The organism is Aneurinibacillus tyrosinisolvens (assembly GCF_001015055.1).
Classification (GTDB): Bacteria; Bacillota; Bacilli; order Aneurinibacillales; family Aneurinibacillaceae; genus Aneurinibacillus_A; species Aneurinibacillus_A tyrosinisolvens.
The window spans coordinates 1-57671 of the sequence record NZ_BBWZ01000024.1; the positions used below are offsets into that span (position 1 = coordinate 1).

General features: G+C 37.2%; 64 protein-coding genes (1 of these 64 running past the window's edge). 17 read left to right on the forward strand and 47 right to left on the reverse strand.

Features of this window, described 5'->3' with window-relative positions:
• The coding region (locus tag MBEAL2_RS18270; protein ID WP_047153715.1) for a hypothetical protein at positions 1-2213 on the reverse strand (2213 nt) is incomplete at its 3' end.
• On the reverse strand, positions 2173-3549 hold the full coding sequence (locus MBEAL2_RS18275) for a hypothetical protein (RefSeq protein WP_047153716.1): 1377 nt from the start codon (positions 3547-3549) through the stop codon (positions 2173-2175). The genes MBEAL2_RS18270 and MBEAL2_RS18275, both read right to left, overlap by 41 nt.
• Positions 3550-3739: 190 nt before the next feature.
• On the opposite strand from MBEAL2_RS18275, the gene MBEAL2_RS18280 reads away from it, so the two are divergent.
• On the forward strand, positions 3740-4771 hold the full coding sequence (locus MBEAL2_RS18280; RefSeq protein WP_047153717.1) for a CAP domain-containing protein: 1032 nt from the start codon (positions 3740-3742) through the stop codon (positions 4769-4771).
• Positions 4772-6307: 1536 nt separating this feature from the next.
• Here MBEAL2_RS18280 and MBEAL2_RS18285 read toward each other — a convergent pair.
• On the reverse strand, positions 6308-7429 hold the full coding sequence (locus MBEAL2_RS18285) for a hypothetical protein (protein ID WP_047153718.1): 1122 nt from the start codon (positions 7427-7429) through the stop codon (positions 6308-6310).
• Between the two features lie 311 nt (positions 7430-7740).
• Between MBEAL2_RS18285 and MBEAL2_RS18290 the strand changes: the two genes are divergently transcribed.
• The gene (locus MBEAL2_RS18290) at positions 7741-8118 is read left to right on the forward strand and encodes a site-specific integrase (protein WP_047153719.1); all 378 of its coding nucleotides are present in this window, start codon (positions 7741-7743) and stop codon (positions 8116-8118) included.
• Positions 8119-8230: 112 nt separating this feature from the next.
• Here MBEAL2_RS18290 and MBEAL2_RS31885 read toward each other — a convergent pair whose 3' ends face one another.
• The gene (locus tag MBEAL2_RS31885) at positions 8231-8386 is read right to left on the reverse strand and encodes a hypothetical protein (protein WP_161798239.1); all 156 of its coding nucleotides are present in this window, start codon (positions 8384-8386) and stop codon (positions 8231-8233) included.
• Positions 8387-8535: 149 nt separating this feature from the next.
• Positions 8536-8901 carry a hypothetical protein gene (locus tag MBEAL2_RS18295; RefSeq protein WP_047153720.1) on the reverse strand — a complete coding sequence of 122 codons (366 nt, stop codon included), beginning with the start codon at positions 8899-8901 and terminating at the stop codon, positions 8536-8538.
• Positions 8902-9184: 283 nt separating this feature from the next.
• Here MBEAL2_RS18295 and MBEAL2_RS18300 point away from each other — a divergent pair, with 283 nt between their 5' ends.
• Positions 9185-9586: a hypothetical protein gene (locus MBEAL2_RS18300; protein WP_047153721.1), complete on the forward strand. Its 402-nt coding sequence runs from the start codon at positions 9185-9187 to the stop codon at positions 9584-9586.
• Positions 9587-9675: 89 nt separating this feature from the next.
• Here MBEAL2_RS18300 and MBEAL2_RS18305 read toward each other — a convergent pair whose 3' ends face one another.
• From MBEAL2_RS18305 to MBEAL2_RS18330, 7 genes are all read right to left on the reverse strand, one after another.
• Positions 9676-10554, reverse strand: coding sequence for a recombinase family protein (locus MBEAL2_RS18305; RefSeq protein ID WP_047153722.1), 879 nt, complete (start codon positions 10552-10554; stop codon positions 9676-9678).
• Between the two features lie 27 nt (positions 10555-10581).
• Positions 10582-11439 (reverse strand): hypothetical protein, encoded by an 858-nt coding sequence (locus MBEAL2_RS18310; protein ID WP_047153723.1) that lies wholly within the window; start codon positions 11437-11439, stop codon positions 10582-10584.
• A 64-nt stretch (positions 11440-11503) separates the two neighbouring features.
• Complete coding sequence (locus tag MBEAL2_RS18315) at positions 11504-12364, reverse strand: hypothetical protein (RefSeq protein WP_047153724.1); 861 nt, start codon at positions 12362-12364, stop codon at positions 11504-11506.
• Between the two features lie 104 nt (positions 12365-12468).
• Positions 12469-12744: a recombinase family protein gene (locus MBEAL2_RS29470; RefSeq protein ID WP_052947818.1), complete on the reverse strand. Its 276-nt coding sequence runs from the start codon at positions 12742-12744 to the stop codon at positions 12469-12471.
• A gap of 22 nt (positions 12745-12766) precedes the next feature.
• Complete coding sequence (locus MBEAL2_RS31890) at positions 12767-12937, reverse strand: recombinase family protein (RefSeq protein WP_161798240.1); 171 nt, start codon at positions 12935-12937, stop codon at positions 12767-12769.
• The gene (locus MBEAL2_RS18325) at positions 12934-13788 is read right to left on the reverse strand and encodes a recombinase family protein (protein ID WP_236692934.1); all 855 of its coding nucleotides are present in this window, start codon (positions 13786-13788) and stop codon (positions 12934-12936) included. Before MBEAL2_RS18325 ends, MBEAL2_RS31890 begins: the two co-directional genes overlap by 4 nt.
• A 23-nt stretch (positions 13789-13811) precedes the next feature.
• Positions 13812-14648, reverse strand: a complete 837-nt coding sequence (locus MBEAL2_RS18330; protein ID WP_047153725.1) for a recombinase family protein — start codon at positions 14646-14648, stop codon at positions 13812-13814.
• A gap of 307 nt (positions 14649-14955) precedes the next feature.
• Here MBEAL2_RS18330 and MBEAL2_RS18335 point away from each other — a divergent pair, with 307 nt between their 5' ends.
• Positions 14956-15669, forward strand: coding sequence for a hypothetical protein (locus MBEAL2_RS18335; RefSeq protein ID WP_047153726.1), 714 nt, complete (start codon positions 14956-14958; stop codon positions 15667-15669).
• 72 nt (positions 15670-15741) lie between these two features.
• Here the strand turns inward: MBEAL2_RS18335 and MBEAL2_RS18340 are convergent, their stop codons facing one another.
• From MBEAL2_RS18340 to MBEAL2_RS18400, 14 genes are all read right to left on the reverse strand, one after another.
• Positions 15742-17118 carry a competence protein CoiA family protein gene (locus MBEAL2_RS18340; RefSeq protein WP_052947819.1) on the reverse strand — a complete coding sequence of 459 codons (1377 nt, stop codon included), beginning with the start codon at positions 17116-17118 and terminating at the stop codon, positions 15742-15744.
• A gap of 100 nt (positions 17119-17218) precedes the next feature.
• Positions 17219-18184: a hypothetical protein gene (locus MBEAL2_RS18345; RefSeq protein WP_047153727.1), complete on the reverse strand. Its 966-nt coding sequence runs from the start codon at positions 18182-18184 to the stop codon at positions 17219-17221.
• Positions 18185-18206: 22 nt separating this feature from the next.
• Entirely contained in the window at positions 18207-18512 is a 306-nt protein-coding gene (locus MBEAL2_RS18350; RefSeq protein ID WP_047153728.1) for a hypothetical protein, read from the reverse strand.
• Between the two features lie 82 nt (positions 18513-18594).
• The gene (locus MBEAL2_RS18355) at positions 18595-19002 is read right to left on the reverse strand and encodes a hypothetical protein (RefSeq protein ID WP_047153729.1); all 408 of its coding nucleotides are present in this window, start codon (positions 19000-19002) and stop codon (positions 18595-18597) included.
• A 360-nt stretch (positions 19003-19362) separates the two neighbouring features.
• Entirely contained in the window at positions 19363-19692 is a 330-nt protein-coding gene (locus MBEAL2_RS18360) for a hypothetical protein (protein ID WP_152667841.1), read from the reverse strand.
• A 386-nt stretch (positions 19693-20078) separates the two neighbouring features.
• The gene (locus MBEAL2_RS18365) at positions 20079-21218 is read right to left on the reverse strand and encodes a GIY-YIG nuclease family protein (protein WP_047153731.1); all 1140 of its coding nucleotides are present in this window, start codon (positions 21216-21218) and stop codon (positions 20079-20081) included.
• The gene (locus tag MBEAL2_RS18370) at positions 21208-23133 is read right to left on the reverse strand and encodes a DEAD/DEAH box helicase (RefSeq protein WP_047153732.1); all 1926 of its coding nucleotides are present in this window, start codon (positions 23131-23133) and stop codon (positions 21208-21210) included. The genes MBEAL2_RS18365 and MBEAL2_RS18370 overlap by 11 nt, the downstream gene beginning before the upstream one ends.
• Positions 23134-23141: 8 nt before the next feature.
• Entirely contained in the window at positions 23142-25781 is a 2640-nt protein-coding gene (gene dnmA, locus MBEAL2_RS18375; RefSeq protein ID WP_047153733.1) for a DNA methyltransferase DnmA, read from the reverse strand.
• A gap of 590 nt (positions 25782-26371) precedes the next feature.
• Positions 26372-26821, reverse strand: a complete 450-nt coding sequence (locus MBEAL2_RS18380) for a hypothetical protein (protein ID WP_047153734.1) — start codon at positions 26819-26821, stop codon at positions 26372-26374.
• A gap of 171 nt (positions 26822-26992) precedes the next feature.
• Entirely contained in the window at positions 26993-27535 is a 543-nt protein-coding gene (locus MBEAL2_RS18385) for a hypothetical protein (RefSeq protein ID WP_047153735.1), read from the reverse strand.
• Complete coding sequence (locus MBEAL2_RS18390; RefSeq protein ID WP_047153736.1) at positions 27528-28094, reverse strand: hypothetical protein; 567 nt, start codon at positions 28092-28094, stop codon at positions 27528-27530. The genes MBEAL2_RS18385 and MBEAL2_RS18390 overlap by 8 nt, the downstream gene beginning before the upstream one ends.
• A 205-nt stretch (positions 28095-28299) precedes the next feature.
• Positions 28300-28752, reverse strand: coding sequence for a hypothetical protein (locus MBEAL2_RS18395; RefSeq protein WP_047153737.1), 453 nt, complete (start codon positions 28750-28752; stop codon positions 28300-28302).
• Positions 28753-28794: 42 nt separating this feature from the next.
• Positions 28795-29082, reverse strand: a complete 288-nt coding sequence (locus MBEAL2_RS34020) for a zinc ribbon domain-containing protein (protein WP_082130019.1) — start codon at positions 29080-29082, stop codon at positions 28795-28797.
• Positions 29076-30266 carry a hypothetical protein gene (locus MBEAL2_RS18400; protein ID WP_047153738.1) on the reverse strand — a complete coding sequence of 397 codons (1191 nt, stop codon included), beginning with the start codon at positions 30264-30266 and terminating at the stop codon, positions 29076-29078. The genes MBEAL2_RS34020 and MBEAL2_RS18400 overlap by 7 nt, the downstream gene beginning before the upstream one ends.
• 62 nt (positions 30267-30328) lie before the next feature.
• Between MBEAL2_RS18400 and MBEAL2_RS18405 the strand changes: the two genes are divergently transcribed.
• On the forward strand, positions 30329-30814 hold the full coding sequence (locus MBEAL2_RS18405) for a hypothetical protein (protein WP_047153739.1): 486 nt from the start codon (positions 30329-30331) through the stop codon (positions 30812-30814).
• Entirely contained in the window at positions 30814-31119 is a 306-nt protein-coding gene (locus MBEAL2_RS18410; protein ID WP_047153740.1) for a hypothetical protein, read from the forward strand. Before MBEAL2_RS18405 ends, MBEAL2_RS18410 begins: the two co-directional genes overlap by 1 nt.
• Positions 31120-31175: 56 nt before the next feature.
• Here MBEAL2_RS18410 and MBEAL2_RS18415 read toward each other — a convergent pair whose 3' ends face one another.
• From MBEAL2_RS18415 to MBEAL2_RS18435, 5 genes are all read right to left on the reverse strand, one after another.
• Complete coding sequence (locus tag MBEAL2_RS18415) at positions 31176-33257, reverse strand: hypothetical protein (protein WP_047153741.1); 2082 nt, start codon at positions 33255-33257, stop codon at positions 31176-31178.
• 103 nt (positions 33258-33360) lie between these two features.
• On the reverse strand, positions 33361-33702 hold the full coding sequence (locus MBEAL2_RS18420) for a hypothetical protein (protein ID WP_047153742.1): 342 nt from the start codon (positions 33700-33702) through the stop codon (positions 33361-33363).
• Between the two features lie 18 nt (positions 33703-33720).
• Positions 33721-34047, reverse strand: coding sequence for a hypothetical protein (locus MBEAL2_RS18425; RefSeq protein WP_047153743.1), 327 nt, complete (start codon positions 34045-34047; stop codon positions 33721-33723).
• A gap of 16 nt (positions 34048-34063) precedes the next feature.
• Positions 34064-34429 (reverse strand): hypothetical protein, encoded by a 366-nt coding sequence (locus tag MBEAL2_RS18430; RefSeq protein ID WP_047153744.1) that lies wholly within the window; start codon positions 34427-34429, stop codon positions 34064-34066.
• Positions 34430-34463: 34 nt separating this feature from the next.
• On the reverse strand, positions 34464-34724 hold the full coding sequence (locus tag MBEAL2_RS18435) for a helix-turn-helix domain-containing protein (RefSeq protein ID WP_047153745.1): 261 nt from the start codon (positions 34722-34724) through the stop codon (positions 34464-34466).
• Positions 34725-34895: 171 nt separating this feature from the next.
• On the opposite strand from MBEAL2_RS18435, the gene MBEAL2_RS18440 reads away from it, so the two are divergent.
• Entirely contained in the window at positions 34896-35183 is a 288-nt protein-coding gene (locus MBEAL2_RS18440) for a hypothetical protein (protein ID WP_047153746.1), read from the forward strand.
• A gap of 73 nt (positions 35184-35256) precedes the next feature.
• Here the strand turns inward: MBEAL2_RS18440 and MBEAL2_RS18445 are convergent, their stop codons facing one another.
• The gene (locus tag MBEAL2_RS18445) at positions 35257-36201 is read right to left on the reverse strand and encodes a coiled-coil domain-containing protein (RefSeq protein ID WP_047153747.1); all 945 of its coding nucleotides are present in this window, start codon (positions 36199-36201) and stop codon (positions 35257-35259) included.
• Positions 36202-36331: 130 nt separating this feature from the next.
• Complete coding sequence (locus MBEAL2_RS18450; RefSeq protein ID WP_047153748.1) at positions 36332-36562, reverse strand: hypothetical protein; 231 nt, start codon at positions 36560-36562, stop codon at positions 36332-36334.
• 124 nt (positions 36563-36686) lie between these two features.
• Here MBEAL2_RS18450 and MBEAL2_RS18455 point away from each other — a divergent pair, with 124 nt between their 5' ends.
• The gene (locus tag MBEAL2_RS18455) at positions 36687-37541 is read left to right on the forward strand and encodes a hypothetical protein (protein ID WP_047153749.1); all 855 of its coding nucleotides are present in this window, start codon (positions 36687-36689) and stop codon (positions 37539-37541) included.
• Between the two features lie 98 nt (positions 37542-37639).
• The gene (locus MBEAL2_RS18460; protein ID WP_152667842.1) at positions 37640-38386 is read left to right on the forward strand and encodes a hypothetical protein; all 747 of its coding nucleotides are present in this window, start codon (positions 37640-37642) and stop codon (positions 38384-38386) included.
• A gap of 52 nt (positions 38387-38438) precedes the next feature.
• Here MBEAL2_RS18460 and MBEAL2_RS31895 read toward each other — a convergent pair whose 3' ends face one another.
• Complete coding sequence (locus MBEAL2_RS31895; protein WP_161798241.1) at positions 38439-38597, reverse strand: hypothetical protein; 159 nt, start codon at positions 38595-38597, stop codon at positions 38439-38441.
• Between the two features lie 154 nt (positions 38598-38751).
• Here MBEAL2_RS31895 and MBEAL2_RS18465 point away from each other — a divergent pair, with 154 nt between their 5' ends.
• A complete protein-coding gene (locus MBEAL2_RS18465) occupies positions 38752-39405 on the forward strand; it encodes a hypothetical protein (RefSeq protein ID WP_052947820.1) in 654 nt (217 codons plus the stop codon).
• Positions 39406-39466: 61 nt separating this feature from the next.
• Here MBEAL2_RS18465 and MBEAL2_RS18470 read toward each other — a convergent pair whose 3' ends face one another.
• The 4 genes from MBEAL2_RS18470 to MBEAL2_RS18485 all read right to left on the reverse strand — a co-directional run bounded on the left by MBEAL2_RS18470 (position 39467) and on the right by MBEAL2_RS18485 (position 43426).
• Positions 39467-40636: a hypothetical protein gene (locus MBEAL2_RS18470; protein ID WP_152667843.1), complete on the reverse strand. Its 1170-nt coding sequence runs from the start codon at positions 40634-40636 to the stop codon at positions 39467-39469.
• A 296-nt stretch (positions 40637-40932) separates the two neighbouring features.
• Positions 40933-41409, reverse strand: a complete 477-nt coding sequence (locus MBEAL2_RS18475) for an SEC-C metal-binding domain-containing protein (protein ID WP_047153752.1) — start codon at positions 41407-41409, stop codon at positions 40933-40935.
• Positions 41410-41535: 126 nt separating this feature from the next.
• The gene (locus MBEAL2_RS18480; RefSeq protein ID WP_047153753.1) at positions 41536-41769 is read right to left on the reverse strand and encodes a hypothetical protein; all 234 of its coding nucleotides are present in this window, start codon (positions 41767-41769) and stop codon (positions 41536-41538) included.
• 931 nt (positions 41770-42700) lie between these two features.
• On the reverse strand, positions 42701-43426 hold the full coding sequence (locus MBEAL2_RS18485; protein ID WP_047153754.1) for a ParB N-terminal domain-containing protein: 726 nt from the start codon (positions 43424-43426) through the stop codon (positions 42701-42703).
• Between the two features lie 110 nt (positions 43427-43536).
• Here MBEAL2_RS18485 and MBEAL2_RS18490 point away from each other — a divergent pair, with 110 nt between their 5' ends.
• The gene (locus MBEAL2_RS18490; protein ID WP_047153755.1) at positions 43537-44148 is read left to right on the forward strand and encodes a hypothetical protein; all 612 of its coding nucleotides are present in this window, start codon (positions 43537-43539) and stop codon (positions 44146-44148) included.
• Positions 44149-44207: 59 nt separating this feature from the next.
• Here the strand turns inward: MBEAL2_RS18490 and MBEAL2_RS29475 are convergent, their stop codons facing one another.
• A complete protein-coding gene (locus MBEAL2_RS29475; protein WP_052947821.1) occupies positions 44208-45104 on the reverse strand; it encodes a hypothetical protein in 897 nt (298 codons plus the stop codon).
• A 474-nt stretch (positions 45105-45578) separates the two neighbouring features.
• Here MBEAL2_RS29475 and MBEAL2_RS18500 point away from each other — a divergent pair, with 474 nt between their 5' ends.
• Positions 45579-45848: a hypothetical protein gene (locus tag MBEAL2_RS18500; RefSeq protein ID WP_047153756.1), complete on the forward strand. Its 270-nt coding sequence runs from the start codon at positions 45579-45581 to the stop codon at positions 45846-45848.
• Between the two features lie 52 nt (positions 45849-45900).
• On the opposite strand, the gene MBEAL2_RS29480 is transcribed toward MBEAL2_RS18500, so the two are convergent.
• Positions 45901-46659: a metallophosphoesterase gene (locus MBEAL2_RS29480; protein ID WP_052947822.1), complete on the reverse strand. Its 759-nt coding sequence runs from the start codon at positions 46657-46659 to the stop codon at positions 45901-45903.
• A complete protein-coding gene (locus MBEAL2_RS18510; protein WP_047153757.1) occupies positions 46656-48119 on the reverse strand; it encodes a hypothetical protein in 1464 nt (487 codons plus the stop codon). The genes MBEAL2_RS29480 and MBEAL2_RS18510 overlap by 4 nt, the downstream gene beginning before the upstream one ends.
• Positions 48120-48511: 392 nt before the next feature.
• Here MBEAL2_RS18510 and MBEAL2_RS18515 point away from each other — a divergent pair, with 392 nt between their 5' ends.
• Together MBEAL2_RS18515 and MBEAL2_RS31900 are read left to right on the forward strand one after the other, a co-directional pair.
• On the forward strand, positions 48512-48946 hold the full coding sequence (locus tag MBEAL2_RS18515; protein ID WP_047153758.1) for a hypothetical protein: 435 nt from the start codon (positions 48512-48514) through the stop codon (positions 48944-48946).
• Between the two features lie 151 nt (positions 48947-49097).
• The gene (locus tag MBEAL2_RS31900; protein WP_161798242.1) at positions 49098-49244 is read left to right on the forward strand and encodes a hypothetical protein; all 147 of its coding nucleotides are present in this window, start codon (positions 49098-49100) and stop codon (positions 49242-49244) included.
• On the opposite strand, the gene MBEAL2_RS18520 is transcribed toward MBEAL2_RS31900, so the two are convergent.
• Complete coding sequence (locus MBEAL2_RS18520; protein WP_152667845.1) at positions 49241-49819, reverse strand: hypothetical protein; 579 nt, start codon at positions 49817-49819, stop codon at positions 49241-49243. The two genes, MBEAL2_RS31900 and MBEAL2_RS18520, sit on opposite strands and share 4 nt — an antisense overlap.
• A 221-nt stretch (positions 49820-50040) precedes the next feature.
• Positions 50041-50259, reverse strand: coding sequence for a hypothetical protein (locus MBEAL2_RS18525; RefSeq protein ID WP_047153760.1), 219 nt, complete (start codon positions 50257-50259; stop codon positions 50041-50043).
• Positions 50260-50517: 258 nt separating this feature from the next.
• On the opposite strand from MBEAL2_RS18525, the gene MBEAL2_RS18530 reads away from it, so the two are divergent.
• Positions 50518-50721 (forward strand): hypothetical protein, encoded by a 204-nt coding sequence (locus MBEAL2_RS18530; RefSeq protein ID WP_047153761.1) that lies wholly within the window; start codon positions 50518-50520, stop codon positions 50719-50721.
• A gap of 71 nt (positions 50722-50792) precedes the next feature.
• On the opposite strand, the gene MBEAL2_RS18535 is transcribed toward MBEAL2_RS18530, so the two are convergent.
• The 3 genes from MBEAL2_RS18535 to MBEAL2_RS18545 form a co-directional block, all read right to left on the reverse strand.
• Positions 50793-52166, reverse strand: a complete 1374-nt coding sequence (locus MBEAL2_RS18535) for a site-specific integrase (RefSeq protein WP_047153762.1) — start codon at positions 52164-52166, stop codon at positions 50793-50795.
• Between the two features lie 161 nt (positions 52167-52327).
• The gene (locus MBEAL2_RS18540; protein ID WP_047153763.1) at positions 52328-52852 is read right to left on the reverse strand and encodes a hypothetical protein; all 525 of its coding nucleotides are present in this window, start codon (positions 52850-52852) and stop codon (positions 52328-52330) included.
• 17 nt (positions 52853-52869) lie between these two features.
• Positions 52870-54024, reverse strand: coding sequence for a ParM/StbA family protein (locus MBEAL2_RS18545; protein WP_047153764.1), 1155 nt, complete (start codon positions 54022-54024; stop codon positions 52870-52872).
• A gap of 746 nt (positions 54025-54770) precedes the next feature.
• Here MBEAL2_RS18545 and MBEAL2_RS18550 point away from each other — a divergent pair.
• Positions 54771-55763, forward strand: a complete 993-nt coding sequence (locus MBEAL2_RS18550; protein WP_047153765.1) for a MerR family transcriptional regulator — start codon at positions 54771-54773, stop codon at positions 55761-55763.
• A complete protein-coding gene (locus MBEAL2_RS31905; protein ID WP_161798243.1) occupies positions 55753-55902 on the forward strand; it encodes a hypothetical protein in 150 nt (49 codons plus the stop codon). The genes MBEAL2_RS18550 and MBEAL2_RS31905 overlap by 11 nt, the downstream gene beginning before the upstream one ends.
• Positions 55903-56300: 398 nt before the next feature.
• On the opposite strand, the gene MBEAL2_RS18555 is transcribed toward MBEAL2_RS31905, so the two are convergent.
• Positions 56301-57671: the 3' portion of a site-specific integrase gene (locus tag MBEAL2_RS18555; RefSeq protein WP_047153766.1), read on the reverse strand. The gene runs 264 nt beyond the window's last position; only the last 1371 of its 1635 coding nucleotides appear in the window; its start codon lies beyond the right edge, outside the window — the gene reads right to left on this strand; it ends in the stop codon at positions 56301-56303.

Here is a 57671-nt window from a genome sequence, read left to right on the forward strand (position 1 = left end):
CCATCGATATAAACAGAACGGCATTTCATATCAAGCATTTCATCTTCATTCACTTCGAACATCAGCATGGCACGGTTGTTTTTATAATCATTTTCGTTCTGATAGTAAGGAATTTCAGCGTAGGCTTCATACTTACCAGGCGGAAGGCCACTGATTTTAAATTGATAAGTAAAATCCTTTTTAGGGTCTACAGTTGGCATATTCACTTCAATAAAACGTTGACCTGTTGCAAATGCAGCATCCTGACGATTATAGATGACCGTTCCGTTTGGATCGAATCGAAGTTGATAATCGTCTCCTTCATTTGTTACATTTACGAGCCACACACGCATTTTATCTCGAGGAAGTCCTGTACCAGGTCTTGGAGAAACATCTACAGTGCCCGAATTCGGTGCACAACCTGCTTCACTTGTTACACATGGAGCAGAAATTTTCTTTGCAAGCTGATTGGTTACTGTAACAGGTATCGTAATCGGCATGTCAGGTTTAAATGATGGATTTCCCGCAATATCATTGAAATCGGGTTCGTTTGTATCTGTCGCAATTCCGCCATCTGCAGCGACTTCTTCTGCAAGATCTGGGTTATCCAAATATTCTGATCCAGGGTAGTCGTAGTTATTTAAAGCTGCTTCGTCAATATCATTTTCATCCTCTTTGATATACTTAGCAGGGTCAATATCACTACCATCAAGAGGTGCATCACCTGAAGCCTCTTGCACAATTTTCTTCGCGTCCATAGAAACGATGGCATCACCTGAGGGGACATAAGGGAATGTACAAAAAGAATAATTGTTAGCGAAATTCACTTCATTCGGTTCACCCGTATTTGCACCGTTTGTATAAGTTTTACCATTTCCGTAATTTATGTTCACTTTTAGTCGAATACGTCCTGTTTGTAAAACGGTTGGGTCTAAGTCACTTGTTGGTACAGTTAATTGTTCGTTTAAAACGGCTGGACCGTTCGTAGGCATCCATGTATTTGCTCTTATACCCGTATCTACTCTCATCATCCCGCCAGGAGGTCCGATAGGTTTTTTAGCCCACCACCAACCCCATTTATTTGGGTTTTGACCAGGTGGCATCACTCGATCCTGCCAAGCCCAGCTGACAGGCATTTGTGGGTATGCGTGAGTTACGTTTTTGGTCGTATATTTTACCCCGAATTTCACTTCTCGCCCGCCGATTAACGGATCGCCAAAATGAATAACCTGCCAAACTCCATTCTCATCTTTCATTTTCATATCCCATTCATTGCAGTTATTGTTAATGATGAAATCAGGAGGCGGAGGTGGAGTAATAGGAGGTGGAGTTCCTTTGCATTTTTTTCTAGGGTCAGTTTCGTTAATATCGTAACACACCTCTGGAACTGATGGCATCGTCGTCCAGGTGGAATACCAACCCGTGGTCTTATACATACGGAAAGTAAGAGGTTGATACTTATCAATTTTTTCATCCCTTAAAATAGGATCGATAGCATCCGCGTAATTACTTAAAAATCTCCCTTCCCAATTCCTTTTTGTATAATTATTCTTTGATCCAAAATCGCCGCGTGGCTCATCACTGTTACCGTAATATTTGTCATAGGCTCGATTGAGTTTGAAAATGCGGGCCCCGTTTTCAAATTGCGCTTCAGTCATATTTTTAGATATTTTTGATGCTTTAGGGGATTGCTTCACAGTGGCAAATTTACGCGTTTTAAGATATCCTTTACCGCCTCCTTCATCATCAGGAAAGGCCATATTGCTGTATAAAATTGCTTTGTTTACACCAAAATCTACCCCATTCACTTTCTTTGCTGAACCAATAGAATAACCGATGTAACGATAAGCGTCGCCTCTTTTGTTTTTTCCTGTCATCCCGTTTGTGAGATAAGAAGCATTCCCATACACAACCATACAACCATCATGCAGATACGTTTCATTGAGAGAGACTGGATTGCCGCTATTAATTCCGTCGATTGTGATTTTTTTCGGAATCCGCATTTCTGCTATTAGTTTATTAATATCAGGTTGAACATAATTTGCGGGACACAAGGTCCTTACAAACGCTTCACCAGGAAGAGCAGTGGTAAGTCCATTTGCATTTGTTGGAGTCACTGCATTTACAGGCGTTTGACTCAATCCAAAAGTTCCTAGAAAGACCGCTCCTGCAAGAAGAAGGCCTTTCGAGAACTTACTCATCATCGTCTTCTTCGTATTCATCGTCGTCTTCATACTCATCCTCTTCACGCTCCTTTCTCTTTTTCCAAATAAAGAACAGAAGAGCTGCGACTGGAAGAGCTAATAAAGCCCAATACCAACTGAATCCAGAGGAATTTGAAGTTGTTGTTTCAGAAGATTGGTCGAATTTGATATCGTACGCTGAAGCATTTACCGCTTTTGGAGGAGTTTGTTGATTCGAGGCAGATTGAGATTGGTTTTGATTAGGTGCTTGTCCAGAATTTGAATTCCCTTCAGATTGAATTTGTTGCTGCGTTTCTTTATTAACAAATTCGTCTATCAATTTTTGCTTTTGCTGTTTTCTTTTTTTGAGTTCATCATCACGACGGATCATTTCTTGATTTAGCGGAAATCCTTCGGATGGAGTTGGTTTCACTCCGAGAGATTTATCATAGAGTTCTAAGGCTTTCTCTCTTCGATCAAGTTCTGGGCTGTTTTCAACTATATCAGTTGGGTCCACTAGAATATCTTGTTTTGTATCATAGGCTTTTTTTCGTTCTTCTGGGCTCATTCGAAGCCATTTTTTTGCGTATTCAGCAGCATACTCACGAGAAATACGAATATCGTCTTCAATTTTCTTTTTCATTTGAGGTGTGGCGTTGAGCATCACGTAAGGATAGTCAATATGACGTTTTTCTTCGAGATGTTCTAATCGTTCGGGGAGGTTTAGCACGACATAAGCAGCAGTCAGTTGTTTTTTCGCTTCAAGAAGAGGATTGGGTTTCCCCACTACCTTTTTTGCAACTTCGATAGGAAGTCGAATGAATTTGCTGTATTGACGACCATCGTTCCCTTGATAATAACGGATGATATAACCTTGTTTATATTCTTCTTTAATGAGAGTTAACTTCCACTCCCCTTGTTGGGTTTGATTTAATTGATTAGGGTTCGGAACACTCGAACTTGGCACAGCAGCACCATTATTTCCAGTTCCATTATTTCCGTTTAAACCAGCATTGTTCGCTGGAACAGAACCTGATATACCATTCGTTCCATTGTAGAGTTTTTGTCCATTTTGAATTGTTCCGTTACCAGTACTAGAACCACTAAACCCTCCGTTCGGATTGTTTGAGCCGCTTTTGTTTGAACCAGAACCTGAGGAATTTTGAGCACCTCCAGCACTCGTTCCAGTATACGGATTTGAGTATTGAGAAGAACTCGGTGTATTTGAATTACTCCAAGTGGACGGATCAGCTGGGTTGTAGTTACTATAATTTTCTGGAACATAAAAAACAGGCGGAGCTTCTGGAGCTGGAGCCGAAGCTAAAACATTTATAGGAGATAACATCATACTCCCAGCTAAAACAGAAACTAGTAATTTTCGTTTCATTTTTTCACCCCTTTCATATCTTTCGTACTTTATAGCTTAAAAGTAAGTTTTTTGTTCGATTTCAAGAAAAAATTTCTCCCATTTATAGAAAAAAGGTTTATATTCATTGGAAATAAATAGATAGAAATATATATAATGAAATGGTTGATTATAAAGTTATTTACCGAGTTATCACAAAGGGGGTATTTGGATGAAATTTAAAAAGAAGTTTGGAGCATTAATAGCCGCAACAGTTGCCCTTAGTATGGTATTTGCTGGGGTACAAGCAAACGCCGCGCCAAAAAAAGCACCCGCTAAGCCTGCGGCTGTAAATTATTATGCAGCATTTGCAGTAAACGGCATCACATTACAAATGACACCACAGCAAGTGATTGGGAAAATCGGAAAGCCAGGTTTAGCCTATACAGATTCGCAACAGGAACTTCATTATGTTTATAAAAACGATCCAAAAAAATTTATGAATGTAGGTTTCAGAAATGGAAAAGCTGTAACCATCTATGTATACGGACCTGGGATTTCTATTGCAGGTATTGCTCCTAAAATGACTACAAGCCAAGCAAAAGTCGCTATTCAAAAAAATAAGGCTAAATACCGCATTAACGAAGTCTCTTATGTTAATACAGGTATTGATGCTCGTGTCGTTGTAAATGGAGCAACAAAACTCGTACTCGGTGGTCAAATCAACGAAAAAGTGAATAACCTTATGAATGTAAGTATCTTTGACTATACAAACGATATAAAAAATCGCTTAATTTCGCCCGACCCAATGTACAATACATTCAATCGTTACAACAACTTAAACTTTAATGTCCGTTCCACTATAGATAAAGGACAAGCTAAATATGTATTTGAACTTATTAATATGGAACGAAAAAACCGCGGGTTGCAACCTTTACAGTGGGATACAAAAATGAGTGAAAACAATCAATTATATGCCGCTGAAATGGCAAAATTCTTCCCTTACGTACCAGCGTATAAGGCGAATATGACAGCTCGTGATTTAGTTGAAGGTCTTCCAGGCACAAAAAGCTATGAGCAAATTTCAAAGGAGAGAAACTATACTCCTAAAATCAAAGGTAAATGGTTTACAAGATATGCACTTACTCCAGGTTTGTTTTATAACGAATCATTAAAAAATAACTTTGATGTTTTAAGTCGAAAAGATATTACTCACGTAGGCGTTGGCCTTGTTCGTGATTGCTACGTTGTAACCTATTACTAAAACAATTTAACCCGTGCAGAAAGATGTACGGGTTTTTCTTTGTTTTATATCTTTTTAACGTTTTTATTTATTTTTTAAGCTGCGTATTTCATAGGCAAACCACCTATGAAATCCTCATGCGTCGCCTACCCTATTTATTATTGGACGTTCTCTTATTTTAAAGAAGGAATGCTATTAAAATATGTAGCAAGCTCCGCTGTTTTATGTACCGTTCATAGCTTTTAAAACGGAAAATGGTATAAATGTATGGAAAGAAAAAAACCTTGGCGCAAGCGCCTCAAAACCGTTAAAAGATCTCCCCTTTAAAAGGAAGAGCAGACCTTCTTTCCACCAAGCAAAAGTCCATACGGTATGAACACAAACGCTTTTATTGTTTTTTAGGCGGCTATCAGCCGCCTTTCTTTTTTATAGAAGGCAAGATTTTTCAGCCCCTGGGGGCGGCGAAGCGGGGAAGTGGAGCGCAGCGGAACCAATCTTTTATGTTTTGGATTTGCTGCTTAAAATACATACCGAAGGGCTTTTAAATGACTCCTTTTTAAATACCTAACCCCCACCAGTTGTCCAATTTTCGAAAAAAGTTAATCGCACTAAAGAAAAAGTTGCTATTTAAACACGTAAAAACAACATGCCGAAGGCTTTTAAATGACTCCTTTTACAAAGGGGTATGACCCTGCCATTTGTCCAATTTTCGAAAAAAGGTATCAACGTTACCGAAATAATAAGCATACACCTATAAAACTTACCAATGTAATAATTATTAACTGTATAAAAAAGCATAACATATAGGTTAATCGAACAAAGTGATAATGTATTTTACTGTGCTATAAATCTTTAAAAACAAAAGAGTAAAATGGACATAAAAAGACTTAAAGAACAACTGCTATAAAAAATGGCCAAAAAACGGCCTTCAACCCTTGTGGCTCTAAGTCTGGGGCAAAGGCTACGAAACGACCAAAAGTGGGGGGGTCAAAGGCTACGAAAACGACCTAAATCGGGGGGGTCAAAGGCTACGAAACGACACTTTTTGAAAATGTAATTACTTAATTCCAACTTCTATTCGTTTCATTCAACATTATTGTTGAGACACAGAACGGAGGTCAAAGGCTACAAAACGACACTTTTATATGTAAATATACCTAAATAATATAGTTCAATCATACTAAAAGCCTTTGTTTTTCTTTCTTAATACGAAAGAAACCAAAGGCTACGAAACGACACTTTTTCGAAAAGAATTTTTCCTCATCAATCCCGATCAGCCCTTATACCATCTGTTTTTTTAGGTTTTTTTAAGCAGAAGTCAAAGGCTACGAAACGACACTTTTTGTATGCATCTATTATGGTACTATTTTCATACGAACCTTTATTTATGTGTACTTGTAGAGAGAAAAGTCAGAGGCTACGAAACGACACTTTTTGAAAACACCTTATTTCCGTTGTTCGTTATGAATCCTTATATTATCTGGTTTTCTTCTGCTTTCAATTCGAATGTCGGAGGCTACAAAACAACACTTTTCAATCGGATATGAAAAAAGACGCTTATGCGCCTTCTTTATCTTGCTTACTTGTTGATTTAACCTTGGTTGAACTTTTCTTTTTAAGTTTCTTTTTCTTAATCCCGTTTTGAACAATCCCCTTTTCTTTCTCTAGGAATTGACCTATCAGGAACATAGAGTACGCATCTGGGTTTTGCAAACGGCTAAAAACAATAGGATTTAGTATTATTTTTAGTTTGTCTCCTTTTCCGTCTGTTTTTATTGCATTTGCTTCTTCTAGAACTTCTAATCTTTTTCTAGCTGTTCTTAGATTTACTTGCAGAATATCCGCAAACCCCTGGAGTCCTATGTGTTGAATTGGTTTATACGTCTGTTCCATAAACACACGATTCCATGATTGTTTCTTGTTTCTCCGAAGATCTTCGTTCGCATTTAAACACAAGTAGTAACTTTGGTAGTGAAAATTAGCTAGTAATTTGTACAGTGCGCCTCGATGTTCCATATCCAAACGCTTAAATATTCGCATCGCATGCGTATGATACATTTTCACAAAAGGTGTCTTTTTTTGTTCTGCGTCCATTTCTCCCATCAAGTGGAATTCAGGACTGATTCTGAAAATCTTAATGTTTACTACTTTTTCTTTCCCTATATCTTTACCATTTTTTACTTGGCTGATTGTTTTCATATCCTCTTTGATTATTATTCCTAATTCAACTAATTTATCAAAAAGCTGACGGGCTTTCTCTCTGCTGATGCCTAGAGCTTCGATAATTTCTTCTCGACTCATAGGTTTATCATCTTTTTCCAAGAGGCCATCGCTATTCATATTAATATGAATGCAAAGTGTGAGCAAACAACCCGCTTCAAATTCAGTCAAAAAATCTCTTGTTTTCTCAACTGAATTGAGGAAACTAACTACATATCGTTGATTTCTATGAAGACCCATACGTTTTCTTCTAAGAAATGCATCAATTGCTTTTCGAGCATCTGGTGGGATATATTTCAGAGTCCCTGGACCAAACATCGAATTTAAAGTTGTATGAAGTCCAATCAGTAAATTTTCTCTTATAGCATCGGCGATTTCTACTACTCTATCCTTTGGAATAGAATACTCGTCAAGTATCTGGTATAACTCATCTTTTTCTAACTTTTTATCTTTCTTCATTTCTTTATCCCCTCCTCACGTAAGGAAGAGCAAAAAAAATATAATTAAAAAAGGATTCAATTGATATATTGAGAAAATAATAAGTGAAAGTGTTTCATTTTTCATATCCCCAAGGATGCCGCCCCGCAGCGGCATTCTTTTTTTGCTCTATCATTTATATACTTGCTTGGATTTTGCTACTTTCCTCTTTCTGTAAACCTTGTTGTCAGCTAATTTATACTACAAAAATATAAATTTTGATAATTTTTTGCGGGTTTTTTTGCCCGTTCAACCGAATTCGGCTATAACAGAGTGGATTGGAGGGAGATGAGATGACAAAAGAGAAAATGAAGAAGTTTTTACGGGTTCTGAAAACAAGAAATATCCGAGATCAACTGCTAGTTCTATTTATGCTAGCCAACCCTCGTCTGAAAATAAATGCGCTGCTCAATCTTCGCATTTGCGATATACATGAGGAGATGTTGCAGGATCGATTATTACAAGAAGCATGGAAGGTATTGTTCCAAACGAAAGAAAAAAATGAATATAAAGAGTTGGTTTTTCAAAAAGGACACAAAAAAGGACACCCTTTAGAAAGATCTGCCGTGAGATATGTCATCGATTGTTGTTTAGAAGAAGCCGATATTGAGGATAAAATAGGTTGGCCAGCTCTTCGAGAATACTATCGGGTGGTTAAAAATGAGGTGTAGAAAGATCTGATGAGAATGGAGTTTGAGTTTGTTGACGTTCATGGTGATATCAATATTCGCGGAAGAAAGGAACGGTTATGCGGTACAAAATAAATAAAGAGGGTTAGGAATATCATTCCTGCCCTCTTTTTCTTTCTGAATCCGCGAGCAATGCTCTAGCCCGTTCTCGGACAGCATCTCGACGTTTCTTCATTTCATGTTCATGCTTTCGCATCATTAGCCATAGCGGTTCCTTGAATATGTTGGGGAGTTTCTTTTGCTCTGTCATTCGACCTCTCCTCTATTGACGCAATATTCTTATATATATTTTACTTGTTCATTAGCCATTTGACGAGCAGCATTAAAAGTCCCAATGGTTTACTTTTTTTCTTATTAATTCTGTAGTGATTGCAATTAATAAAAATAAAAAAAGAGCCGCTATTCTGCGATGGCTCTGATTTCTACGCCCGTTTCCATTAAAACACGAAGAGGGGCAGCGGTTCTTAACCATTCAATTAGTTGCCACCTAGGCTCTTCCTCGAGGAGGAAATACATACATTCGCCGTCCATTACTAGAGGATTACCACTTTCATATTCGTATTTATAGTCGTCTTCATCCATTTCGCAAAACGGGCAGGTTTTAATCCCATTATGTGTAATTTGAACTTTCCAAATATCATCTTTTCGTGGAGATAAAACCAATGTGAAATCTACATTTTCCATTTTTATATTTATATAAATATCAGGGTAAAATTCTAAATCGCCATGGTATATCTTTTCTAAAATATACATTTGCTCACTCATTAAGAATACACCCCTTTCCTATCTTAATGGGTTCGAAAAGAATAAGGATAGTCCTTCGCTGACATAAGATAGTGTTCAGTGAACCTGTTCATTGACCCGTGTATCTTATATTTTTCATGTACACTTTTAATAAAAACATTTTATGTACACACGTAATTTATACATATAAGTAAACATTAAAAGTCCTAATGTTTTCAATTGTTTTCGTATGTTTACATTGAATACAAATGAGATATTTCGTCTATGCTAAGATGGAACAAAAAATGAAGCAAGGAGGATGAAGGTGATTCCATATCTCTGTATTTTCGAATATGAACCAAAAGAGGTAACACTGTATGACGATGGAAGTGTGGGATTTGAGTTTAGGAAGAAAACTCGAGGAACCACACATATAGAAATAGCTCACGTAGTTATTTCTTTGGATACAAAAAAAGAAAATGCGCTAGAATGGGATTTTTCATACTTCAAACACGGGGATGAATTTAGTGTGGAAAAGGTTGAGCATGCACCACATTGGTTCCAAGCGTTAATCGGAAGATTGAATGATGAACTTTCCTTTCACCGCACTTGTGCTGTCAACAGCGATTCAATCGCAGAGTATCATAAAAAAATGATAAAAATACAAGAAGAAGCCCAGAAGAAATATGCTTATCTGGAGGAATACCCTACGTACGATTACAGTTAAGTTACATAACGCATCTATTGTAAACAAAAAAGCAGCTATATTAGCCACTTTTTAGCATTATATCGTGATTCGTTACCAAAACGAGAAGGTTAATCCCTCAAATCGCGCGGGAACTTCTCCCACTTCCCCTTTCTGTATCTGGTTTTCTTCTCAGCGGCCGCTCTTTCTCTAGTCACTTTTCTTGCTTTCTCCCAAATGTATTTATTTACGATAGGAGGAAAAATATTTTCTGGAACGACAGAATTCCCTTCGTTGTCAGTTCGGTACCTTAACCCCGCATAAGATATGTTTTGTACCACATGCTTGATCGCTGTATGCGACCATTTCTTCCCTCTTTTCGATGGAATCCTCTCTTGATTCAAAAACTGTGCAATCCAATGAGGAGAATGTCCATGGCCATAACGGGTAAATATTTCTTTTACAACGTTAGCTTCAATTTGGTGAATAACAAGTTTTCCATCTTGCACTCGATAACCGTATGGCAACTCTCCTCGTACATAACTCACTGTTTTTTCTTTTTTCAAACACGTTTCTTTCTGTGAACGCGCTTTTTTGGTTTTGGCCACGCGGTTTATATGATGAAAAGAAGTTAGAACTTTTAAGGTTTCTTTTCCTTGATCGGTTCCAGTGTCAAAATTTTCTTCAATTGCGATGAATGAAATTTCCCTTGGGATTATTTCGTTCTGTATAAAGTCTAAAAAGGCATTTTGTTTAGTGAAAATTCGACTCAAGCGGTCAACAATCATAGCTTCTATATCATCGTTCTTTGATAAAAACGTTAGCATTTCTTGATATCCATTCCGATTTATGTCTTTTCCGTTATTTCCTTTATCTTCGAAAATGGCACAGAGCTCATATTCTGCAACTGCACAATATCTCTCTATTGATTCTCTTTGTTTATTTAAATGTTTTTTTCCTTCCCTTTCACTAATGCGTATGTAACCAACCACTTTTTTGTTTTCCCTCATATATCTCCCTCCTTTTTAGCGCAGCTACTATAAATCCAGCTCTTCAAGTGTTTTTCTTGTATCTATCAAACGAATCCCATCTGGATATTTCATTAAATATGTTAGACGAGTATCTGGATGCGAAAATACTGCTTGAAGTAGTTGTTTTTTGTTTTTGCTCAAAATGTCACAACGATGGGAAAAAGTACCTTCGACGTGGAAATTACAAAAAGGACAAGGGCCAGACAAAGGTGAATTAAAATGCTCTTCCCCTCGATAGACTTCATTTTGAACAGAAGTGAGCCAGGTTCCATTTACACTTTGGTAAATACTTAAGCGAAAAATTGAATCGGGATCATCTTTTGTTATAAAATTAATCTCTCCTTCGCCCTTCAACTCAATAAATTGACCGTTTTTTAATGGCATTTCATCTGAACTTTGATATCTGTATTGATTTATCTCTACTTTTTCTATATTGAAATTATTTAATTTATCTTTATCAAACTTAATCTTTTTCGAACCCTCTTTGATTATTTCCGCTTTTTTCTTCTCTTTATACTCATCCGTCATTCTAACTAATTGTTCCATATCTTCCCCTTCTATACTGTGCGAATAATATGGTTTTGACGGACGACGACCTGTCCCCCACGGATTAAAATAATAATTAAACCTGGTCTTTCTGGTCTTCATATCCTTAAAAAGGTGTTCTATAGTTTTTTCTCTTCTTTCTCTTTCTCTTTTTGTTTTTGCTTTCGATATGTCTTCAAATCTCCAAATGGTATCAAAGTGATCAAAGAAAACATATGGATGACTTGTTTTCTCGACTTCGTGGGTAACTGTCACCTTTATTTTTTTCTTATTTCTTGTATATATAATCGCCTCGTTATCGCTTTTTTGTACAAACACTTTATATCCCCCCTTTTTTGGACATAGCAGGAGCGCCAGTTAATTCCCTGACGCTCAGTTTCTGTTACAGATTTAATTCTTCACGCGTTTTTCTGTTGTCTACTAAACGGATCCCTTCTGGAAATTGCATGAGAAGCGACAGGCGAGTATCTACGAATGATAAGATTGCATCAATGACCTGCTTTTTGTTATTTCTTAACACTTCACATTCATGGAATTGATTTTTTACGTCCTCTTCCACAGAACAAAAAGGGCAAGGTCCATCCAATAGCGGTCTATAAGACTCTTCAACTCTTGTAAGTTCATCCCGAATAAAAGTGAACCAAGTTCCGTTTTTACTTTGATATATCCTGAAATAATACAGGGAATTCGGATCATGATCGGTTTTAAAATTTAATACCTTATCATTAATTAAATCAATGCTTTGATTATGTTCTGACCAAACACTTCCACTGTTTTCTAACCAGACCTGATCAAGACCTCCGCCTTCTGGGTCTTCAATTATTACTTTGTTTACACGAATATCATTTAGTTTGTCTTTGTTGAGCTTAATAGTTTTTAGTTTTTCTTTGTATGCTTTCTTTCTTTTTGCGTTTTTTATTTTCTTCAGCATAAATAACACTTGGGCCATATCTTCCATTTCGATAATGGTCAAGGAAGAAGTATCGAAGGGTTCTGGCCAAGCCCACGGATCGAAATCACGGCGGAATTCTAATTCCCCTCTAATACTTTCCATATCTTCAGCGAAGAACTGAGGAGCACGCCATCCTTCTTGACCTTCAAATATTACAAGGGTCTTCCCATAGTCATTAATAGCAAAATTTTTATATCCGTAACGGTCGCCATTTTCGACGATACGCACTGTAATTTTCTTTTTTCCTCTTGTATAAATGACCGCTTCTTTATCGTTTTTTTGCACAAACACTTTATATCTCCCCTTTTTTGAACATAACAGGAGCGCCAGGGAATCACCCGCTGACGTTCGGTTTGCTGTTTATTCCAAGTTAAACACAATCTCATTAGATTGATTCATATAATACCTCCAGCTCTGTTTTCCTCTTCTCTAGGTTCTCTATCAGCTTCCTCCTGGTATTCTGCGAAAGTCGTTAAAATACTTAAAGTCATTTTTCCAACTGGGGTAGTTGTATCGAAAGGTTCCATAACGCTTGAGAATTGGATATCATTTGGAATGAGGTTTGTTTGAACGAATTTTAATGAATTTAATAAGTTTTGGTGGATGCGATCAAATCGTAAAACTACAACAGCTCCAACTTCATCTTTATGCTCATTTAAATAAGAAATCATCGTCTGGTATCCTTCTCGATCTTCAGTTTTTGCACTTTTTTCCTTCATCGACAAATACTTTACATAGTTCAAAGTCTTTTACTAGACAAAAACCTTCTATCCTTCTTCTTTGTTCTTCAACCGAATCCCATGGCGAACGCTGCACAGGGCCTTTTTTTACATAAGCAATCGCTTTTACCTTACTTTTCTTCATAATGTATAACCCTCTGTATATTTATCATCTTCTTTTCTTGATAATTCACGGGCTCGCACTTTATTCCATAATTGCTTACTGATTATTTTAGGGAATAAATCCTTTTGAACGATTTGGTTCTTCTCTTTCTTTCCGTTATAAGTATTAATTCCTGTGTAAGTCTCATTTTGAAGAACGTAGCGGACCTTCGAACGGCTCCACTGTTTCCCTTTACGTGTATATTTCCCTGCTTTATTCAGCTGCTTTGCAATTTTGTAAATTGTATATCCATCAGCATAATCTTTGAAAATACTTTTAATAATTTCAGCTTCTTCTTCCTGTATTGAAATTTCCCCATCTTTAATAACATAACCATGAGGGAGTTCCCCTCCAGCATGTTCATTTTTTTTCGCTTTGGCCAATCGGCCACTTCGTGTCCGTTCGTTGATTATTTTTCGTTCGAATTCCGAGAAGCTACCAATCATTTGAAGAAATAGCATACCTTGCGCACTGGACGTATCGAATTTTTCAGATACGCTCACAAAAGCAACTCCGTTCGGTTCCAATTCATCTTCCACCATAATCAAAAGATTTTTTAGTTTTCTGTGAATACGATCCGCTCTTAAAACGACCATTGCTTTAATTTCATTTTTAGGGTCTTTTACAAATCCCATCATTTCTTGGTACGATTCCCGATTGTTTGTAGTGGCACTTTTGGCTTCATCAACAAAAACTTCTACCAATTCGTAATCATGAGCAAAACAATATGCTTCTATTTTTTTCTTCTGTTCTTCAATAGATGTATTTTCGATTTGGGCATTGGAGCTAGTACGTGCGTATCCTACCACCTTCATTTTCCCTTTCGTTTTCATTTCTCCACCCCTTATAATTCACTCTATATTTTTTCCTTACGTAAGGATTCGCTTGCACGTACTTTGTTCCAGAGCTGCTTGCTAATAATTTTTGGGAAAATGTCTTTTTGAACGATTTGGTTTTGCTCTTTTTTTCCGTCGTAGGTATTTACCCCTGTATATGTTTCATTTTGAAGAATATAGCGAACCTGAGCATGAGTCCAATTCTTTCCATCACCATGTTTGGTCGGCACTCCTCTTTTATTGAGGATTTTAGCAATCCGATAAAGTGTATCTCCTTCCGCATAACCTTGAAAAATTTCTTTTATGATTCCTGCTTCTTCAGGGTTAATGGTGATTTCTCCTTTATTCTCTTGGTAACCATATGGAATCGCTCCGCCTGCCCTACGATTTGATTTTGCTTTGGCCACTCTGCCATTTCTCGTACGCTCATTAATAATATCCTTTTCAAATTGAGCAAAAGTTGAAAGAATACCAAGCATCAATCTTCCAACAGGTTTGCTGGTATCAAATGATTCTGTAATACTAATAAAATCAATTTTCATTTGTTCTAATTCTACGGTAATGAAATTTAACAAGTTTAATTGATTACGATGTGCACGATCCATTTTCAAAACAATTACCGATTCGATTTCATCCTGATTTTCATTCAAATAGGAAAGCATAGATTGATAACCTGGTCGATTTATATCCCCACCACTTTTCCCTTCATCTGAGAATATTTTTAACAATTCAAAATCTTTTATATCACAGAAGGATGTAATCTTTCTTTTTTGTTCTTCGATGGAAGTATTTTCAATTTGGCTTTCACTTGAAACACGAACGTAACCAACCGCTTTACTTCTTTTTTTGGTAGACATTGTAAATTCACCCCCAAAATCAAACTAATACATATGTAAATATATTTCAATTTTTTTACGTAAAAATGCACCTAACCATTTGATTCTACTATATTTATTATACTTTTTTTGTGTAAAAAACCCTCTAAAAAGAGAGGAAAATCTAAAAAAAATTTACGAGAATCAAAAAAAGAGTTCGGATGAAATCCACCTGATATATTATCTAAAAATTAATAAAATTATAAATAAATTAATAGGTCTAAGAACTTAAAATTTAAAAAAATGTAAATTTATGGTTATAAAGAAAAAAATAAACGGAGGTGATATTTTGAATTTAAATTCTTTTGCATACGATGACATGACGGAAAATCCAAATATGGCTCTGCTTGCATTGCAGTGTCGTAAAAAATTTAAAGATGGAGAAATTCCTGAAACACTTTTTTCAAATTTTGTCCAACGTCATATGGGTGAAATTCGATTGGAAGATTATTATTTCTTCATGAAGTTTTATGCTGATTTTTTCACAGGAAATATTTTGGAGACATTTTTTTCTGTTAGAGAAAGTCCACATAAGGATAACTGTGTAGCTGAGAACAATGAAGTTTTGTCCAGGTTGCCTTCTATCTTTCAAGCAAAGTTTTTACCTTGCACAGGTGGCGGTGCCGACAACGATGGATATTTGGGATGGGAAAAACCTATTATAATGAGACGTTTCATTGCTGAAGAAGGATGCATGTATCAAATATATGAATACGTGAAACCTAAAAGAGTTTCACTTGAAGTTGGTTCTACGGAAGGTGGAACTACCTTCAGGCATATCTATGGCGAAGTTGGAGTTGCAAGATGGGCGTATCATTCAGATCGGGTTTATATCTACACCCATAAAAATACAACTGCAACTATTCCAGTTAGTATCGACGATCCTTTATTAAATCTTAATGGTTTCCCTAAAGTCCCTGATATCAAGCATATTTTTAAAGAAGGTGTATTCATTTGGGATAAGAAGTCAAAACAATTCGTTTTAGAAAAAGCGGAGTCATAGTACTCCTTTTTTCATACAACAAAAAAAGCCGCCTAAAAGGACGACTCGATAGATTGGTTATTTTATTTCTTTTTATATACATTCAATTTCAACCAACCAGGTCTTTGTTTGAACAGAAGTGACGTTTGCCATTCCCAATTGGAAATCTCTCCACACAAGTTTTTGTTTCTCGGATGGATTACTCTTCATATGAAAATATAGCTTTTTAGCTTCCTGGGCTGTAATTTTGCTTTTATAGATTTTCTTAATTAATCGGTCAACTTCTTTCTCAGTTAGTTTGCTATAGTTATTCAGTTCAGCTGTTGCAGTGACTGGTGCTGGTGAAAGACTTTCAGCTACAAACGCCAGCTGTCGTTCTTGTTCCTCTCTTTTGAACCGAGCGTATTCTTCTCTTCTATATATTTCTTGCGCCAACCTTTTGCGTTGCTGCTGTTCTTCTTCCTCTTTCCTTTTGCGTTCCTCTTCTAACTTCGTTGTGTAAAGAGCCGCTTTCTCTTGATACCGCTTCTGAAAATCAACTCTCAACTCTTCATCTCTTTTTGGATCGGCTAAATTTAATGAGTTATCTTCGACAGACAATGCGGTCGACATTCTCATGTTATATCCTTCATTGATTATGAACCCCTGGTACGGTTCCCCTCGTCGATCAAGAATCAATCGATTGACAGTAAAAGTTACATGGTCCTCTTTTGCAGATACGTAATACAAACTTTTAACCCTTGTATCCATTTGATCGGTAGTTTCACCTACAGGCAGATAATCAAACACGTTGAATATGGAGTGTTCTTTCCTTAACGCTTTCAAAAACCTGGTCCACTTTTGATCTTCGGTTGTTTCAACAATCAGGTCTGCCTCTGATGCCCAGAGATGGATAGTATGCCGATGCATATTTAATGTTTGCTCGCGATCTTCTACAAACCAAACAACGTCCAGTCCTTTTTCTTTGTAAAACTCGTTTTGTCTCTTAATGTTATTTATAAGTTTCTGGTCTTTCGTTGGGGTAACGTTGGTAAGAACAGAAATGGCCACTTCTCGATTTTTAATCTTCAAGATTAAATCAGGATAATACTTCCACCCCTCTTTTGCTTTAGCAGCTACACCCTGTTCAACAAAAACATCTGTATGAAGGGATTCTTGGCCCTTTAATTCGTTATATATGAAACTTAGAATGACTCCATGTTTAGGGGACTCACGTTTTTTCTGCTGCTTATACTTATTAATTTGTTTTTCCTGCATTTTCGCTTCAAAGCAAGAGGTCCCACTCTCATGGGCAAAGTGTCGATCTTTAATATCGCCAGAACGAATCACCAATTTGCTATGACAGAAAGGGCAAGTATAGCCGCCTTTTTTTCCGATATTCCGAATCAGTTCAAGATCACTGTTGTATTTTGCCCACTCTGCTGCGATCGTTGTATGTTCCTTTGCTTTCCCGTAATTTGCGCTATACACAAATACACCCCCGCATCGACTTCCAGTCAGAATCACCTTTTGAAGAAATTTTATCACAACAAGACTGCTAATTTATAAAAAAGAGAGGGGTTCACCTCTCTCATTTTGGCCCTACAAATTCAGCAGGCACATATCCATGCCAACCGTTCGACACTACACGTATTTCAGATTTTAGAAATCCAGGGTCAATCAATTTAACTCCTGTTCCTTTAGGAGCCATCATGACAAGACCTTGACCTGCAAGTTCCATAATTCCTTCGTTATCATTCGCGATACTATATTTAATCAATTCATCAAGCACCTCTTCTGATGCTCCAATCAACGTATCTTCTTTTAATACTCCTATTTCCCCAACACGAAGAAACTTCGTTTCTTCTGTTTTAGGTTCGGGAGCAGCTGTAGGTTTAGGTGTTTCTTTTTTAGGTTGAGGTTTAGGAACCTCTTTTTTAGCAACAGGTAGAGGGATTGGTTTTTTCGGAGCATTTTTGACACTAATGATTTTACTTTCTTCTAATATATAAGAAGAGAAAAGACCGCCTTTTTTCTCAAGTTTTCCTTTGATAGTAATAAGTTGTCCTTTATTCAAGGTAAGTAACTTGCTCTTTTCTTCAACTGTTACATGAGCAACAAAATCAATACGTTTGGAATCTGGCTTTGCTTTAATCTCAATTCCATCTTCTTTGACATTAATAATTTCTCCGCTCCATTGTACGTATTTACCTTTTTCATTGTTCCACTTTTCCTTCTTCTGCAAATCTGTTTGGTTCTCTAAAGATTTAAGGTAAGTGGAAAAGTCCAAACTAATTGGCTTTTCATCAACAACAGGCGAAGGCGCTTTTTTCTTGGGTTCTTGTTTAACAGGCGCAGCTGCTGTTTTTTCTACAACAACTGGTTTTTGTTCATTTGCCTTCTTTGCTTCTTCTGGATCACTTGTTAACGCCATAATTAAGACAAGTCCTGCGTATGCACTTCCAATGATTCGAGCAGGTTTCCCAATTTTCTTCCATTGAAACGGCAGCATGAGATAAGGAATGAAAATCCATCCCAATGCTTTTAAAAATGACATTCAATCACCTCCTGGTTTATATTTATTTCAGTCTGAAGCTCTTCTTAATCCTTTCTAAAATGCTAGATTTCTTGTATTTTTCTTCGCATGCTTTTACAATGTTAGCGTCTGGATTATATGATTTAAAACGTTTTTGCTTAACAGCGACTTTCAAACAATAATCACGGTCCTGGTTTACTGCTTGTACAGCGTCCTGATAACTTTTAACGCTTGGTGGTGCAGCTTCAGCTGAATGCATTACCGAAAAGGAGCTTAACACTAATAACATCGTAACCGTGTAAATGAGCCCTCCTTTTGCGCTTTTTTTCAATTCAGCTTCCGATTTCATCAATATCGCCCCTTTTCAACAACAAACATATGCGAAAGGGGAATTTTGTCAACAAAAAAAGCCGCCCTAAGAGGCAGCAGCTTTATTTACTTGAAGCTATTTTCGTTTCTATTTTATCTTTCAGGTCCTTATTAAAATATTCTATAGTAGCCAACGCACTTTGACGGTATTGCGGATCATCCACGAGCAAAATTAGACAAAGTTTAGCGAGAACTGTTAAACAACGCCATTCGTGCTGCAGACCTGTTGCCCTTCCCTTATCGGTACGGAAAGATACATGTAGTATGCCATGTGCTGCGAGAAATTTTAGGCTATATTTTCTCTTATCGATTGATATCTTCAGATAAATAGTCTCGTTGTATTCAAATTCTGCATTGAGTATTTCTAGTCTTAACGCCTCAATGAGTTTCCTGTCCTCTTTCTCTACACCTTCACGGCTGTTATCAATATGCTCCTGTAATAGGTCTTTCAGCGTTGTCCCTGTTTTCATGTGCGTCTCCTTGTACCTACTTTTTTATCTTTAAAAGATACAAAAGATTCATCGTAATTGTCAAATATCAGAAAAGTGAATATCCGTTTATTATTCAATACTGACTAGGTTATATTAGTAAAAAGGGGTGTTTTATTTGGGAACAGAAAGACTCGAGGAATACTTTAGAATGAAGAAAAAACAAGGAAAACAAGCGGTTCAGACCAATTGAGAAGCAGTGGTTATCTGCCATCGACAGGCTATATGAGCAAATCCTGGGGTGGGTAAAACCATTCATCGACCGCGGGGATTGAAATATGACCTATTCTCGTTCGTCACTCAAAAAGCGTATGTTGGACAGTACAAAATAAAAAAAGCACCCTAATCAGTCGGAGGCTTTTTTTGATTTGGTTCAAGTAAAAATTTAAGTATACACCCATAAATCACGGTTACTACACATGTTACAATAGCCAATATCGCAGCCGCAAATATAAAGTAAAAAACTAGTTCAAGTGTTGTTGTTTCCTTTGCGTAATTCTCTAACGTTGTAGCCATAAATCTTAACATTTTTGAAAGGTATATTGCTACAAAAAAAAGTATTGGACTCATCGCTAGCACGATTAGAATTACTCGAATGATCCCAGTCGCCGTCATCTCTTCTACTTGATAAGGAGAACGTTCCTCTCTTCCTTCCAACAATTGCTCTTTCATTGGTTTTCTACAGACAGGGCATTTATGAATCACAGTATCACCTCACTTTATGTATCCAGCCTTTTCTTTTAAAATAACATACACAAAATTCCGAAAATGAAAAGGTATTTGTTCCTTTTTTCTGCTCATAAAAGCACGAATTTGTACGCTAAGCGATTTTTCACATCGAAAAAGCCGATTTCCTATACGCTAAGGAAAATCGGTTTTTTAGGTTCCTTGTTCAACTAAAGATTCCCGTTACCACAATAAGCAATTTTCTTGGGTTATCTCAAAAACTGTATATTATTTGCATAAAGGTCTATTATACAATACACGTTCTTCAGCAGTTCAAACAAATCCTTCTTGCTTACTTTCTATTTCAGTCAATAATGTTCAACACCTAGTGGTTAAAGATTAACCTTCATCACAATCTCATCAATTACTTTTTGCAATTCTTCAAGCGTAACAACAAACCACTCTTTAGGAACTAACATTTTTCCGTTTGCTCCTAGAATAGAAATATCCAAATTATTATTCGCTAGTGCGTGATGAATTGCCGTTTCAAATTTGCTGCCGTTCATATTGAATACTTGATATGTAGTAACGATTTCAACTGGCGCATAAAGATAAGTTGATTCATTCTCTGCGTTTCTAATCCTGTTTTCTACTAACCCTGTTGTAAAACCAATCTTATATAAATCTTTAATGGAACTAATTTGTGGGTCGGTACTCAATGATTTCAGCACGTATATAAATCCTCTTGAAACATCATCTTCTTTAAAATTATCCAATAATGTATCTTCATTGTCGGTTACACGTCTACCATGTTTATATAGTTCAGCAGATAGTGAACGGAGCAACATATCCGATTCCGTTCCATTTTCAAAAACACACCGAAGTCGAGCGTTAATTTTATCCTTTATCTTTTTACGTTTCCCAACAGTTTCAACATAAAGGAGCACTCCTTTTAATACATAGAAACTATTTGGTTCAATGTCCTGTTCATTTTTGAAAGGTACAATCTTTCGTTTACCCTCTGTAAGTTCCTTATGACACGTCTTGAATAGTGCCTCAAACTTCTCAAAACCTTTCATCCTTTTCCGTCTTGCAACATACTCAGGCATTGTCGTAACCTTTTGAAGGGAGCTTGTATCGAAAATCGAAGAAGCTGTATCATTTAACAGACTACCTCCCAGCAATTCAGATGAACCACTGTTTAGGATATCGTCAATGGAAGAGATTTTAGGAATCATGACTTCCTTTTGTTTCTTTTTTAGCAATCCAATTTCATCATACGGTTTCAAATATTCCATGCGGTCAGGGTCTTTGCGAATTCCAATTAATCGACTAGCCAGGCTTCTTTCAGCTAAGTCGGTAGGAACTTTTTGCGGTTCACGTCCATTTTCTTTAACGAAATCAATAATCTCTAAAAACTTTTCAACTTCGGGGTCGTACTGAAATTTAGGAGCTTTCTTAGGTTGCATTGTGATTTCAGTAAACAGCGAACTATCCATGATTTCATCAATCGAATGGTATCTATTTGCCATTTTCACGTTTTCTCCTTAATTCTTGCATATAAATTACAGCTTCACCCATCCGTCTTTCTATCGGATCATCAGATTTCGGATCAGGTCGTCTTTCTGTTGTTTGGAAGAATTCTTCAACTTTTGGCCAAATGAAGACTAATTCATCTTCATCAAATGAAATACGTTTTGCATCAATAGATTCCTGAATCAGTTTCAACACTGGCGAGTTCAAATCTTTCGATAAGACCTCGAACGCCTTTTGGAATGGATTGATTGAATCAATCAGGTTAATGTCTAAGTCCTCAATGTTTACGAACTTATCCGCCATACGAATAAATTCTTTGCTTCCTACGACTTCTGACTTAGCACCTTTCATCACAGTATCTAATACAACATGTTGTCTAACTTCTTCAATTTCCTCATCTGACAAGTTCGGGTAAACTTTTTGGATTACTTTAGGAATCAATACTTTGTTCAAAACTTTTGGGTCAACTTCTCCAGTGAATGTTTTTTGGACTTGCGAATCCTGCATGATTTTTGCTTTTAGGTCATTAATATCATTTTCGATGATCTTTTTCACGTTTTCCGTTGACGGCTCTTTCAACCCCTTAATGAACAATTCGCCTGTCGCAGAAGATTTATCGCTATCGTTTCTTTTGGGCCTAAATTTAAAATCAGGTGTGAGGACCTGTTCCATTAAAAGGGAGGCGGAGATAGCTTTAAGCATTGTATTTACCGTGTACGTTACTGCTTCGTCCTTTGCATCAGGTTTTGCAATGAGGTTGGTGAATTGAGCATGGGTTTTGTTGTAACTATCACGAGTACAACGCCCAATAATTTGCACAATTTCTGTAAGTGAGCCACGATAACCAACTGTCAAAGCATGTTCACAGAATGGCCAGTCAAAGCCCTCTTTCGCCATACCAAGAGCTATAATTATGTCTAAATCATCTAGCTCCTTAACATTGCGCAAATACTCGACGACTTTATCGCGTTCAGCTTGGTCGTCCACCAAATCGGCAATCTTCAATATTTTTCCGTCAGTATGTCGCTTCACATAAATGATTCCAGTTTCTTCATCTTGATAATCAACTTCACCAATCAAATCAAGAATTTGATTCACTTCATCGTATTTATACTTTGTCGATTCACCTGAATTCACATTTGGAATATGAACGATTGTCTTCAGATTTGTATCCAAGACTTCATCAATCGCTGATATGTACTTCCCTTGATAGAAATGATACCCAATTCCAAAGCTTTTTAGATACTCATAACCGTCAAGCTGCTCATAGTACGAATACGTTACCTTATCGAACAATTCCTCATCTTCTGGTAAAAGAATCGGCACAGAATCCCCACGGAAATATGAGCCAGTCATTGCTACAATGTGTGCTGATGAATTACGAATGATACTACGGAGCAATTCACCTAATCGAGAATTATTATCTGCCGAAACATGGTGAAATTCATCAATCGCAAGCAAACAGTTATCAAATGCCTTATCGTCAATTTTTTCGAACGCATATCGTAATGTCGAATGGGTACAAATCAACGCTTTGTCGTCGGATTCCATGAAACGAATAAAAGAATTAACTTTTGAACTATTTCCTCCAACAGTAGTCAAGTTATTTCTTGGATCAACCTTCCAATCTTCAAAGAAACCATAACTCTTCAAATTCGTATTTTTAAACGAAGACCCGATGGCTCGTTCAGGAACAGCTACGATGACTTTCTTCAAACCTTGATTTATGAGTTTGTCCAAGCCGATAAACATTAACGCCCGAGATTTTCCTGACGCTGGTGGTGCTTTGACTAATAAGTATTGTGAATTACGTTTATCAAATACTCGTGCTTGCATCTCACGCATTCCGTATTGATTTGTTTTTTTACTCTGACCAGTTTGATGGTAATTAATTTCAACTATGTTTTCCATAAGCACACCTACCGCTCAGTCATTTCTTGATACATTTTAAGCAATACTTCTAAACGCTCCTCATCGTTTTCGAATACTTTTTGACGATAGGCTCGTTCTACAATTCCATCTAAATTTTCATGTGCTACTTTTAATTCCATTGGCATTGTTGCAGTATTATATAGTTCTGCTAATGTACCACCTAGCTCTTCACGAAGATCAAGAATTTCAAGAATAGCTTCTTCAATTTCATTCTTTCTTCTTGTCGATAATTCAGGAATTGGAAAGGTGTTATAACATAAACCAGCAGAGTACCTGTAATCATTTTTTAATCTTCCAGCTACTGCTTTTACCCAAGTCATATGCATTCGTGACATCAAAATGCCTAAAAGGTAAATATCCGCATCATAAATTACATAAATTAGGTTTGATAAAATTATATCTGCACCAGCTAATCCCATTGGAATATAAAATCTATTTTCAGAAGAAACAGATGGAACAACAATGGAATAATTGTTTGTTTTATGAGTATCTCTAAACTTCCATGGCGTTAATGCAAGTTTATTCGTTCCTTTATCTGTTGATTTTTCCCTGTGATTTTTTGAAATTGAAATTCTTTCTTTTATTAAAGGATTAGATTTTATTTCCTCATATTTCTTTTCATTTAGCCATAAACAATACCGTAAAGCACCATTAATAAACTCCACAGAACCTATAAACTTTTTAAAATATGAAACTAATTCAGGATACTTATCAATTGTGTCTGCATATTCTGCAAGAGTAAAGAGTAATCCTCCGCCATCGTTAGGCATGTTCCCAAAATGAAGTTTTGGCAAATCTGAAATTGGCTTCGTCCTAGAAGAAACAAGAATATTTTCACCGCCAGTTAAATAAGGACTAATGTTTGGAACTAGCTTTTTCGTTTCATCAACAAATAGATACTTGTTAACTTTGGTATCTAATGGACCAAAACCTACAATCACAACAATTACTCCAGCATTGTTTTTGGCATTATTCGTCCATTTGAACGATTTAAAAGCAAAATTGATTTGAATATTAAACTTGAATAACTCATTCCATAAAACGGAAACCTGTTCCCCTTGGGTAATCGAATTTGTTGATACAAAAGCAGCCTTTGCATTTGTATCGGAGATATATTTAGCACCAAGGAAAAACCAAGCTGAAATATAATCTAGTATCTTTCCATTTTTTACATTCCCAAAAATGGACAGCATATCAGATTTATGTTCTTTGTTTTGTTTTTTGGACCCAAGATAAGGTGGATTACCAAACACAAAAATTTCTTCAGATTTTTGTACGGGACAAACATCCGTCCACTCAATCCTAATAGCGTTAGCGCAGCGAATATCACCTGCTGTATGAAGGGGTAACGTAGGGCGTACTGCGTTATGAACTTCATTATTCAATTCTTCATTCATCTGATGATCCGCAATCCAAAGTGATAAACGAGCAACGTCATGAGCAAAATCATCAATTTCAATCCCATAAAATTGAGAAAGAGTAATTGATGGTACATAAAGATAGGTTCCAAGTAGTTCTTGAAGTCGCTTAATGATTTTAATTTCAAGACGACGCATTTCTTTGTAGGTGATAATCAAGAAGTTTCCTGAACCACAAGCAGGGTCAAAGAATTTGATTTTGCTGATACGTGTGAGAAGTGCTTCAAGTTTTTTATCGTCATCGTATGCGTCTATATAATTCTGTTTAAGCTCATCTAAGAAAAGGGGGTTAATTACCTTCATAATGTTCGTAACGCTCGTGTAATGCATTCCTAAGTGACTCCGACTTTCTTCCGTTGCCACAGCTTGAATCATTGAACCAAAAATGTCAGGATTAATTTTCGCCCAGTTTAGCAATTCACCGCACTCGATGATTAGTTTTCTCGATTTTGTTGAAAACTCTAATGCTTCGTGTGGTTCAGTAAACAACTGTCCGTTTACATAAGGAAACTCTTTTAGATAAGTCGGAACATCATCTCTTCCAACCTTATCCAACACAACAAATAAGTCAGTAAACAATTTATTTAAATCTGATCCGTCTTCTTCAGTCAACGTCTTAATTAAATTTGTAAAACTATTGCGATTGAAAATGTTAGTATCTTCCGCAAACAAACAGAACAGCAAGCGAATTAGAAACAGGTCTAGCCCTCTAATGTTGTCAGTGATGTTGTTCTCTTTGCGAAGTACATCATATAGGCGTGCAAAACGTTCGGCTGCTTTGATGTCGGCAGGGTTTTCTTTTTCAAATTCGACTTTTTCAACACCTTTCCAAGCAAGGAAGAAATCGAAATATTGAGGAAGTTCCTCAAACTTAATATCGATCGCTGCCTGTGTCTTTGTGTCTTTCGCCAATATTCCATCAAAATTAGTAACCAACAGGTAGCGTGGTTTGGCTGACAGTTCAGCCACTTGTTTTTCTACTTCAACAAAGCTGTCAAAAAGCTTTCCTTTCTTAGCTTCCTTAAACCACACCTTATTCTTTAAGTGAACTTCACCAGCTCGTTTCGTAAGGTTCTGATTCCCGTTTTTCAAGCGTGTAATCGTAGCTCGTGGAATATCATAAACATCGAGTAATTCGTACAAGAAATCTGAATGATCTTCCCGATTCACTAATTCAACAATTTTATCTTCTAAATCAATAATCGCCATTTCATTTTTCCTCCAACAATACTTTGCTTAACTCTCTTAATTTTTCGATAACTGTTAACGAATCCTTAGCCACGGTCTTTACGATTGCGTCTATTTGTTGTATAGCCCTCTTGTCAAATTCCCTTTTTGACATATAACGCACCGTTGCGTTGCTTCAGTAATCCTCGTTTGTTTCGTTACTTACACCATTTTGTTGTAAATATGAATCAAGTAAAATTAAAACAACTACCCAAACCTTTATCTTTTGTGAAATTGTTATTTTTATTATAACATTGGCATGTATATTTTTGTTAATGGTTGCTTGGGTGAAGTGTGTGGGATAATTAAGAGTTTGATCCAGGCTTTTTTCAAATTACATTCAAGAAATACTTCTTTTTAAAATATGTCTACCCTGAAGATTCTATAAAAAGTCAATAAAGGGATCCAGCCGTCAAAATGTAGCTAATGTAAACTAAACAAATTTCGCCAGGGTAAAAAATAGTTTTTCATATAGGGAAAAATTGCATGTTATTTCACACAAAAAGCGCAATGGTCACGTAAGTTTTTAGATAAAAAAACAGACCTGTAGCTGCAGGTCTGTCATTTCAACGTTATTTGAACAAAAACGAAAGTCGATGTCCCTCAAGTTTTTTTACTTGTTCAAAGATGTATTTTAGGTGAATGGTGTTCAAAACAATACAATCGTATGAAGGTTCGAGAACTCCTACACTTCGACAGATATGACATTCTCTATGTGTATGTGATGCGAGTATAGTATCGTCGACGTCCCAAAATTGAGCTGCTTCAGAAAAATAACATCCGAAGTCAATCTTCTCTTTATATCCTTCAAAAGCAACGATAACGTGTTTTGTTCTCATTAGCTTCACTCTACCGTTGTAAGGGTCTTTGAATTCATATTCGCTTTGATTGTTAGGGATAAAAACCTCGGCATTCTTTACCTTCATTAATTTTTTTAGCCTTTGGAATTCACCGTATTTTTGCGGATCCACTTCTTTTAGTCCTGCCTCAATTTCTTGCCATGTTTTTTTAGCATCATTCATCTCCCTACACCTCCATTACCCTTCGACAATTGATTATTATTTTCACAAAAACAGGAAGGGTCCTAGTATTAAAAACGTACATTGATAAACCCAAAAGAAAACCAGCATTCGGCCGAATATAACCAAATGCTGGTTTTTAAAAATCGATATGATGACAAACGTTGGTTGTGTTTAAATACAGAAGGATAATTGATTTAAAATGTTGCTACAAATCAAATAAACGCTGGTGTAATCATATTTTTGACCTAATTTAGGGTTCCAGTACCTTCCGTGCGCTAGCCAATGACGATACTTTAATGCTCCAATATAAAAGCTGATGTGATTCTTAAGATTCACATGATGTTTCTTCCAGCTTTCAAGGATAACTTCTTCTAAGCCTACGTTTTCTTTTTTTTCTTTATAAATATCACGAAACTCACGGCTTAAATCGTCTTTCAGTTTATCTGTTGCACGTACAATATAATCCATTTTGAAACGAGCTTCTATTGCTGCAATCATATTAAGACAAAAAGAAAATTCCAGTTCTTTGAGCAAATCAGAAAAATATTCACCCACTTGTCTGTGTGTCATTCCCAAAAACTCTTCAGGGGTTATTATTCCATTTAAAATTTGTTGTTTGTATTGTTCTATCGCTGCTCTATTTACTTCGAACCATCGAGCAAGATTATCTATATTTTGATTTTCCCCAGAAAAACGGTGACTACCATTAGCCATTTGTAATCACCGATAGGAGAGCTTTTGAAAATGTTTCTTCATTCAGAGGAATGTATTGAACATTCGGGGCAGGTGTCATGATTTTCCACGTGTAAACCACTGGAGTCTTTACTGCTGCCTCTATTTCCTTTTTCATTTCTTGCTCAAATGCCATTTCTGCTGCTGAACTGAAAACCCGTACCGTTACTTTTGGTTTTGTTAGACGTTCATCAACATACGTGAATAGTACCTTTCCGTATGTTCCAACCATATCAATCCGTCCTCGTGAACCGATAATCCATGTTCCAATTGGTTCTAAAACCACTCGTTGGCCTTTGATATCAATGTACATTTTATCAATTTCGTAATCACCGATATGTTCCTCATTAAGGACTGTTTTTTCAAAAGAAATGTCTATATTGGAATTAGGTTTTTCCGTTAGAGGTTTTAACCACGCCGTTATATCTTGATAAAGCCCTTTAACAGATTGTAACCATTTCTGTTTATCTTCTTCGTAATTAAAGGTATCTTTCCCCTCGGAATCATCGTTTAAAAAGTCCTCTAAGTCCTTTAAGCTCATGGTATAACCCCCTTCCTTCTTATTTCTCTATTCATTTTACCTTTTTAACCACAAGAATGGAAATCAAGGAGAGTATACGCACTGTTGGTTTATGTGTATAAGCAAAATGACGCAATGGTCACTTATGTTTTTAGACAAAAAATAGACCTGCAATAGGATTGCAATATATGATTTACAAAAAAAAAACGCACCGTGATTGGTACGTTTAATTGAACAACTTTGAAATCCGATCTTTAATTTGGAATTCACATCCATTTTCGATAAAATCAACAAGCCAGGCTGCGGCTTCAATATCAATTTCTCTTAAAAAATACCCTTCTTTCAACATTTTTATAAACGCTGCATCTTGTAATATTTCTTTGATAATGCCTTTATATTTTTCTTCTGTCGTTAACTTTTCTATGTTTACGACATTCAGGAATGAATCTTCAATATAGATTTCTTTTTCCTCTTTGATGATAAAAATTTTGAAATGATAAAGTGTTTGCTCGAAAAAGCCCTCTGTTTCTGTAGTTGGCTCTGTTATAACAGTTCGTACTTCGATGACTAAGGTAAAGGCAGATTCATTTTTTTCTTTCGTAACTACACCAAACTCAGTTGAGCCTAATAGTGCAATTCTTTCTCCGTTTTTAAGCTTGTGAAACTTTAATTCTCTCATAACGTCACCCTTTCTTTTTACTTTTCTTTATAACCAATAGCTTTATAGCTCATTCGTGTATTCAAGATGCCTACGATGATATACCGAGTAAATCGCTTGCTTTCTTTCTTCTAAAGGTAATTTATTACAAATCTCACGAATTTCTTCATCTACTGCACGATTTGCAATGTTAATCGCAGCGATATGATCCGCTTCCCCTTGGTGGCCGCAGGACGTGCAGTGGAATTCTTTATATTCACGATTCTCCGCCTCAATACGGTTACAGGCAGGGCAAAGTGTGCTTGTGAATTCCGCATCAACTTCGCAAAGAAAAATAGAAGCATCTAGAATACCTTCCTCAAAATCCGCAAAAAGGCGGAAACTTCATGGTCGGTGTCAGCAAAACGTTCAATCGCTACCGCATGATATCCTTTGGCATCTTCTTTTATGCAATTTGCGATCGCCAGATAATGGGCGTCCCGCTCCTTGTCCAGTTCAACCAATTTTTCCTTAAGCAAAATGCCTTCTTTTAATTCTCTTTCGTATTCATTTTTAATTTCTTCTATTAGTTCTCTATTTTCCTTTTCATCTTCTATTGCAAGCAGCTGCTCATACTGCTCTATTTTCATTCCTATTTTTTCATATATTTTTTGAACAGGTTCTACAAGTCTCTCAAATGCTTCTTTTTGATCGAACGGACGGCCGTATACCTTCCCTTCTGATGTGTAGGCGATCTCTGTCATCCCAGCATCTACACCGAGGACAGAAATGCTCTTTGTTTGCGGTTGAATTGACGGATCGTCGTAATCTACTCGTATAGAAAAACGGGCCCCCGTAAGCGAAATACTTGCTTTAACGCGGTTCTTTATCTTTTCTTCATCTATAGAATCTATTTGCAATTGGAAGCTTTCCAGTCCGTTCCTTGATAGGAATTGGACCGTTTTTTCTTCGATAAAAAATTGACAGGTATCCTCTGTCACGGGGATAGAATTAATTTCCTCAAAAGCCTCTTCAAATAAAAAATTCGAACGTTGATGAATTAAGGTATGTACTTCTTTTCTCCAATTTTCTCTATCTTTTGTTGTAGCATACAAAATCTTACTTATCCCTTCGTAGCCATAAAAATCCTCCATTCTTTGAAGTTCGCGTATCTCTTTCTCCTCTGCTTCTGGACGACTATCAAAACAAAAAATAAGTAGCGATACGTGTTCAAGATACGGATACCAAACAGGCCTTTTTGCTCCGTATTCGCTTTTTAACTCCTCGACACTTTGTAGTAGAAAACTTCTTGCAAAGTTCCATGATGACTCTTCTGCAAGCTCACGATAGGGTCCCATCTCCTCACTTTGAAATAAATTTCGATTTTGATAAAACGGACGATCGAATCGCTTACGAAAAATACGGATTGCACTACCAGATTGACTAAAATACTGAAATCCTTGCGTAATAAAAGAACGATATTCGCTCAAAATATCATGAAACACTTGAATTGTATTGAATTTTAACGGCTCACTTTGAAAAACAATTGTTTGCATATCTCCCCTCCTTTTTCTGCACTATACTCGGTTTCTTTGAAAATGGAAGGAGCTATTCCTTTTTGTTTCCAATGGTTCACGCTCTTGATAAAATGGGAAAAATAAGGAAAAAACCTTGTTCGGAAGGGGCTGAATTCATGTCGGATCAAAATAAGCAACTTGAGGAAGATGAAGTGAAAGATTGGGGATTACGTTTGTCGATGGAAAAAACTGAATTCGATGAAGCTGCTCAAGAGGCTGAATGGGAGGAACGGAGGAAGATAGCGGTACAAGAAGCTTTAGAAGAAGTAGAAAAAGAGTTGCGGAAAGAAGTTGCATCGAGGATGATTTCAAAAGGTTATGGTGATGAAACAGTCAATGATGTTACCGATTTAACCTTACAAGAGCTCCAAAATTTACAGGTAGAACAAACCATAAAAAAAACATTAACCCGAGTGGTATTAAGTATGATTGCCGATGGTGACAACAACGAAAAAATCGTTCGTATTACCAGTTTAACCTTAGAAGAAGTTGAATCGCTACGTATGAAAAGTGAGGTGAATGATTAATGGAAAATCTTGATGAATTTAGTCGATTCGTCCTTATCGAATTAGAAAAAAGAACTGGAATTAAGGAGTCTGAAATAAGTATCTTAGATTCAGCAAGTGTCGATCTCATGGAAAATAGCTTTTCTGTTGAATTCACTATTCGTAATGATGATGATATATACACCTTCTGGCACGCCTACGGCGAAGAACTAGGGAATTTAACAAAAAAGGTTATGAATGATGCATCTAAAGAAGAAATTCTCGTTAAATATTGGGGAGATTGGAGTATTTATGGATTTGATGATGATGAAGATGAACAGAAGTAGACGAGAATGAATAGCTTTCACCAAAAACAGAAAAAGCGCACCTATTATCGGTACGCTTATCTTGAGAAAGCCGTGTCCTTTTGAACGGTTTTTGTTTTGTGGGTTACTTTCTCTACAAAAACTTTTTTCCAACGTGCTGTACATGCAGCTAAGGACTCAGCTGCAGCGGCCAGACGTTTTGGAGGCTTGCACTCAGGGCTATTTTTCGCTTTTTCCATGAAGTCGACTCCATGTTTAGCAACATGATATGCTGCTTCGTATCCATCCTTCTCGATATCTACGCTATTTACTACTTTTTTCAACGCCTGGAATTCAGCGATCGCTTTTGCTTTAAATGCCTTTTCACGTTCGGCGATTGCTTTTTTTCTAGACTGTTTAACCTCTTTCAGAGCTCCGATGGATGCTACAGAAGCTTTTACTGCAGCTATGGCTACATTTCCCGTTGTTTGCACAATACCATGAGATAATTTATTCCCAAGATTTGAAGCTAATTTTCCTGCCCCGTAGGCGGCGATTCCTGCAACAGCAAGGGTGGCTAAACCAGGCGCACCTGCAGCGGCCACAATCGCTCCACCAACCACATATCCAGCACCTAAACCTGTAGCCAATCCACCGACTTTTCCAGCAAGATTAGCCGTTTTTCCTACTGTGTAATCGGCTGCCGCTTCAGTAACCCGACCAACCGCTCTTGCGAATGTTACGGCTCGTTCTCCAAATTTTTGACGTTTGGTCTGTTTCTCTACAAGATGTTCCTTTGAGTTCTCTTTCATCTCAAATTTCTCAACCTGAGGCTTCGATGATTCGAAAAGTTGTTGTTTCTTTTCTTTTGCCTGCATTTTTTTACTTTCAGCAATTTGCAGAACGTCAATCTCATCAAACTGTTTATTGCGAATTTGAATAAGTGTTTCACGACCCTGCCTTTCTGCTGCAGATACCTCTCCGTTTAATATTTGCTCATGGTCAGCAAGTTCTTGATAGAGCGTCATTGTATGCATAGCGACATCAGGGCATGGCTCATCGAAATGTTTACCTTCCATTTCATGCGATAACCTTTTGCTGTTCCAGATGAGATATTCTTTTGTTTTTTCATCTCCTGTTTGTTGGAGAAGCTCTTCTGTGCGCTGTTTCTGCTCTTTCATGTAGGCAACAGCAAAAGAATCCTCTTTTTCCTGTTCTTCTATTGTTTCAACAGAAGGTTGTTCTTTTATCTCTCCCTCAGCAGCAGGTTCAGTATTTTCAATGACAGAAGGTTCTTCAGTTACTTTTACAGTTTCATTTGATGCAGTTTCTTCTTTAGAAGCTTCTTCTTCAACTGTATTTTTCATATTTATCGTTTTATTTGTTGTAGCTTGATTTCCCATCGCGAGGTTGAAAGCTACATCACGATAATGGGCAGCTGATTTTTCATTCATCTGTTTATGTTGTAGTGCCTGTTCTGCATCAACCTGGAATTCTTTGATTCTAACCTCTGCCTGTTCTAACTCTTCAGGTTTAAACTGATGCTTTGCATCTTCCAATCGCTGAATTCGAGTTTGAGCTAATTCATATTGTTTTTCATTAACTCCAACGCTCATTTCTCGGAACTGAGCTACTTTCTCGTTGAAAGTGATTTTTATTGCATTTAAATCCTCTTCTTTCGTATCCAATAAGGCTCTTGTTTCGCGCCATTCGGCAGTTCCATATTCCATTGAGGATACCTTTTCCCACAACATCTTATTTTCGTCTTCCTGCTGTTTTTTATGTTCACGCATTTCTGCGTAGGACACTTTGATTTCAAAAGCAGCTAACTTAGCCTGGGCAAGTTCAGTTTGTTCATCATTGAACGTTTGATACAACTGATATTTTTTTCTCTCGTTTTCGGTTATATCAGGAGAGGCCAACCTTTCATCTAGTTGAGCTCTCTTGTCTCTTAGAACGTCCAATTCTCCATTTATTTTCTCCATTTGTTCTTTTGTTTTATTTTGTAATGAAATGATATCGTTGTATTCCCACACATCCGCTTCATTCTGCGTGACTAACGTTTCTTTTTCGCTTTCTAAATGGGCTCTTTCCATCTCTGATTCTGCAGAAGAAATTTGCTCATCAAACTTCTTTAGCTGACTTTCGTATTTTTCTAGTTGTTCTTTAGCGTAACTCATATAATCCCCCCTCTCTTTTCTTTCATAATCCTTGATATCATAAGGCTTTTCGCTATTTTGTCAAACGATTTTTAGACACAAAAAAACCTTCAATTCCTTAGAATTAAAGGCCTTTTGCATCAGCGACTTCAATCGCAATATAATCAATTACGTCTTTTACGGTTGGGAACATATGGTATTCGCTGTATTGTGGGTACGTAACTTGAATCTCATACATCTCATGAATATCTCGTAAGAGCGCCATGGCACCGAGGAGATTTTTTTGAGTCAAATCTTCCAATCGACTTTCATACGTAATATCGTCCATTGTGATACCCAATCTCACTTCGATGGCAGCAAGTACTGACATAATAACATCAGCATATAATTTTTCCTCGAGAGACGCACCTTCAAATTCACGCGCCAGGTATTCCCGAACGGTTTCTCCTTCTCTGTAAGCACCCAATTGTTACACCTCCTTTATTTAAAATTGCGGCATGACATGCTTAATATAATAGTTCGTATATTCTCGATGTTCATATATTTTTTCTACCAGTTCTTCTCTTGAAAGAATGCGCGGCGATGCACTTCTTTCTGTTGGATCTTGAAGCGACACTGAGTAGTTGATTTCGCCATCTTCATCTTTTTCTTCCCAGAAAACATATCGACCTTTGAGTATTTTTCCGCCGCCTTGATACGTATATTGGTCGAATCTTGTGTAATATTCCGCTTCAAATCCTGATCCACTTTTCTCTAACATGTAATCAATATACTTCTCTGCATCTTTCTTACTTTTAATTATTCCTATCATTTTAACTCCCCCTTTTTTAATAAAAATCTACATCATTGTAAATGACTTTACCTTGATTTTTTTTCTTCTCTTTTTCAGCTGCACGTACTTTTTGCAAACGTGCTTCAGCTAGTTCAAATTCTTTTCGCGCAAGATTGATTTTCGCTTTAAATACTTCTTCTTCTTCTTTGCTATCGAATCCATCAAGTTCTTGCTTCATATACTCGAGTTTGAGTGTTTCGACTTTGACTAGAGCATCTTGTGCTGCCTCTTCCTCTAAGGTCATTCTGTCTAAATAGTCAGGTATAGCACCTACAACCGATTCTTGGAATGCGATTGCATTTCTCTTTCTTTTCATTTCCATTTCTGCTAGTTCTTTTCGCTTCATTTCTTCATTTGTCATTTAAAAAACACCTCCTAAGTTATTTACCTTGTACTTATTTATCTTTATTTATGTATTTTTTGCCAGAATTTGTGGGTTGTTCACCAAGGACTTCTCTCATTGCCATATCCGTCACCAGCCACGTACTCTCTGATTTTCTAACCAAGCCTCTTTCGATTTGATTATCAAATTTTTTAAAGCGATTAAGCATATTTCGAAGATGGCTATCCGAGATTCCCCATAGCTTGGAAGCTTCTTTTGTCGTCATTACTTGTGAGATGAGAAAAACAGCTTCCCCCTTTTGGTTCTTACTCATGCTCGCCTCCTTTAATCGATTTCGATTACCTTATTTTTCTATTACTACTATTCTATTATAATCGAATTCGATTAAAAAGCAAGAAATCCTTTTGGAAATTTATAAAATATTTTTCCATTATTTTCGTTATCGATGGTATGAAGTAAACGGATTTAACAAAGGAGGGAACGTATGAGCAAAAGATACACAAAAAGAAAAGGGAAAGGCGGTCAGATTAATCCAAAGAAAAAATGGACAGATTTAAGCCTGAAACAACGAGAGTGGGCGCTACAAACAGCTGCAACGGCTTATATACAAGCTAGATATGAACTAGGCAGGGCACTAAACAAACAAGAGAAATACTCGCTAATCAAGAAAATAAAGCTACGTATGTGGATACCGCCAGAAGCAGTCAAACCAATATTTATGGATGAATTCAATCGTCAGGAAAACTTGATTGAACGAGATTTAGAGAAATAAATAAGCAACAAAAAAAGACCACCCGAGAGGATTGGGGCGGCCGTGACTATGAAGGTTTACTTTTTTCTTATATCTATTTTTTATCCTTTGGCAAGTTTTTTCTTTCTAATTCCTGGATCTTTTTTTCCAGGCGAGTTTTTTCAATTTTCCACTCCGCAGCACGCTCTTCTACCTGCGTCTGGTAAAACTCTTTCATTTCCTGTCTTATTGCTGCTTGTGTTTGTTGATTCTCTTCTGATAGTTCTTTTATAGACCTTCTCCCGCGTTCTTGTTCTTCCTCAAGGGCTTGCGTGCGAGCTTCAATTTTTGCTTCTCGGATGGCCATATTCTTCTCTTCCTCTGCCCGTTCAAGCGAGCGTTGGTGTTCTATTCGTAAATATTCTACTGTGTTTTCTAGCTGTTCTATTTTTCTTACAAATGATTCTTTTTCAGAGAGATATTCCTTTATCCCGTCTTCCCGCGCTACAAATTCAAGAATTCTATTATTGGCCTGCTCAAGCAGCTGCTCTTTTGATTTCAAGAGCTCATCGGATTTTCGAGCGGAATCTTCAATTGTAGCTTTTTCTCTTTGCAGAGCAGTATTCTCTTCTTTATATGATTTCAATAAAGATTTCAGCGAATCAATTTCTTCCTGCCTTTTCAGTACATTTTCTCTGTTTTCAGCAACAATTTGATCGAGTTTTTCTTGGAGTTCAGCTCGATCTAGGTTTGCATCCTGCATTCTTACCTGAAATTTATCAATCATAGAGACGTAAGAACGGTAAATCTGTTTTACGTTCATGTTGATCGTTTCAAGGTCTGCCATATAAGTTTTTGCTTCTTTATCTCCGCTGGCTTTTCTCGCTACGAGCATTTCGTACACAGCATCACCAAACTCAACGCCAGAAAGACCTAAATCTCTTAGTAAACTTGAGATTTTTCCCTTCGTTTCTGATTCTACGCGCTGGGTAAAAGCTTCCGTTTTCTTTTTCTCTGTTTCTTCAATTCCAGTGTCTCGTTCTTCGATATTTTCGCTCATTGCAAGGTCTCCTTTACCCGACTTTATATTACTTTCAGTATAGCCAGGAAGAGGAACAGAGTAAACATGTATAATCTAATGTTTACAAAGTTTTCTTATGTTTACACAGAAAACATAAAGAAATATTTAATTAACGTATTGCTCTCTTCATTTTTTCGAGTTCTTCATTATTCAGGTTGAAAAAATCTTTGATTTCATCGTCACTGCGCTCTTTTTTTAAGGCACCTGCTACCAATTCTATCATCTTCTCTTCAACAGCCCCTTCAGCAGCATCAACTTCTCTTGATTGGTCATCCAGAACTGCTTTTTGTCTGCTGAGGTTTTCTGCCCATGCCTTTTCTTCATTGAAAGACTCCTTCATAACGTCACCGCCTCAAATATCTTTTTGTAAATTTTATCATTTGTAACAGCCAAAACGGCTGTTTTTTCTATGATTTTCCTTATTTTTCCTTATTTCGATTATAATAAGAGAAAATTTTGGAAGGATGATTGATTTGGAATACAATCACAAAATTTTTAAAGATGCGAATGATAAAAGCATAATGGACGTGACTGCATCGCTCGAGTATTGGGTTCCAAAAAAGGGAGAAGAAGTCTATGAGGGGAAAATAATCATTTCTATCACAGACAAAGAGGCAGATTATATCCGTTCGTTTGTTTCAAAATCTGTTGCAAAAGTACTCTTTCATGCAATGAAGATGGGAATAGAAGCCTTTAACCAAAGATTCCCCAATGGATTCACTGATTATGGTGGCAATCCGAACAAGGCGCCTTTGATTTCTAAAATACTTAGCGTTACCACAACGCAGCAAGGTCAATTCCTTTTCACCGCACTTGAGAAACCTGGTTTTAAAGGGAAGCAAGGGAACGTCTTGGCCAAAAAAGACTCCGCACCCTTAAAGACAGCAAAACGTTACGTGGACGAAATCAGAGCAGCAGAACTAGCCTTAGAAGTACTTGATTACATTCACTTCGCTGAGCAACAAGCTTTTAATTCAGGTCGACCACTGGTTACGCTAACGCCAAAAAAGGAAAAAGAAAACGAAAAAGAGGAAAAAACAGAACCAGCCGCAGAAGCAGAACAACAGGAACCCCTAATCCCCTTCTTAGAAGAGGAAAAAACACCAGTACCGTTCGAGAATGAAATATTCTCAGAGATGTTTAAAGAGGTCGATGAGTATACCTTCCGAGGCGGAAAAGTGGAAGGAATGAAGTTCGCTCAATTTCCAATTGAAATCGTTAAAAAAATGACCGAACTTGATGAAACATCAGAAGACCGAAAGAAAGTCATACGTCTTGCCAAAATTGAATACATGCGAAGACAAAAAAAGTTAGCTTAAACCACTCTCTGAGTGGTTTTTTTGTTGGAGGTGTGTAAATAACTTGTAAAATGCTATACTTGTTTCAGAAAAATCAAATTCATTCACAAGGTGATTTCATGAAGAATCCACTACTTAAATATCCTCTCTTTTATATTTTTAGCGGAGTGGTTTTGGTTATTTTAGTTTATTCTATTGTTGATTTTATAAACTACTATAAATTCACAAAGGATATGGAATCATACGTTGCCCAAAACATAGCTCCTAAGATTAAAAATTTAAAAGGTTATAGCCTATCAGGCGCAAAAGCACAGCATTTAAACCTTTCCCTAGGCGATGATTTTGATCGATTGAGTTTGCAAGAAAAATATCTTTTTTTAAAGCCGATCATGGCTGATTATGACGATAAAAGAGGTAATATGATTTACGACTATAAATTAAACGGCGACAAGACAACGATGGATGAAATCATTCTACCCGATATCATCATTACAACAAACAAAGGAAAATACGAATATAGCAGCACAGACTCTCTTACAGATCCTAGTGGTGATTTGCACTTGTCAACCGAGTTAGATGGGACCGACGAAAAAATTAGACAAGAACTTGATTACAAAGAAAAAAATATTGCGTCGTTGCCACCTTACGATGGAATGTTTGAATCTGACATAAGCAGAAGTAGTTGGGGTCCACCTACTTCCATAGAGTACTCTCAAAATTATGAGGCCATGAGACCTGACCGAAGAAGCAAGTGGTACAAATGGATTACGAAGGATAGTTATGGACGAATCATTGAAATTAAATCGCTGATTGTTTCAGAAGGTTTTGTCCTTGGCGAACCTAGCGTGAGTAAGTATTATCAATAATATAGAGGAATTAAAAAAGCAGCTGGCCCTCGTATTAACGGCTAACTGCTTTTTATTTTAAAAACATCGAGCTACTTTTGGCATCCTCAATGATTTTGTCAATTCGTTGTAATGATTCTTCCTTGATGCGTTCCAATTTTTGTTCCATTTTCTTCGTGAATTCTTGAGCTGTCATTGTTTGTTTTCGGGGGTAAAAGCGAATTTTAGTCATTCGAACCTCCCCTTCCATCCATAATAAAACAAATTATAACTTTTATTTCCATTATAATTTGTAGCACTAAAGTCTGTCTATTGTTATTGATTTTATGCATTTTGGCAAGTTATGTTATTAAGAAGAGATAATATGAAAATCACAGGGAGGAACAATGAAGAATATATCCACCGTTAGATTATCTAGTTTACTAGGAACAAACCGAAGTGATTTATTACATTATTTATCTGAACTTAAGTGGATAAGAAAAAGCAACACAACTGGATGGCGCTTAACTGCCAGGGGAAGAAAAAAAGGTGGAAAAGAGAAAAAGAATCTGGACAATAGCTTTCGTATCTATTTTCCTGAAATAATCGTCAGTGATGAACGTTTGGTATCTCATATTATAGCTGAGGAAGGTAGATATATAAATGTCCATGAAATTCTGGAAATCTTAGGCGAATCATCGGATGATTACCGCAAAAAGTTCCCTACAAAATATCGAACACGAGATGGGCATTATGTTCGTTCTAAAGCGGAGGCTATGATAGATAATTGGTTATATGAACATTATGTCATTCATGCGTATGAAAGGAGGGTACCGATTGCCGAAAACGTTTTCTCCGATTTCTATTTGCCCGAAGGAGACGTCTATATTGAGTATTGGGGCTATGAGAACGACAGCAAATACCTTTCAAATAAGAAAAGAAAACTAAAAGCCTATAGTGATAACGAACTTGAGCTTATCGAGTTAGTTGATGCTGATATCGAAAATCTCGATGATGTACTACCTAAACGTTTGCTAGAGTATGGTATCAGGGTGAATTAATATTGAAAAGAGGAGCGTAGTATTTTTATATACTGCACTCCTCTCTTTTATTCTGATGTTTCTAAAAGTCAGTTGATGTTGCTTTTAACACCTGCATGATATATTTTTGCTCTGATAACACTTCGCAACTCGCTGAACTGTTTCCAAGTTTCTTCTTTTTTTGTTTGCATAAAGGGCAATTTCCGTCGTGTTTATCTTCTGGTAATGGGATAAATGTTGACTTACCATTTTGCTTAATTTTAACTCCATCCTCGCCTTCATTTTTAACAATCCTGAGGTGTTTTATATTATGAGGAGGAGTCATAACCTGTTGCTCCTGATTGATAAATGCAGACATTTGGAAGGGAACTCCGTCAAAGAGAAAATCTACGGTGAGTGGCCATGTTGTTCCTTTAGAATTATCTGTATTGAGGATTTGAAGTTTACTGATGAAATCTTCATCTCTTTCTATTTCTTCCAGATTGAAAAATTGAGAAGGTGCTGCTCCTAAAATAGTATGAAATTGTTTAGAAAACGACTCGAAATCCATCTTTTTAAGCAAATCTTCTATATCCATAAGAACCAAGTGGTTATATCGGGAGAAAAACCATCCAACTTTTGTAATTTTCGGAAGTGAAGGTCCAAAAACAGGTCTTCCCTCTTCTCTTCCTATCAACGTAGGTTCTTGTGCAAGTAAGTAATAACCGATAATCTGGTGCATATGTTTTGATAGAAATCCAACGTCTTTTGTTGTTTTCACATCAATTAAGGCACCGTCGATAATCAGATCTGCATCCGCTCCATTCATTTTCTCTGCCATCATACCAAACTGCGGATTTAAAACGATCTCTTCTTTATTTTTGGCAATAAAAAGGTGGGCTACTTTTTTTGTTTGCGCTGTAATCTGTAATAAATCTTCTATATTTGCCTCTGTTGAAGGGAAATGTTCCTCTGGATTGGATGAACGATATGCGTTTTCCATCCCAGTAAGGAAAAGACATGTGCTCATTAAATCGTATTCGGAAACATTCTCCCCTAATATATATTGATTTCGAAGCTCCCAGGCTTCATTTGCATGTTTTGTAAGTTCCTCTGCATCTTCCCAATAACGTAATTCATTAATCCCTCTTTTTACAATATCAGAAAGCTCAATTTCCAAATGAACACGGTTAATCCGTTGAATAAAAGCGCGAATCCAAAAATCATAGGCTGTCCCAACGCATTGAGCGTTATGTCCTTCTCTTCCAGCCAAGGAAGGCGCAACCACTTGCACTTTTGTACCGAACGTGGGGTTACTCCCTCCCCACCTACGACATAAAAACTATCTTTCATGTTAGGCAGCTGCTTAAATAATCCCTCCACATCTTTTCTGGTTAAAAATCTTTTTAATGACATATCATCACTCCTCTTTTATCTATCATTTTGTCCAATATGTGCTGAAAAAAAACACTTTCTAAGATAACTGAGAATATCAAAATGTCTACAGAAAAAAGACCCCTTACATGTGAAGTAAAAGGTCTTTCTATTCTTTTTGTATATTAGCGAACTTTACAGGGAGTTTGAACCGTATATAACTTCATCGAGTTTATCTCTGATTAATTCTATTTTTGCAGGATCGCTTGCCACATCGCAAATTGCATGTTCATATCCCATTTTATATCGATCTTCCTTACAAAAAGGACAACGGCCATCATAATTATCCTGTTGAACCCGAAGCATTTTCTCTGTTTCACCAACTTCAAGAATTTTAAATCCTTCAAGATTTTCATTTCCAAAAATCTCATGATGGGTAACAAAAAGAGGAGCGATCATTTCCAACTCAGGGTTTATATGCATATTCAGCTGGAAAGGAATCCAATCGTATAAGAAATCTGCTTTTATAAACAACATGCCCTCTTCCTCTACTGTATAAGAATTAACAATCAGTATCTTATTTTTGAATATAATCTCTTCTTGATCAGATGCATAGCAGCATTTCTTATATTTTTTACCGCTACCACACGTACATGGCTCATTTCGGTTCATCGAGAGCTCTCCTTCTTTCGCTTCGGCGTTCCTATTATGTTTAAAACGAAAGAGGAAAATCCTTTGCAAAAAGGTAATCATTTGTTTTTTCAAAGGAAGGGGATGTTATCGAATAATTATATAAGTTTATATATTCCTTTTCTTTCTGAGATGTAGGGTAACTTGTGGTTTTCCTGTATGAAACACCAACAGTGGAAATTTCAAACGCAGCAGCTGTTTGGTTGCTTCCTGTGGCGTTTGTATGGTATCTACCACCTCCACTTCTTCAATATGACGTGTATTTTCTTGTTCCCTATAAGCAAGAACTTTTAACAGCACGTATTGGTTTGGATACATCGCTCTAACCTCTTCCCAACGCATGTGCTCTACCTCCACTTGTTTTATAACGTTACTTCCACCAATTATATAAAACGAAATATTTTTCAATAAACACTTGCTATGTAAATTAAGAAAAAGTAACATCGCGTTTCTGATGGTGAAGGGGGAGGGAGCGATGGGCAGAGACCCTGCCCTTGCCCCAACGTGAAAACGAGTAAAAAAAACATAAAAAAAAGACGTTTTCACGTCGGTTCAGCAAGGCGATTCTTTCTGACGGAGCCAGAGGTCGGTCGCTTCTTCGGTTATCACTCTATATGAGTAAGCTCTCCAGGTCTGATTTTACGAGCCACGTATTTCAACGCTTTCCCTGCATGCCTCATCTATACATAATTCTGAACTCCACGGTTACCAGTGGCAGTACTATGCATATCTCAGGACGGTTACGCATCTCTATGTGCGAACTTCTGGACGGAAAAAACCTCCCTCAAACGGAGTACGAATCGGAGACGCCAGTCTTTCCCGATCTGGTCACCACCCAGAACATCTGCAAAAATAGCAAATGGATTTTTGTTCTTGCTTTATATATGTCGCCATAACTTCGACACAAGAACGGCTCGCTATGCGATATGAACAAATCCCAATGCCGAAATAAAGTCAGCACAGGAAAAAGTCCATATCGCGTGCAGGATAAGTTTACTTTCTTTATAAAATAATATAAAATGAAAGTACTATCTTATCCAGCAGGGAACGGTAACCTTGTGCCGAAGTATGGGTTCGGTACAATCGTACAAGTGCTTCCAACACGAGTACGGCTGCTGGGTTTATTTTTTTTTGTGAATCTTTTTATGTATGTATCAAAATTTCTAAAAATCCTTTATACTAATTTAACCATAATCGATTAATGCGTACAAGCCTACTTAAATTGAAGTGGGCTTTTTTGATTTTGAAAAAGTAGAATGCGAGTATCCGCACCCTACTGATAAACAACTGGACCGTGTTTATAGCCGAGTTCTTTCAAGACAACGTAACGGCGGTAACCATCTACAAGTACCATGTTTTTATCAACAAAGATTGGTTTTTCCATTTTTCCTGTATTTAAAAGTTTCATTTTTGCTTCGTTGGTTTTATTTTCATTCGGCCGCGTGTTCAAGAACTCTTCAGTGATAACGATATCTTTCAGTTCTACGATTTCGGCGCCTTCTGGATGAACTAGCGTTGGCAAATCAGCTAGAACGGATTCTGAAATTTGTATCTGCTCTTCTACCGCAACAGCTACTTGCTCATTTATATCTATAATCGTTTTCTTGTTCTTCTTTCTTTTGTGTCCAAAGTGAACGCTTTGAGCGATGAGTCCTATGTCGCCGTTACAACCCTGTTCAATCGAAACGTTCAGAGTTGGCTCCCCAGAAACGCGAATGAACAATTCCTGCATCGGTATTCTACGAGCATTTAGGCTTTCCATCATTCTATTATGGAATGTTTGGTGTATGAAAACGGTATAAGTTATAGAACTAGAGCGCGGTACATATTTTGATGAAGTGACCTTGGACGTCTCTTCCATTTCAAACGCATAATAATTCTCGTACTTTCTTAATTCACTTTTGATATATCCTGCTAATTTCACTCTGTGCACAGTTATACGACGCCCTTTCTCTTTTCTTATAAGTATACAAGAAAGCGCCTGTTTTTCTAGGTTCATAAAAAACTAAGGTGTCCTGATTACAACTTTTCACCTTCAAAAAATAAACATCATATTTCTGGCTAAATATATAAAAAGCAAGTATACCGAATGAAAACGGAGGTGATAGATTGAAAGTTTATTTAGTTAGTATTCCTTTTGTTATGTCTGCTTTTCTGCTCTCTGCGTGTGGGGAAAACACCCCTTCTACAAACGTTCAAGAGCCCGTTCCAGTCGCTTCTGCACCTGTTGAGGTAAAAACACCACCACCATTAGTTCAAACACAACCTACCCCTACTCCAGCTCCACAGCCTGTTCCTCAACCCACTCCTCAACCAGAACCTACTTCGGCCGAAGCATTCATTCAAAATCTGGTACCGAATGCTCCACCGTTTACCGTTAGTGCCGCAAAACTAAATGAAATCGACGCTCGCTATAAAAAACTCCAGGATAAATATGCAGAGATGAAAGCTAAAAAGGATAACGGTGCTTTCAGCGAAGCAGAAGACCTCGCCTGGGGTCAATTCTCCGCTGATTTTAACCGAGCAGGGAACGCTTTAACTTATACGTTCCCTACCGATACTACAGAAGGTCATGTCCTCGATATACTGAATTCTAAAATCTTCTTTATGTGGACTTCAATGGATGCAGTTCTATTAGATAAACCGATTCCGACTGAAATAAGTGAGCTGGATAAAGAATATCGAGACACATTACAAGCATTAAAAACAATAGCAAAATAACCCTTTATGTTGCTAGAGCCGCCGTAAAATGGTGGCTTTTTGATTATGTATTAATTAAGTTACACAGCCGCCATGGCTCGTAAGAATCGCTGTGTAGGAGAAGCAAATTTGTCCGCTGCACGTTTAGTCCGCATGTGATTTTTATAAAATGTATAAAATAGACGAGCAAAACTTACGACCATTTCCCCTGCGGTATCCAATCTCACAATATGCTTTAGCGTCTTTTCCAAGGCTTCACGTATGTCTATCGTGGTTCCATAATACTTTCTTAATTCCGTGGGTTCATTGTGAATGACTTCTTGAGTCCATTCATCATCTAACTCGATTTCTTCAGCGATTTTTGAGAATCTCTCTCCAAAAATGGATATATCCTCGCGCGCATGCGCGTATATATTCTCTTCTTCCTCTTCTTCTTTTTTAAAATCTTTACTAATAAAATCTTTAATAATATGCGAACATGAAACTTGCACCCTAGGTTGCATCAAAGTAGCATCCTCGGCAACAGGCGTAGGGTTCAAAATTTGCTCATTTTGGTCATTTTCAATGGTTGAACCCGCGTCACTGTCAGGTTGCGCCGAAATAGCATCCACGGCTTCATCAACTTTAGCGATTTCAGGTTCCTGTTGAGGAAACAATTTCAAGACAGCTTCCTCGATTACTCGAAAATATCTTTTTGCAGGAAGTCCCATCATCTTCTTTTCGATTAATCCCATTTCTACTAAGGTATCAACCGCTTTTGTTTGAGCTCCCCTTTTCAGGAATGTTTCTTCTTCCATCCGATCGATAGTACAGTAGAACATATTCTTAAATAGTTTACCTACTTTTTCGTAGTATTCTTGCATAGAAATGAGCTGGGAGAGGATGATAGATTCGTTTACCCCTACTTTGCGTGCCAGATGCTTGTTGTAGATAAGATAACCGTTTACGCTTAAAAGTTTTGAGAGAGAAATAGACATGACAAAAAACCTCTTTCCGCAATTGTATTCGGACGTTTGAAAACATACTCAAATACACTTTACAAAAAGACGGTTTTTTCGTATAATGAGGTAGAACAGTTAAATAAAAAACCTCATTTCGAATATCTTTTCGCAAAGTTTTTTCGCAAAGTGTTTTCGGGATGTTTACTCGGAGAGTCAGTGCAAGGGTCGCCAAACCAAATCGCACTGGCTTTCGTCCGTTATTGGAACTTATTATTTTCTTGGTCATTATATCATATTAGACCACAATGTGGTAGATGGTATGTTCGTTAGTAAATAACTATCTTGCTTAAAAGGACTTTAAACTCACAAAAATTCTCTTTTTGCAAAGTGTATTTGAGGTTTGTATCGTACCTTTTAAAGATTCGTAACAAAAAAAGCTCGTCATTTCTCTGGCGGGCTTTTATGATACAATAGTGAATAAACAGTCTAGCTCAGAAGAGAGGTATATCCATGAGCGATTTGGATAAAAAACTTGACCTGATATTAAGTACTATAGTTGAACTCAAAGAGGAATTTACTACATATAAAAGTGAAACCAATGAGAAGTTAGAGCGAATTGAGTCTACCCTATTACGTTTAGAAGCTGAACAACCCAAAGATATAGGTGCGATGCTCAAACAAATCAATAACAAATTGGACGAACGTGATTTCGGAATGCAAGCACTTAACAAACGTGTGTTTAAGGTTGAATCAGATATTGAACGATTAACGCAACAATAAAAACCACCTTTTGGTGGTTTTTTGTCTTTCTGCCGTTAATTCTGAATACCTTTCATATTTTTTCTAAGTATAACGAGAAATACGGCTGCAGCTGCAATAATCCTACATGTTTTCGGCTGGAAGCGGCGAAATCAACCCCGATTACAGGACCGCGAACGAAAGGTAGTGGTGTTAGCTCTTTATTTTTTGGATTGATTCGGTTCACAGGTGCATGGCCAGTGATGATGTGGTAAGGAATCTCCTCGATTATACTGCTGTATGCCTCATGGTCTTTTCCAACAAGAGCTCTGGCAGTATACTCCTCTATCTGATTGTAAAACATCCGATTTTCAATCAAATCGTCCTCTGTTTGCCGAGAAAGAAAATCTTCCCAGGTGTTTCCTTCTACCCACTTTTCTAAATTAACTCCAGTGTGAGCAAAAAAATATTCTCCAATTTGCAAATGTGTTTTCATAGATTGTAGCGCTTCTTTTCGTATTAGGCGTTTTGCTCTGTCGTTACGAAGCTTGTCTACAATGTCAGCTGCACCTCTTTTTTTCATTGCCTGGTATGCTTTTTGACCGTTTGGATCGAACGCTGCGTCATATAGCATTCGTTCCCAGTTCCCTTTTAAAACATGTATGCTTGGATACTTTGCATCCAACTCAATTACTCTATCCAACATTTCGAGCGATTTTGGGCAGTACCCAACGTAATCACCCAATAAAATTAATAGGTACCCTTGTTCCACTTTCTCTTGGATAGAGGAAAATATTCTGTTGAACGTATCTAAATGCCCATGAATGTCTGACATTACTAGTAATCCTTTCACTTCATCACCCCTTTCTTTACATTACCCCTCTCCATTTTTTTCTTTCGGATTTTCAGCTGACGAGTGCGGATCTTCATTTCGCGGAAAATCTCAAACAGCCTGGATTCACTAAGTCTTTGGTTCCTGTTTGAAATGAATAGAGATTGATTGCGGTTGAAGGTATTAGTTTGCCAAAGAACAATTGCCTTTTTCTCGAGTTCAACTCGTCGACTGATATCTTTTTGATTCGGTGATTTTTCCAAACGGGCATAAATTTCCTTCAGCTCCTCTAGTTCATCCTCATAATCTTCAAGAAACAAAGGTACAACGTAGTCTCTCAAATACACAGGATCCATTCTCATATTTTCAAAACGGTAGATATGCCGCGTGATTTCAATTCTTTTATCATACCGCCTGCGGAAATTAAGATACTCTCGAATGGCATTTCCAATTGTTTCAGGTACCCGTTTTTGTGAAATCGACCCATTCGCTTTTTTTAGGGAGATATAAATGTCCCCTCCCCTCTTATGAACGTCAGTTTCTGAGAGATTTAAAATTGCTGGCAATTGATCTGGGAACAGCAGCAAAAGCTCAAAAATCAGGGCGTTTCGAAAAGCAGAACGGTACCAACCTGCTATCGTAGGCACAAAAAGACCTTCTTGAGGAGGTTCATTCGCTACTCGCTGCCTCCAATCTTCTACTTGGTTCCACAATTTTTCTCGTTCTGATTGAAGTTCTTTTTCTTTCTTCTCTTTTGTAGTATTTCTCTTAGGGCGGATAATGGGTAGTTTTTTTCTATCGACAAATAAACCAATTGCTTGGGCATAAGCCGAAATCATGCTCACGTGCTTTTGGAGCGTTTCATCTGTGAGAACTTGCCCCTTTTCTTGTTCCCCATAAGTTTTCATAAAACTGCAATAAGAAGCCAACTGCTCCGTTATGGATTCAACCGTCCATGTTGCAACAAAACTATCTGGACTAAATAAAAACCAGAAACCTAAATACCTATTCAAAATATAGTTATATTTCTTTTGAGATTTAAGAGGCACGGATCCGATAAATACATCTACCTCTTCCCTTTTTTTATCCAGCGTGGCCAGATGTTCTTCTTGTCTTCGAAATAAAGTTTTTTCATAGAGGTCCAAAATATCTTCGAAGGAGAAGATGGTTTGCCGCTGTGGAGATAAAGAAGAGAAAATAGGAAATTCAAAAGCCGCGCCGTCATACATTTTTGCAAAAGATTCAATGTTGGACATCAAAAGTAATAGAACTTCCTCTGCAGTAGGAACAAATCCGTCATTGAGGCTCATAATAGGCCCGTCCTGCGATAATTTCTTCTCTCCTGGGTTTAGTTTAAGCGATATTGAAAATGAACCAGTAGAGCTCTCGTAGACCTCTTTCATGTGCACTTCTTTCCCCACTTTTTGTACGACTCTTTCTTCTTGTATGTTTTCAATTTTCCTCATCACGAACTGATACATTTGCATCCCCCTCCTGTCCTTCCTCTTTATAACTCAATTTATGCGGAATAGATAAGAAAAGCCCACTTTTTCACAAACCGCAGGGGCTGCATTTATACGGAAATTTTTAGACGGAAAAACCTAATTAGAGGTAAAAATTGGAATGATTGTTTGCTATACTGTTTTATAGAGATTTAACCGAAACGCAGGGCGTATTTAAATATATTTAACTTTGTCATCGACAAGGGAATATTTAACTGAAACATTTGATGTAGAAAACAAGGTTTGAGAAATTAGACCTTGTTTTTTTATGTCTTGATTCTGTTTATCTAATAGTAAACATTAATTTAAAAGGATTTCCCTCCCTTTATTGCAAAAGAACATTATTAATCTTTTGGAACGAGGGATGTACAATGTCAGATGAAACGGAACCGATAACTTTTGTTCAAGGACCCGTAAATTATTTGCATGAACATGAACTAAGAGAAGAAGAAAAAGGTTTTGGCGGAGTCATTGAAATTTACTCTGCTTTAATCCAAGAAGGTAAGTATATTCCAATTAAAATGCATATCTTTGAAAAAGGGGCTCAAAAAAACAAGTTATACATACGGATCGCTAACGCACTTGATTTTATGTTTGTGGCTGTCGGTGAATTTGAAATGCGTGTCATTGAATTTATGAGGGGTTTTGAAAAGTTCGGAGAAGATGAATCAATATATGATTCCATTAAAAATGACCTCGATTATCATGATTTTATCCAAAAAGGTTTTGTAGAAACGAATAAGGAACCTTTACTTGAGTATTTTGATTACAAACTGTCCCCTAAAATTAAAGTTGTTTTAGAATAACTCATATCCGTCCGATGATTCGGGCGGTTTTTTAAGTGGTTATATAATTAAACAAAAAAAGCGCCCATATAGGTGCTTTTTAATTGCTAGGTTTAAATAATTTTGAATTTGGCTATCCTTCTAATAATATATTTTGAGAAGGAGGAGCAGTATGAGTACGCTTAAATGTAACTTCTGTCAGCGAACCATCAAAATGGACACCGTAATGAAAAATAAAAACAAAGAACGGAAATGCGCCAGCTGCGCAAAAATGTTTGAAAAAATGGTGAAGACTTGGGATAAGAAATACAGCAGCTAAAATGCAGCGTTTTGATGTTCATAAAACTGATATTCTGTATGGCCATTAATCGTAACTGGTAGCAAAGATAACTTCGGATTCTTATTGAATTTTTCCATTAGATAATTGAGCACTTCTGTAGAATAGACCTGTGATAAGGCCACGAAACATAAAAACGTGGCTTTTTTGGTTCCCAAAGCTTTTGCCAGGAGATTCGCTTTCCTCTCCATTTCATTATCGAAAAACACATCCACTTTTTCTGTTCGAGGCCCTTTTTGTCTCGATAACAGCTCATGTTCTTTAATGTGCTTGTACGCTACATTTTCAGGCACCACATAAGGCTCAATAGTATATTCCAATCCACCTTTCTTTTTCACTGTATTGACCCAATATTGGTCCCTCGTATTGAATCTTCTCTGCAATGTATAAACAAAAGATTGGTCTTCTAATGCATTACGAATCAGAAAAAAAAGTAGCTCGCTGTGACTTAAATCCGTACTGATCGTAATTCGATTTATGTTTTCAACATCTTTACGAGTAAACATTAAAGATAATTTGCTGCATCTCCTCTTCCCCAAATTGTAACCAGAAGACATTTTTAACACCCCTTTTTTCAATTTTAATCAGGTCGTGAGGTAGGTACGTCCGAAGTTCGTTGATAGAATATATGCGGCAGGGGAGAGGGACATGCCAAAAACTACTTCTTTATCGTTTATCGAAATTAAGAGGAAACCTTGAAGCTCCTCACGCCCGACAATTCATGTGAACAAAAAACATGTTCACACAAATACGTCGGACATTCAGACCTACTCTCTTCTCAATTTCCAAACAAATCATCAACCTCATTTGTTTTAAGCAATTTATCTTTTTCTGGTTTGCTCTGACTGGACATTAGTTGGGCAATCTTTTTCCCCAGTCGTTCCAATTCAGCCAGGTCACTTGTTTGCTCCATTATTTTCATCAGCCGTTTTGCTTCTCGTTCATCTCGCCAATCATCATAGGCAAGCGCGTATTCAAATTCTTCTTTCATCGACATTTCTGCAATCCCCCCATTCTTTTAATCATTGGAGGTTTTTATAAATCTATTAAGAATCCTCGTTTCACCTTAATTTAGGCTCGATGAACCAGTGTGCATTTTTTTAAAAATCTTGGTTTGCTCGGCCGCTCACTTAAAAACCTCCCCTCTAAGGAAAAGATTTAAAGAGATTTATTTCTGAAATATTGCTATTTTCAATTACTTCCAATTCTTATATTATTGTGAGTGGTGCGAATATAAAAAGCGGAGGGATTTGCCATGGTAGAGTGTCCTGAATGTAAAAAAGAGATGCAAGTAACTGAAGAAGATGCAGACTTTGCGAATTATGCTTGCCGAGATGATTTTGATTTAAATAAATGTGCCATGACAGCTATCGTTAAAGAAGACAATGGTAAATGGGTCAAAACCATATACAAAAAAGGTGAATTTTACTCTGAAGGAGAAACAGACGCTCCTTTCTAATAGGACAACCTACTCCCATGAAAAAAGACCTGCCGCTGTGCGATAGGTCTTTCATTATTTCTAAGGTTCAATTACCAAACAATACTCGAAAGAACGTCTACGTACGGTGTATCTTGATGTTTCTTTGCCATTTTCATAACCTTGTTATCCGAATTGGCCATTTTTTTAATTTCTGTTAAATCCAAGTCTCTTGCAAGGCAGCTAGCAATGAAATTTCTTTCAAAATCTTCTGTGGTAAGTTCAAACGGAGTGAAAATTCGGTATGGCAGTTGGACACTAATAGGTCTTTCAACTTTGCCACCGAACTGCAGTGAAATTTCTTCAGATGCAAAAAGAGCAGCGATTACAGGTCTTCTCATTTGAAGATAGTAAGAAATTGCCTTTGATACACGAGGAGGTAGAGAAAAGATTCGTTCTTCTTCCTTGTCTTTCCCTCTTCCTTTTCTTCCTCTGACTTTTAGCGTGTTGGCATCTGCATCAAAATCATCAATCTTAAGGTCTACAAGGTCGATATGAGTTAAACCGCAAGCGATAATCAAAAATCCCATCGCTCGTGTTCTGAGAGTTCTTACATACGCGCTTTTTTTTGCGCTTTTTGCTAGGATATGTTCCTGGCCTTCCCAGTCCAAACTTTTTTCCACGATATCTTCTTCCCAGGTTTCGATTATTTCTTCAATTTTGGAAGCAGTTATTTTGTTTTCAATGTGAGGATTTCTTATAATTGGATCTACTTTCGGTTTTTCATCTTCAGTCAGTCGACCCTGTTCAATCATAATTCTATATAAAGATTTTTTCGCTTGGACCATTACGCCTTGGCTAACTTCCTCCCCTGATTTTAGTAGAGGCTTCTTAGAAATTTTTGTTGCGTATTTCTCATACTCATCGATTACATTTAAATCAAAATTATCTCCAGTCCAACGTTCGCCTAGCGCATTATTTCTTAGGATTAAATACCAGAGAAACGGTTCAATTCGACCAATGATTGTTTTTTTGCTAGCTTCACTTGCACCCTGTGTAATTTCACGGATTGCAGGAGCGATATCTTCTTTCATTTCTTGGAATGTTCTCATGTTTTCGTACTTGAATATAGAAATCCATTCATTCCGTTCTTTACGTCCATTGATATTTACGTTTCGAGTCGGTCTCATACGCATGATTGCCGTAGTTTCATCACTTACACCACCGAGATCACCCGTAAAACTCAACCGTACAGCAGGTTCGTTCTTCAAGAAGTGGTAAATTGCACACATGTCTTTGTTTGTAATTTCATCATAGCCGCTGAAGCTGAGACGGTACATATGATCTTCTCTGCCTTTTCCCTGTTGAAAATAAACACGGATCTGGCTTCCGTCTTCCAGGCCAACAACATAATGAATAATTCCTTTTTCATCAACGCGCGCAGCGTTTACAATTTCAAGCTCCCCAACTCGAAATGTTTTACTCATTACTAATCCCCCCTTTTAGTAGATAAAGAATGTTACCGTATGTAATTTTCTTAACTATAGCTAGAAACGGAATTTAGGCAATTGAAAATCGTGAAATCTCTAAAATTACCCTGTAGTGATTGCAATAAGAAAAGTGAAAAGAAAACCGCCTGGTTTGGCGGTTAATCTTTTTTAACTCTTCTCCGTGAGATTTTTTCTGTAGATAAGGTAACATCTGATTGAACTTCTTGTTGTGTAGCTGGTTTTTGTTCTTCTTGTGCTACGAGAACAGGTGAAGATTTTATTTCAGGAGCAGATGCTACTTGCTGCTGTACAGGTGGTTGAACCCATTGTGTGGGAACATGAGCTACCTGAGACAATAATAATTCAATATATCTCCCCTTCTCTTCCAGCGCCCGTTCCTTTTCTGCAAGCAGACGTTGAATTTCAGGAAATCTATTTAATGCATCCGTAACATACCCAGGACCCTTTTGCTCTTTTATATATTGAAAAGCTTGAAATGCTTTTTTCTCTTCTTCATTTTTCCGCATAAGAACCGCTTCGATTAGCAATTCTTTTACAGCAGCTGTTTTGTTTTTTCCTTTTTGGAAGTACGCAGAGAACGCTTCGCGTTCCTCCTGCGTAACATCCTCTTCTTCAATGTTTAGGGCCATGGAGAGTACTTTATTTGTTTTTTTATCACTCATCGTAATCCCCCCTTACACTATTCCTGTAACCACTGGTCGAACTGAGCAATATTACGTCCGTCATACGTAGAATTACCCTTTTCTATCGCTTTGCGAATCTCTAAAACGGCACGACGCTTAATTCTCTTGAAATAACCCATTACGTTACTCATTTGCGGAGCCGACATTACGTGGATATCATTGTCAGTCAGCATGAAGACATTTTTAAATTCATCTTTGAAAATCTCACTGTTTGCTGTTCCGCCTGTCAGGATGATATAGTCTGCACGATCAAGGTCAAATTTAGAACTCACAAAACCTTCCATACGGAATAACATTTGGCCAATCGCTTTTGTGATTTCTTCTGTGAAATCTACTTCTTTTCTTCCATCTTTCACTTTTGTACTTCCGTTACGGTAGGCTTTTTCGTACTCTTGAGGTTCGAAAGTAATTCCTTTCTTTTCTGTCACCTCTTTTGCTACTTCAGCATAGACAGTCAGCATTGCATCTTCAGTAGAATCAATTCCATCCCGTTGGATCATACCGTTTCGAATAAACGAGAAGTCGTTTGTTCCGCTTCCGCAGTCAAATACTAGAACGTTGGATTGCATAAGGTCTTCATTCTCTTCAACACCTAGACCGTTGTACAAAGCATTGTACAGCGTTCCCATCGGCTGGTTCGTAATGTAAAGGTCGACGATTTTTACGGTTTTTCTATCGCCATTCACGATGACTGTGAATTCACCATCGTTTTCCATGATTACATCGTAAAGGTCTTGTTCATGCTTTGATGCCTCTGCATCTGTTGACGCTTCTTTGTTCGGAACCCCAGTTTGGCCATAAATATAGAAAGTTTCATCTACCCCTTTTTTCAAAGGTAATAGTTTTACAATGCCGATTTGTGTAGCGTACTTATAGGCAGCACGCTGGTAACGTTTTGATTTTGAATATGTGAGAACTTTATTTTTTGCCGTCGGCACATCCATCCAAATGTATTCCGTTTTTGTCGGATCTGATTCACAGATGTATACGTCTGGTGCCTGAGCTAACTTTTCCCCTTTATAATCTGAATACAACAACAGATAATTCGGTAATGCAAGCGGCTTTGAAAAATCGCTCATACCCTTAAAGTACCCGTTACCCAGATCCCAAGCCAATACATACGGACTTACCACATTTTGAATCGTTGTCATTTTATCTCCCCCTTTTCACTTTTAACCCATTTGAGTGCCCTAATTTACCAGGACAAGCTCATTTTTCCCTATTATACTATGAATTTCTATTATTTGCATATTAAAATCTACTTTTTTGATGTGTTTTTCGTGTGATTTTTATGTTGTATTTATATTGTTATTCTATTGTTCGTCCGTTCCTTCTTTTTCTTAACATAATTTTTATGTTTTTTTATGTGATAATTATGTGATATTTATATGGATTTCATATGTAAATAATTCGGAAATAATATAAAATCTCCTCCAAGAAATAGAAAAATAATTTAGAAACATAGAAATGATGTGTTTTTCATGTGCTTTTTATATGTTTTCAATGTAATACAAATATAAAAGACAGATAAAATTGAAAAAATGATAAAACTCAAAAACGATTTCTGTAGTGATTGCAAGGAAATTGTGCTCAAATCTAGCATATAGGTGTGATATACATAAGATTTAACTATCGAAATACATCGAAGATGGATAACGAATATAGCAAACATGGATAAAAGGTAGATGGAAGAACGCCTGTTTTCGTTGTTATATCTAGATTTTTTTAATAGAATATAAATCAAACGATAGGTGAAAGATGGAAAAGGCATAGATTGATACTAGATTAAAAGTATATAACGCTTAATTCATAACCCACCTTTTACATAGAAAAAAGAAAAGTTTTATCCACTTTAACCGAAAAAATAAGAGAAACAGGAATGAGAGGAGGAATTAACGTGAAAGTGCACATCAACGATGTGGCAAACCAGTTGAATATCTCGTATACACGGATTCGGAACTGGAAAAATGAAGGCCTTGTTCCTTTCATCATGGACAACAAGAAGATTTATTTTGACGAGGAAGGAATCGAAAGAATCAAAGAGGTCAAACGTATCTACGATGAACACGAGGAAAAAAATGCAAAAACGGGCAGCCAGGTGAAGCTGACTTACCATGAAATAAGAGAAATGCTCGACATTGAAGCTCCAGTGCCCGTTGAAGAGAAAGAACCGACGGGTCGTGTAAATATTTCTTCGCAAGTTTCTTATCAAGAAAGACATTCAGAAGAAGCTCAAGAACACCAGATCCTTCGTCTGCTATTAGAGGAACGGGAAGCCTCAAAACTTCAGTCGAAATCACTTTCTGTTGCATTAGAGAAAGTAGATTTAATTGAAAAAGGTCAAAATCAAGTGGTTTTATCAAGTACAGAGTTGACCGAACTAGGAAAAAAAACCATTCAACAACTTATGAAGCAGGAACAAGAAATTTCTAATCAATTTCAGTTGTTACTGAATTCCGATGAGAGAAGAAATCGTCTACAAGATGAGCAGACGGAAGTCATCCGTTCTGTACTTGTACAAAATGAAACAATAAACGAAGGTGCCGAGAAGATTATTCTTTCCCAAGAGCAACTCAGCAGTGCGGTACAAATGATGTTAACAAGGCTTGCAGAAAAAGAAGAGCAGGAAAAGCGGGAAAATCAACTTCTTCTTGAAACAAATGAGCTAAAACAACAGCTGCAGGCGGAACGGGAAGCACGCCTGGTAGCTGAAAATGAAGCGAATTCAGCTAAATTGCAACTAGCAGCTGCAAATACCTTGGCTGAAGAAAAGGTTCATTCCATCGAAGCACAAAAGCAGCTGGTTGAAAAAACAGCAGCAGAGAAACAAAAAAATCCTGGAAGAACAAATAAAGAAACTTCAAGAGCAGGTAACTTCTTTGCAAAATGATAAAGAACATGAACGAAAAATGAATGTAGCTTCTCAGCGTTTATTGCAATTAGAACGAGAACTAAAAGAAAAAGAGATTGCAGCTGCCGTCGAAGAAGCAAAACCAACGGGTCTTTTCGGCCGCATATTCGGTAAATAAACGTCGTTTATCTAAAACGGCGTTTTTTCTATGCTTTATGTACCTAAAATACAGCCGTAATTTGCCTTATTTTCGATTTTTATCATAACTACGGTATAAAATGTCACGTAAAAATCCCAAAAAACCGTTTTTCGCCTATTTTGACGTTTATCGTTTTTTCAGGAAAACCGTTTGCAATCACTACAGAAGAACTTGAAATGTATCTCTTTTTCACCTGCAAGGTACATAAAAAAAGACGCTCTATACGGAGCGCCTTTCCTCTTTTCGTTCATTACGATTGCTTTTTCGTGCTGCTTCCTTCACTTCTTCCGTTAGGTAAACGTCCGTTATGCTTTCCCTCGAGTGGCCCAATAGCAAACTAACATAAATTTTCCCCGTTTGAGTGGTCGTCCTCTCTCTCAAAGGGAGTAGGTCATCGTCAGAAGGGTGATATCTTTCTCTTCTGCTTCCTCCTGGAGAGCTTGATTCTTCTTCACTCGGTCCCGATTCATTCGATTCAGGTCATTTGCTAATCGGCGTCGGAATTGTTCCGCATCAATCTGCAAATCCATCCACTGTTCAATTAAACTCTCAGCAAATTCTTTATTTCGAAGGGCAAACAAACGGGTAAACATCATGTGCGCAAAGGCCTTTCTCAGCGAATGAAAGGTAAAACGTTGATGAATGATACCATCCCTCTCAAAAATGGCTTTTTTAGGCGTTTTTGAGAGAATATTGACTCGTTTTTCCTTTGTTTTTGTATTTAATTTGCTACGAACTTTAAATACAACGGGTTTTTGTCCACCGACATTTGCTCGATTTGCCGCTTTTGCAATGGCTGTCTCGATGTATTTCATTTCTGAAGTCACATTTAAACGCTCGATTACTTGTTTTCCATTTCGATTTACATATTGATAGATGCCGAAGAGGGGAGTGGCTACGTATGCATTCTTTTCTGTATTAAACGGGATATTGAGTGAATCAATGCGGTTCTCAAGCAGATACATCGCCTTTCTGAAAAGTGGGACTACCCGTGTAAGTTTCCCTTTGTCACGATAAAACACAGCGGTGCCATGTAAATCAAAAAACGAATCTTCTTCACATTCATCTGGAGTATCATAAAATTCGATATCATTTGCGGTAAGTTTGAGACTGGCCTGGATCCTGCCTCCCGTAAGTAAAGCGAAGGTGGCCAAATCAATGACGGTTTGTTTATTGCGAGCTTCAAGCGCATCATCTTCAATAGTAGGCTGAGGCAGTGCCTCAATGACCTTCATCGCGGTTTCATAATCCGCTGCCATGGCTCGAATTAATGCTTGAGAACGTTGCACACCGACAGCTTCTAGTAACTCCAAAACGTAACTTTTTTGAAAAACGGAGCATTTACCGTACTCCTGGACACCTTTTCCACGCCAAATCTTCATCACGGATTTTACATACGCAGAAAAACTGGTCAGAGAATGAACCATCCACTTTATATAATTAGCAGAAATAGGCTTTCCACGGTACTTTTCTCGTATTTGTTCCTTTTCTTCAAAGGTGAGTTCCACTCCCATTTTTGCTTCCGTCATTTCCACCATGTATTCAGACATGGTATCAAGCTCTGATACAACAAAACTCATGTCACGGGAGAAGAATCGTTCTATAAGTAAATCAAGATAAGCATAGGAAAAAAACTCCTTCCATCTCAATGGATGGACCATACCGCGGATTTCATATTCAGGGACTTGTTCGGATAGAGGTTTTTCTGCATTTCTAGCGATTAAAACGGGGATATATTGCGTGGCAAG

Bases quoted from the DNA above. Each gene is read 5' to 3' on its own strand.
- MBEAL2_RS18520 (WP_152667845.1), bottom strand. From the start codon at position 49,819: ATGTCTTCTGGTTACAATTTGGGGAAGAGGAGATGCAGCAAATTATCT.
- MBEAL2_RS18385 (WP_047153735.1), bottom strand. From the start codon at position 27,535: ATGGCTAATGGTAGTCACCGTTTTTCTGGGGAAAATCAAAATATAGAT.
- MBEAL2_RS31895 (WP_161798241.1), bottom strand. From the start codon at position 38,597: ATGACTAAAATTCGCTTTTACCCCCGAAAACAAACAATGACAGCTCAA.
- MBEAL2_RS18290 (WP_047153719.1), top strand. From the start codon at position 7,741: ATGACAAAAGAGAAAATGAAGAAGTTTTTACGGGTTCTGAAAACAAGA.
- MBEAL2_RS18275 (WP_047153716.1), bottom strand. From the start codon at position 3,549: ATGAAACGAAAATTACTAGTTTCTGTTTTAGCTGGGAGTATGATGTTA.
- MBEAL2_RS31900 (WP_161798242.1), top strand. From the start codon at position 49,098: ATGAGTACGCTTAAATGTAACTTCTGTCAGCGAACCATCAAAATGGAC.
- MBEAL2_RS18440 (WP_047153746.1), top strand. From the start codon at position 34,896: ATGAGCAAAAGATACACAAAAAGAAAAGGGAAAGGCGGTCAGATTAAT.
- MBEAL2_RS18430 (WP_047153744.1), bottom strand. From the start codon at position 34,429: ATGACAAATGAAGAAATGAAGCGAAAAGAACTAGCAGAAATGGAAATG.
- MBEAL2_RS18345 (WP_047153727.1), bottom strand. From the start codon at position 18,184: ATGTCATTTTTAAAAGCATTGGGATGGATTTTCATTCCTTATCTCATG.
- MBEAL2_RS18500 (WP_047153756.1), top strand. From the start codon at position 45,579: ATGAGCGATTTGGATAAAAAACTTGACCTGATATTAAGTACTATAGTT.
- MBEAL2_RS29470 (WP_052947818.1), bottom strand. From the start codon at position 12,744: ATGATTTCTTATTTAAATGAGCATAAAGATGAAGTTGGAGCTGTTGTA.
- MBEAL2_RS18330 (WP_047153725.1), bottom strand. From the start codon at position 14,648: ATGTCTACCAAAAAAAGAAGTAAAGCGGTTGGTTACGTTCGTGTTTCA.
- MBEAL2_RS18460 (WP_152667842.1), top strand. From the start codon at position 37,640: ATGAAGAATCCACTACTTAAATATCCTCTCTTTTATATTTTTAGCGGA.
- MBEAL2_RS18425 (WP_047153743.1), bottom strand. From the start codon at position 34,047: ATGATAGGAATAATTAAAAGTAAGAAAGATGCAGAGAAGTATATTGAT.
- MBEAL2_RS18455 (WP_047153749.1), top strand. From the start codon at position 36,687: ATGATTGATTTGGAATACAATCACAAAATTTTTAAAGATGCGAATGAT.
- MBEAL2_RS18355 (WP_047153729.1), bottom strand. From the start codon at position 19,002: ATGAAAACAGGGACAACGCTGAAAGACCTATTACAGGAGCATATTGAT.
- MBEAL2_RS18295 (WP_047153720.1), bottom strand. From the start codon at position 8,901: ATGAGTGAGCAAATGTATATTTTAGAAAAGATATACCATGGCGATTTA.
- MBEAL2_RS18515 (WP_047153758.1), top strand. From the start codon at position 48,512: ATGTCAGATGAAACGGAACCGATAACTTTTGTTCAAGGACCCGTAAAT.
- dnmA (WP_047153733.1), bottom strand. From the start codon at position 25,781: ATGGCGATTATTGATTTAGAAGATAAAATTGTTGAATTAGTGAATCGG.
- MBEAL2_RS18525 (WP_047153760.1), bottom strand. From the start codon at position 50,259: ATGTCGATGAAAGAAGAATTTGAATACGCGCTTGCCTATGATGATTGG.
- MBEAL2_RS18305 (WP_047153722.1), bottom strand. From the start codon at position 10,554: ATGAGGGAAAACAAAAAAGTGGTTGGTTACATACGCATTAGTGAAAGG.
- MBEAL2_RS18540 (WP_047153763.1), bottom strand. From the start codon at position 52,852: ATGAGTGATAAAAAAACAAATAAAGTACTCTCCATGGCCCTAAACATT.
- MBEAL2_RS18390 (WP_047153736.1), bottom strand. From the start codon at position 28,094: ATGAGCTTAAAGGACTTAGAGGACTTTTTAAACGATGATTCCGAGGGG.
- MBEAL2_RS18530 (WP_047153761.1), top strand. From the start codon at position 50,518: ATGGTAGAGTGTCCTGAATGTAAAAAAGAGATGCAAGTAACTGAAGAA.
- MBEAL2_RS18415 (WP_047153741.1), bottom strand. From the start codon at position 33,257: ATGAGTTACGCTAAAGAACAACTAGAAAAATACGAAAGTCAGCTAAAG.
- MBEAL2_RS18280 (WP_047153717.1), top strand. From the start codon at position 3,740: ATGAAATTTAAAAAGAAGTTTGGAGCATTAATAGCCGCAACAGTTGCC.
- MBEAL2_RS18480 (WP_047153753.1), bottom strand. From the start codon at position 41,769: ATGCGTTGGGAAGAGGTTAGAGCGATGTATCCAAACCAATACGTGCTG.
- MBEAL2_RS18510 (WP_047153757.1), bottom strand. From the start codon at position 48,119: ATGTATCAGTTCGTGATGAGGAAAATTGAAAACATACAAGAAGAAAGA.
- MBEAL2_RS18475 (WP_047153752.1), bottom strand. From the start codon at position 41,409: ATGAACCGAAATGAGCCATGTACGTGTGGTAGCGGTAAAAAATATAAG.
- MBEAL2_RS31885 (WP_161798239.1), bottom strand. From the start codon at position 8,386: ATGACAGAGCAAAAGAAACTCCCCAACATATTCAAGGAACCGCTATGG.
- MBEAL2_RS18435 (WP_047153745.1), bottom strand. From the start codon at position 34,724: ATGAGTAAGAACCAAAAGGGGGAAGCTGTTTTTCTCATCTCACAAGTA.
- MBEAL2_RS18285 (WP_047153718.1), bottom strand. From the start codon at position 7,429: ATGAAGAAAGATAAAAAGTTAGAAAAAGATGAGTTATACCAGATACTT.
- MBEAL2_RS18380 (WP_047153734.1), bottom strand. From the start codon at position 26,821: ATGAATGATGCTAAAAAAACATGGCAAGAAATTGAGGCAGGACTAAAA.
- MBEAL2_RS18370 (WP_047153732.1), bottom strand. From the start codon at position 23,133: ATGGAAAACATAGTTGAAATTAATTACCATCAAACTGGTCAGAGTAAA.
- MBEAL2_RS18365 (WP_047153731.1), bottom strand. From the start codon at position 21,218: ATGGCAAATAGATACCATTCGATTGATGAAATCATGGATAGTTCGCTG.
- MBEAL2_RS18360 (WP_152667841.1), bottom strand. From the start codon at position 19,692: ATGAAAGAGCAATTGTTGGAAGGAAGAGAGGAACGTTCTCCTTATCAA.
- MBEAL2_RS18410 (WP_047153740.1), top strand. From the start codon at position 30,814: ATGGAAAATCTTGATGAATTTAGTCGATTCGTCCTTATCGAATTAGAA.
- MBEAL2_RS18445 (WP_047153747.1), bottom strand. From the start codon at position 36,201: ATGAGCGAAAATATCGAAGAACGAGACACTGGAATTGAAGAAACAGAG.
- MBEAL2_RS18485 (WP_047153754.1), bottom strand. From the start codon at position 43,426: ATGAACCTAGAAAAACAGGCGCTTTCTTGTATACTTATAAGAAAAGAG.
- MBEAL2_RS18400 (WP_047153738.1), bottom strand. From the start codon at position 30,266: ATGCAAACAATTGTTTTTCAAAGTGAGCCGTTAAAATTCAATACAATT.
- MBEAL2_RS18350 (WP_047153728.1), bottom strand. From the start codon at position 18,512: ATGAAATCGGAAGCTGAATTGAAAAAAAGCGCAAAAGGAGGGCTCATT.
- MBEAL2_RS18465 (WP_052947820.1), top strand. From the start codon at position 38,752: ATGAAGAATATATCCACCGTTAGATTATCTAGTTTACTAGGAACAAAC.
- MBEAL2_RS18395 (WP_047153737.1), bottom strand. From the start codon at position 28,752: ATGAGAGAATTAAAGTTTCACAAGCTTAAAAACGGAGAAAGAATTGCA.
- MBEAL2_RS29475 (WP_052947821.1), bottom strand. From the start codon at position 45,104: ATGTCTATTTCTCTCTCAAAACTTTTAAGCGTAAACGGTTATCTTATC.
- MBEAL2_RS18450 (WP_047153748.1), bottom strand. From the start codon at position 36,562: ATGAAGGAGTCTTTCAATGAAGAAAAGGCATGGGCAGAAAACCTCAGC.
- MBEAL2_RS18325 (WP_236692934.1), bottom strand. From the start codon at position 13,788: ATGAAAACGAAAGGGAAAATGAAGGTGGTAGGATACGCACGTACTAGC.
- MBEAL2_RS18535 (WP_047153762.1), bottom strand. From the start codon at position 52,166: ATGAGTAAAACATTTCGAGTTGGGGAGCTTGAAATTGTAAACGCTGCG.
- MBEAL2_RS31890 (WP_161798240.1), bottom strand. From the start codon at position 12,937: ATGAAGAAAAGTAAGGTAAAAGCGATTGCTTATGTAAAAAAAGGCCCT.
- MBEAL2_RS18545 (WP_047153764.1), bottom strand. From the start codon at position 54,024: ATGACAACGATTCAAAATGTGGTAAGTCCGTATGTATTGGCTTGGGAT.